Raw genomic sequence first — 57671 nt, 5'->3', positions numbered from 1 at the left:
GAACATGAAATGGGGCATTTTAGGCACAAGCTTTATCTCAGGAGTCATGGCTGAGGCAATCCAAGGCGATGACAAGAGTGAACTGTACGCGGTTGCTGGGCGTTCGGAGCAGAACTTACAGGCATTCGCTGAGCAATATGGCATCGAGAATACGTTCAACGATTACGATGCGTTGATTGCTGATGAGCAAGTCGACATTATTTATATCGCATTGCCAAATCACCTTCATCATGACTTTATCGTCAAAGCGGCTGAGCAGGGCAAAGCGATCCTGTGTGAAAAGTCACTTTCGGTAGATATGGAAAAAACCGAGCTGGCACTTCAAGCCGTAGAAGCGCACAAGGTATTCTTTGCTGAAGGCTTAATGTACTTGCATCACCCATTTATCAGTGAGTTGGTTTCGGTGCTTAAATCGGGAGAGATTGGTGAACTTCGCTCCATCCATACGTCTTATATTGCGTCGATTGCGCAGTTTGTTAATCCAGACAGCAAAGGTGCTTTGTATAACTTAGGTTGCTATCCAATGTCATTAGTGCATTTGGTGGTTAAAACCATGTTGGGTGAACAAACCTTTGAGAACCGTTCAATGAAAGCGATTGGCCGACGAGGTAATGATGGGAATATCTGCGAGTCGAGCTTGATGATGCAATTTGGTGAGCAACAAACGGTGAGCGTACATACTGCCGAAGATCATGGATTGAAACACCAGTTCACCATTCTGGGTAGCAAAGGCTGTATTACCTTAGATTCAAACCCATGGCTACCAACGCAAGATAACCAGTTTAGTGTGGAAATTTACGAGACGTCGAAGCGCGAGGTGTCTGTACCGGCAACTGGGGACGCTTTCTTCTATCAAGTGCGCAATATTCGCCAAGCGGTTGAAGAGGGGCGTACCTCGTTAGAAAACCCTTGTGCAACATGGGAAGACTCTCACCGTATTATGCAGCTACTGACTGAGTGGGAATCACTGGCTTCAAAGTAAGTGTGTACTTGAACCAATGAACATAAAAACGGCGCACTAAATCCAATGATCAGTGCGCCGTTTGTATTTTGGGTTCAGTCTGGATTAAATGCGATTATCGCCGGTACTGAACGCAATGATTTGGCTGATCTCAGACAGGCTTCTACCACTTTCTTGCTGCCATTGAACAAACGCTTTGTTGGTTGCATCGAGCGATTTTTTCGTATCTTTGCCACCTTCAATGATCTTGCAATTACGCAGGTAAGCTTCCACGTCGCTAGACAAGATAAAGGTATCAACGCCCATTTGACGAAGTGTGTAAGGGCCAGTATTTCCGCCTAGGCGATTGCCGCGTTTCTTCAAATACGCCCATAGGTCGGTGATTTTCTCTTGCGGCCAATCGGCAACCATTTTGCCAAACGAGCCATATTCGATTTTTGCTTCGTGGATCATACGAGCGTTGGCAGGAATCGACATGACTTTAGTGAGGTGGCGAATGATGCGTTTGTCGGTTGCTTTGGTTTCCCATTGCTCATCTGACAGCATCAATAGCGGCTCAATCTTAAACCCAAAGAACACTTCTTCGAAGTTCGGCCACTTGTTGCGAACCACGCTCCACGAAATCCCACTTTGGAATACCTTCATCGAAAAAGCGGCTAGCCAACGGTCGTCGGGAATCGCTGCCAATTCTTCTTTGCTTAGTGGATGAGACAAAAGCGCTTCAAGTTGATCTTCACCACCTTTACGCTCGGCAGCGCGCTGATAAATCGCGTCAAATTTTTCGATACTCATAAAAGAAGTTAGTCCTAGTTTATGTCGATATTTGTGAAACATACTACGCTTAAGTGGCTGAATCGTAAATTGATGGAGTGTCACAAATGAAGAAGGTCACATTAACGTTTGTCGGGGAAGGTTCGGATCGTATTGCAGAAAAATTCTATGCGTGGATGACGGACGGTGGGTTAGAAGACAGCATGATTGAGAATTTATCTGACCGTGAAATCTCAGTTGTCGGCATTAGTGATATGGATAATGAAACGCGTGATGTGGTGATCAATACGGAAATGAACTAACGAGTCGTCTTTCGTCAGCTATTAGAATCAGATAAAACAAAGCCCTTCACGAGAAGGGCTTTGTTGCGTTTATAAGCGTGAGAGCCTAGTTATTTACCAGTGTCAGACCGCTTGGGAGTGCATCACCGAAGATACGTTTCGATTCGCTCTCAGATAGCTCTTTGACTTCTTCAACCAGTGATACCCAAGATTCAGGTACCTTGCTTTGCTTCAACTTAGCCAGTACCTGCTCACGGTAGTCGTCTGAGATATCGAATAGGCGGTCGCCCGTCTTACGACAAATCATTACGGCTGCGAAAGCGATCATTGGCTCTTTCTGCCAGTTCTGCTCTAGCAGCTTAGGCAACCACTGTTCCGCTTGTTCACGAGGAACGACGTTATGCTGACTGCCATATAAAGGCGTACGTGATGCCAAGCGACCCATTGCCCACCAGTGTGCTTGTTCGAACTGGTTATGGTTGATGGCTTTGCTCAAGAACCACGTTGCCAATAGAACTTTGTCTTCGACTTCTAAATGCTCCAGAGAGGCAGACAAGCGCACCATCGACTCGTAACCCATATCTTGTGCCGCTTTGGCGGATTGTGGGTTTTTCATCGCACCAGGATGTAGGTATTTCGCGATGTCCGCCAAGATGGTCTCTTGTTGCTCTTGGCTTAAACCACCGGCAATACGACGCCAGAACACCCACCAGTCGGTCCAACCTTGATGGTTCTTAAACTGAATGTTTTGTTGGTAGAGATCCCAAACTTGCTCAATACGCCATGAGTCGGTTGGATCGCCAAAGCCCGGACGCAGTGCAAAGCCAGCCAAACGAAGCCAGTTTTTCTCGTGTTGTTCTGAACGGCGGCGACGCTTACGACCTTGTGCAAAGGTATCGAACAGTTGACGTAGGGTCGTGAAATCCCATTCATCGCGTTTGCCAAGTTTCTTCTCAAGATCTTTGGCTAAGGTTTTGATCTCTTTGCTTTCCGCGCTTTTCTTATTACCGCTGTAAAGGCGAGCGATCAGCTCCTTACATTCGTTCAACTTAGGGTGAAGTTTAACTTGCTCGCTGTCATCGGTTTGCTTGTTACGAACTTCGAATTCTAGCTCCCAACGTTTGTTGTCGTCTTCTGCGCTGACACATTCCATCTTAAGCGTGCCGACTTCAGTCAACTGACACGCCAGTTGCACTTCTACGCGCTCTTTCTGGTTGGCTTGCAGTTCGGCACCTTCACCTTCAAGGGTGGTGATATAAGGCGGCAGGGGAGCAAACAAGTCCGGATCAACGTCAACCATTACACCGTTTTGAATGGCGGTGTTATTGGTTAAGGTGTCGTGGGTAGAAGTCAGCAGGTTAAAGCGAACGGGCTCACCTAGGGTAAGCGAGAAGCGGCGACCACTTAATCGGATCTCGTGTCCTTCTTCTGTGCCTTTTGCAAGCAAACAGAGCGCTTTGCCCATCTTGTTCTTTTCTTGAAGATGCAAGAAGTAAGAACGCGCTGCGCCACCACCAATTTTAAGTTGTGCGCCACGACGCGCTTTACCAAATGCAACAGCACCCAGTGCAACCGACCAATCTGGATGTGGGTTGTCTAATACCGTAACTGGTGCGCCGCGCCAATCGGAAAGTAGGGTAGTGACACGCTCAGTCACAAGCTCACTGTTGAACACACCACCATTGAGTAGCAAACCGACTGGAATGGCATTTTGTTTGTCGTCTTCAATGCCAAGTGCGGCACGAGAGACTTGCTGATGCGTCGTTAAGAACTCGGCAACGTGTTTGCTCACTGCTGGGTCGGCAACGTATGGAAGACCAAACTCGACAACCGCGCTGCGGCGTTTGTCTGGTACTTCACTGAAATCAGAAAGCGGGAAGAAGCCATCCAAAGCGATTTGGTGCACTTCTTGTTTGCTCAGCCCAATACTCTTTGTTCCGCCAAGAAGTTTCGAGCCGCTGCCCAGCATGGTGATTTTTACTTCTTCAGGTGCCCTCGCTGAAAGTAGGTTTTCTTTCGCCTTGCGAGTTTGCTGAATCAGCTTAGTCAGGCTTGCTGCAGTGAGCTTCTTACTTTGGTTGAAGCGGCTCTCTGCAAGGTGCGCTAATGCTAAGTCGAGGTTATCACCACCCAGCATCAAGTGTTCGCCAACACCAATACGATCAAGGGCTAGTTCATCTTGAGAAGAGAAACTGGCTTCAATCAAGCTCAAGTCGGTAGTACCACCGCCCACATCACACACCAGAATCAGCGGTAACTCTTTGAGTTCATCAGCTGCGGTTTGCTGGTGGCGTGCGTACCAATCGTAACATACGGCTTGTGGCTCTTCGAGCAGGACGATTTTCTTCAAACCAGCTAGCTGTGCAGCTTCAAGCGTGAGTTTACGAGCGGTTTCATCGAACGACGCTGGAACGGTCACAACCACATCTTGGTCTTCTAGCTTATTGCTAGGGTGACGGTAGTTCCATGCTTGACGAATGTGGTTGAGGTAGCTTGCGCTGGCAATGACGGGGGATACTTTATCTACGTCTTGCGCGCCAGCCCAAGGAAGAATGTCTGAACTACGATCCACTGCTTGGTGTGATAGCCAGCTTTTAGCACTGGATACCTGACGTCCTTCCACCTTAGCGCCTAATTCACGAGCCCATTCACCCACGATTACATTACTAATATCGCCAGATACAGGTTCGTTTTCCCAAGGGAGTGTTAGGTCAGAAGGGGAGATTTGACCAACCGCAGGGTGATAGCGGAAAGAGGGCAGCAATGGTTTACGAACCACTTCACCCGGACCAATCAATTGGTCGATGTCGAATAGGGATACTTCGGATTGTTCAAGGTTGTCGGTGATTTCACAGTACGCCACCACAGTGTTTGTGGTGCCAAGGTCAATACCAACAAGAAAACGAGGAGATGCCATACAAACCTTCGTGTATTTAAAAACGGCACCCGATTGGATGCCGTTTGATTTCTATTTATTCTTCTTCGTTTGAGTTGCTTTTCGCGTCTTCGCGCACATCGAACTCAACATGCCATTTTTGCCCGTTATCAGCGGCAATGGCTTCTAAGTAAAGCGTACCAAGCTCTGTGACGCGAGAAGCTAGGGTAACTGGAACCACTTCTCCCTCACGACGACCTTCAGATACAGGCAGCGTTACTTGGATTTCTGGAAGCTCTTCAAGCTCTTCTGGTGCCCAGTAGTCTAGGTGAGTACCTGCTAGGTCATCACGACGAACCGTTGAGCCAAAGAATTGGAAGTTAACCGGCTGACCGATGATCAAACCAAACTCTTGGCTTGGTACGTCAATGCTGGAACCTTCTTCCATACCAAATGGTGCAACGCAAAGTGCTTCCATTGGAGGCGCCATGCCAGGAATCGCAGGCATCGCACTTTCGATACCCACGTAGTACGCCGAAGCAATACCACCACGGATACGAACACCTTGACCACGACGCACAGAGCCGTAGTAAGCCGCACCGCTAGCAACTGCAAGGTCTAGATCCACACCTGTTAGGCGTTTCGCCATTTCTGCATCTGCTTCAATTAGCCATTCGTTGATCGTGTCTTCTAGACGAGTTGCTAGAAGTTTCGATTTCAGAACACCACCGTTGAATAGGATTGCGGTTGGCTTGATGAAGTCAGCTGATTGCGCTGCATCCGCACCTGGCATACCAGGCATGTTAGCGAATGGGTTGAAATCTTGAGCTGCTGCTTCTGCGCCATTTCCTGAAGCAGAAAGGGCATTAGCTTGCTTAGACAAGAATGCAGCAATGTGACGAGTGATGCCTGCATCTTGTGCGTAAGGCAGACCCATTTGCGTTAGTGCACCGCGGTTACGTTGAACAGGGTGGTCCGTAATCGCAACTTGAGGGAAGAAGCCGTCAACCAGTGTTTGTTGTACTTCTTCTTGAGTCAGTTCTGTTTTCAGCGTTGCGCCAAGCAGTTTAGAACCACGGCTTGGTACTACAATTGGCACTGACTGAAGCTCGCTGTCGTTCAATAGCGCTTCTTTCGCGTCACGACATGCGTGTGTCATTGCCTGAACTTGCCATGGCTGTAGCTCTTTGCCTTCTTGCGCCAGCTTCATCTTCAAGCGGTACGCAAGTGCAAGGTCCATGTTGTCACCGCCAAGTAGGATGTGTTCACCTACCGCGATACGGTTCAGAGTTAGGTTGCCGTCGTCTTCAGTTACTTCAACCAAAGAAAGGTCGGTTGTACCACCACCGATATCGACCACAAGTACGATGTCGCCAACTTCAACTTCGTCGCGCCATTTGTCGTTGCTGTTATCGATCCAGTTGTAAAGCGCAGCTTGTGGCTCTTCTAGAAGTGTTAGGTGCACAAAACCAACGTTGCGTGCTGCTTCTGCAGTTAGATCGCGAGCAGCAGGATCAAAAGAAGCAGGAACCGTAATAGTCACGTCTTGATCGGCAAGGTTGTGATTTGGGTTCGCGTGATTCCAAGCGTCTTTTAGATGCTCTAGGTAAAGCTCTGTCGCACGAAGAGGGGAGACTTTTTCCACTTCTTCTGGGCTACCTGCTGGCAGGAAAGCATCACGACGGTTCACACCTGCGTGGCAAAGCCAAGATTTCGCACTTGCAACAAGACGAATTGGTGTTTTTGAACCTAGGTTACGTGCAATTGCACCAACTAGAGCTTTTGGCTCGCTCGACCACGGAAGAACGCGTGATTGCGGGTTCATTTCGTGTTCGTGCGGCTGGTAAAGGAAAGAGCCTAATTGGCTGCGAGTCTCTACCGTACCCGGCGCAGTCAACTGCGGGATAGGCATCACTTCAACGCGAGCGTCTTCGTCGTGAGTATCAACAAAAGACATCACACAGTGTGTTGTACCTAAGTCGATACCAACACTGAATTTAGGCGTCTGTTGAGTTTCAACAGACGCTTCTTGAGAATGGTTTTCTTGGTTCATGTGTTCCATTACAGCTCAACCTCAGCTGGAGCGATCACAGATGCGTCGTAGTTCTCAGCCAGTTTAGGCAACGTCATTGATGTTGCCTTCCAACCTTTGTGAACTAGCGTGCCGTTAAATGGCGCGCTGCCTGTTACGTTGCCAGTTAGGCGGATTTCTTGTGGGTTGAAGCCTTCTTCAACCGTAATGCGAGTTTCTTCGTCTTCGTTACGAACGTGCGCTAGCGTCACGTAGTCGTTCAGTACTTTCTGACCACCAGTGTGGATTACGCGAGCGGCTGCGCCTACTTCTTCATCAGAGAATGACGTTAGGTCTTCTTTTAAGAAGTCAATCAGACGAGCTTCTTGTTGCATGATAGAAAGCAGCTGCATTGCAGAGTCTGTTGATGCGGTTGCAAGTTTTGATTCAACTTCTACAACACGCTCTACGACTTTCTCTACTTCCACTACTTTTTCTACTTCAACGATCTTCTCAACTGGTTTCTCAACCTCGACGATTTTCTCGACTGGTTTTTCTACCACTTTCTCGACCACTTTTGATTTGCGCGACACTGCAACTAGAAGAAGCAAAACGCTCGATGCGGTTAGGCCAGCGTGAAGCATATCGAACGTTTGAGGAATTAGGTTCAAATCAATGTTCATGACGTTTTTTCTCTTTCTATTGATTTATTGGTGCTCAGTATTGGCTCATATTTGTTCACTAAAACGATCGTCTTTGCGATCTTGCACCAAGTTTAGACATTAAAATGATGACGGATGGTAGCATATTCAAGGCTTAAGGCTGTAATAATTCGTGACTATACCGTACGAACAGAGTGAAAAATCGACGATCAGACTCCCCAATATAGGTTGTTGCTTGATGTTTGTGCATTGCTAACGCAGTATTTCAATAGATCCCGAAGTTTAACTTACGGAAGTATCAAAAATTACGATATGACACAAAGCACCGCTCATAAGAGCTTTATAAAACGACATTCAGACTCTATTTTAGCTTTTTTGGCGACTTTATGTGTCACTGCTGGTGTAGTCGGTGCTGCTTATACAATGCAGCAACGGTATACACAGACTACGTTTGATACTTTAGCCGACCGACAAGCAGAATCACTTAAAGCAAACGTCGAGAATGATCTAAAGTTCATTGGTGCGGGCGCAAACTTTTTCCATTCGATTGAGCGAAGCTATTGGCCATCGTTTCCCATGTATGCGGAACAAGTGATTAATAGCTCGCGAAGTCTCATTGGACTTCAATGGATGCAAAAGGTCGAATTCGAAGATCTTGATGAACATATTTTAAAGACCCGTCAAAAATTTCCAAACTTCCAACCGTTTACCGTTCCTAAAGATGGTCCCAAAACCTACGGGTACATTTTTGAACACAATGAGCCAATTTTTATCGCGTCGGATATCTACCCAAGAACACCGGAAAACCTTTCTCTATTGGGTTTCTATTTTTCGCGCAAACGCTTCGATTTAATCTTGGATGATATTTCCGAAAATGGGCGAGCGAATGTCTCGGATAAAGTTCGCTTACTGCAAGATGGTTATGACAAGTCCATACCTAAGACTGGGTTGCTGGTGTTCCATCCAGTGTTCGACTTCGAGAACAAATATTTATTAGGAGTAGTGACCGGCGTTATCCGAAGTACGGTTTACTTTGAGGATTTGATTACGAAAACCGCGACGGAGCTCGATATGTCGGTGCGCGTAGAAGACTTGGGATTCGACGCAGCAGATGACCCTGTTCTCTTTCAAAGTGCTAGCTGGGATAACATTCGAGGAACCGTTATAAGCCGAACCATTCAACTGCCTAACCGTGAATGGCGTATTGACTTTAAGCTTTCTGACGCAGTCTCAGCTTGGGAGCGTTCTATTTTAGCGGGCACGACGCTAGCCGGATTGGTAATCGCCTTTTTGATCAGTTGGATTGTGAATTTACAGTCTCGAGAAAAAGAGCGCTTAGCGGTCATGTTGGAGCTCAAAACCGTTGAATTAAAAAGAATGGCAGAGCGAGACCCTCTAACTCAACTACTTAATCGCCGAGCATTCAACGATTATTTGCTCAATCAGATAAACAAAGGTGTTAACTTCGCCTTGGTTGGTTTTGATATCGACCACTTCAAAGTGATTAATGACAAACACGGCCATTTAGGTGGAGATGAAGCGTTACAACATGTCACTAAGCTGGTCAGTGCTAATTTAAAACCGGGAGATAAGTTTTACCGAGCTGGTGGTGACGAGTTTTGTATTATTTCTAAAGTCATTGATAGAGCAGTGCTAGAAGCTTACCTAGAAAAGTTACGGAGTGTTGTGGCAAGTACGGCTTTTGATTATGGTGATGCGTCAATCATCTGTACGTTGAGTATCGGTGCGGTTATCCATAAAGAAGAAGATCCTGAGAGCTTGTATCACAAAATGGATAGTCAACTCTATTTGAGTAAAAAAAACGGCCGTAATAATGTGTCGATCGGCGATTAAATGGGCGCACAAATTCGAGTTTTACGCCGTGTTACGATAGAATCGCACGCTTTAAATTTTTATGTTAGGAACCAAGGCAAACTATGAACCATAACCGTATTGTATGCTTCGATTTAGAAATGTGTTGCTGGAACGAAAATGGCGTCGGCAGCACGGGTGAAATTATCGAAGTGGGGTTAGCTGAAATAGATTTGTCTAAAGGTGAGATAGTCAAGCGTGCTCAATACTACGTGAAACCAGAACACGATGAAGTGTCTCTGTTCTGCGCTGAGTTAACGGGCATCACACCACGTAAGATTGAAAAACAAGGACGCCCACTAGAAGAAGTGCTTAAATCCATGGTTAAGAACTTCGGTGGTCGCAACAAAATCTTTGCATCTTGGGGGCGAGATGACCTCATTCTTCTAGAAGAGTGTAAGCAAAAAGGTATTGAAGCACCGTTCACAGAGTTCATCAACTTAGCGACACTCTACCGTATTCAAAATCGTCTTAAAGATAAACGTATAGGCCATCGAGCCGCTCAAGAAGCAAAAGGAATAGACTGGGAAGGGCGTCAACACTCTGGCTATGTAGATGCATACAACTTAGCTAAGCTTGCTTTGACCATGTTTTAGTTATTCGAACCTAGCTAGCTTGTAATTAAATTATCATCCAACCATTGTTGTTTTGTCATGCAATCTGTTTAGTGTGGAAAGAGCTAAACACATACCTTGACCAGTACTTTAAATAACAATGTCGTTGGCTTATTGAAAAACGCGCAGAGAGCGCGTTTTTTTATGGCTACAGAAGCGATATCTGTTGTCATTCTAGGGGTAGCTTAGAGTTAGCCAGCGACTTATATACTCATCTCGTTACTTTACTGAGACTGTAACTTCGCTCGAATGAACTCGCTGTGATCAACATAGAGTAGCTCTGCTGTTTTACGGATCACCGCGTCTTCTAGCGGGTCAATTTCGCCGTCTGCGTAAGCGACTTCCCACATGCTTTTGATTAAGTTGTAACGAGTTTCTTGAGTCAGTTCTCTTAGTTGAGAGGTAAAGTCGTACAGCGAAGCGGAATCTTTTATTTTCTGTTGCGCTTGCTCTAACAAAGTATTTGATTCTTCTTCATTTAACGAAAGCAGTTTCATCAATAAAGAGCGCTTTGTTTCTTGTTCTCTATCATCGACACTATGGTCTGCGCCAGAAACTTCACAAAGCAAACACGCGATAGCCATGTTAGGGGAAAGTGTGTTGGTTTGGCTTAAATCAGAGCCATCAATGAGTTGTTTAAATAATGATGTGAGAGAATTAAACATAATGAACACCGAGCTATTGTTTATTTGGTTAACATGGTAATAAATACGGAAGATCTCAAGGTGCGATACCAAATTTAGCACGCCGTTGACATTTAAGAACGGCCACTTTCTCCCCAAAAAACCTAAACTCCTGAGTTAGTTCAAGGTGACTTGCCTCTTACAAAGGGCAAGTCATTTTGGGATTGATACTCAGCTTTCAGCACGTGTCGGTGGAAAATGAACTTCGTCACCATCACTCGTCAGAATACTAATTTGACTTGGTTTGCCTTCATCATCAAGACGTAGCTCACCAATGGCACTATGGTTAACCAAGCGATAAAAGTTGTGCGTACTTGGTGCGCGTTTGTAAATCTTGAGTCGTTTACGTTTTGTGAACCAGTTTAAAGGTGAGCGAGGGCTGTATAGCAGTCTATCTAGGCCATCACAAATATTGAGCAGTTGTGTAGGGAACTGATTTTTAATTCCACTACAGGTGATTTGATAGATATTCGGACTGTTTTTTCGATAGCGGAGCTTAATATCGTATGCAAAAGAGTAGTGTACGTCGCCAGAGAGAATAACAAAGTTAGTTGGTGTCTTTGTGTGTGTGAAAATACTAATAAGAGTATTCGCACTTCCGGGGTGAGCCATCCAGTTTTCAGCATCAACCATCAATGGTTTACCAAGCATGGTCACCACACGTTGTAGTGCTTCGATAAATTTCACACCAAACATTGGCGCGGCAGAAACAATAACAACTTTGTCTTGGTGCACGAGCTCTTGGTGGAACTCAATCATCGCTTCCCAGTCCATTAAGCCAGAAGGTTTGTTCATTTTAGACTCAGAACGCCAGCGTCTGGTTCGTGTATCTAGCACGACAACTTTTGGTGTCGTAGGAATGGTGTAGTGCCAATTCTCAAAGCGATACAAATATTGAATAAATGCATCTTGGGTTTGCGAGGTTCGCTCATCGATAAAGCGTTGAGCGAGGCTCATAAATTCATCATTGAATTTTTCTGGCGCATTTCCCCAACCTTGGCAAAGCCAGTAAGCTATCAAGCTATTACCGATAATGCGTTTTGCAAACGTGTTGCTGTATGCGGCTTGTTCCCAGCCTATGGTGAGATTCCAATCGTCGGTGACATCGTGATCATCAAAAATCATATAGGTTGGAATGTGAGCGAGTAAGCGTTGAACCTTTTCCAGACCTGCGACGAATTTATCAATTTGTTTTTTTTCTTCGCGCCATTGCTGCTGCCATTTGGGTTCAAGAACTTCTCCGCCGACAGTAAATTCGTTTTCTAATAAACGATCCGTTCGAACAAGCTTCCACAAGGTCGGAGACCAAACCAATAAGTACATTGCAAAGCACTCAGCAAAGCTTATTAGGTGATTCTCACACTCTTTGGCGCTGAATATTGGTGTCCCTCGGTGTGGAAAAAACTTACTTAGTAAACTGTCATCACTCACATAATGAGGCAACAATTTATCTCGACCATAATAGCAAGCAGGGTGTTGGTAGAGCTCATTGGTATTTTTTATCGGAGCTTGATCGAATTCTTCGCCTGGCAAGCCCAATAAAGCTATGACTTGCTCAATGGCATCGAGAGTGGGGCCTGCAACATGGTCTGCATAGATTTGATCACCACTCATGATGAGCATATCCGGTCTTTCTTCAATGGATTGAGACGCGATTTTATGATCCGCAGCGACCAATGTATCATCACTGAAGTGATGGGGATTACGGCAAGAGCCATGTAGGAGATAATCCGCTTTTTCACTAACGAGGAACTCAATACCCAAGTTTGGCGTATTATCTTGCTCATAAGTCAGGTGAGGGAGCAGTTCCGTCACTAATCCATATTGCGTTTTTATTTGATAGCGTAACGCTTGATGGGTTGGAAACTCGCCTTCTAATTTAAGTAAGCAACACCACGCATTGAGGCCGATTTGAAGCTGTTCTTTTTGTTCACTTAAAGGGGCTTGATAAAGGATGTAGGCATTTTCATCCGTAATTTGCACCATACCCTCCAAGCGTTGGGTGGTGACTAGCCAAATATTGATTTCAGTTGCGGTCACTTTACGTAGGATCGGACCTGCAACGACAAGAGGAAGTGAAGAAATTTCAGTCGTGTTCATCAATGCTGGCAAAACGGCTCCTTATGTGTCAGCTTCTTCTTCTAATATTTCGATAACTTGCGAGCTACTAAGTTCATGTCCCATAAGGAACAAACCAAGCATCGCATCGGCTTTTGACGCGTTATTACTGTCTTCATCCAAAATTTGCTGAAGCCGAGTTCTAATTAGGTCGATTTCGTGTTCGACGAAGCCACGCCCTTCTTCGTCACCTTGACCATCTTCTGGTGCATTATCAAAGTGCAAAAACAACATGTCACCATCGAGTTGAGTCCCTATCAACCTCTCTGGCAGCCATGCTTCTCCCATCACAATGTCTGGGTCTGTATCTGCGGGTAAATGATTCAAGGTAGAGATGAGTTCTGATGCTTTCACTTTTTACTTCATTATGTTTGATTTAGAACTAAGCTAGAGTTTAAGCGCTTGTTGTAATGGTAAAATATTCGCAAACAAGCTCACCTAGTCGTGCAATATTAATATGATCTTGGGACTCAAACTGTCACGAGGATGACAACATTTGCCATTGTAACGGCTATCATCAGCAGAACATAAGCTTTTAATGGCAAATCATTGATGTTTGCCTGCTTCTCAACCAACATTTTTCGAACTCATGAAGAGATTAATTCTAACAACACTCGTTTTACCTTTGGCTGCGGCAGTTTCTTCTGCGCATGGTGCAGAAGAACAAATGTGGGGGATTGCTGCGATGTATCGCACAGCATCGATTCCGTTTTATACCGCCGATAATGACTCTACGGTGAGTACATTTGTACCAATGATGTTCTTTGAAAACGAACATGTGTATATCAATGGCATTGAAGGTGGTGCTTTTTTGTATAACGAGAGTGATTCCGACTGGCGTGCGAGCGCACTCATGCGATTGAGATTTGTCGATATTCCCATGTCACTACAAAATGCTAATGAAGGGGACAGAGTCGATTTCGGTGGGCAAGTGCGTTATAGCATTAACGACAATTGGCGCGCAGAAGTAGAGTTGATGACGGACGACGAACTCCAGTTTCACTCTAATTACCGCCTTGCTGCCAATTATGTATTTGGTGATTGGGAATTAGAGCCATCGATTACGATTCGATACAAAGACGCTGATTTCAATAGTGAATACTATTCCTTTAAGGATATTACTGGCGAGAGAATTGGAGCTGGACTTGACACCAATCTTGGTATTAAAGCGCGTTACCATGTAACTTCAAATTTGTATTTACTGGGTGAGACGAGTGTTACTCGCTTAGATGATAACGCCTACAACAGTCAGCTTGTAGAAGATCGATATCAGGGAGAAGTGTTTGTCGGTTTTGGCTTTTTCAACGATAAAAGCAAAGTTCCGAAACCGACACTGAGCAATAAAGCATATCTACGTATTGCGCATGGTTGGGCGACGCCTTCGAACATCGGTGAAATATTTAGCTTTGAGAGAGAAAAAGACCCATACGACAATCAACTTACTTCATTGTTTTATGGGCATCCATTAACGGATGAGCTGTTTGGTTTTCCTCTTGATATTTATTTAACGCCAGGGTTGGTTCATCACTGGTCGTCCAGTGTTCAGTCTGCGAGCACAGAATACGTCATGGCGATTAAGGCTTATTATACGGTTAATTGGCCTACGACTTGGCGATTTGGTGTAGCGGAAGGTGTGTCATACATTGATAGCATTACCTATATTGAAGGCACAGAAATGGAAGACAAGGGTTATACACCAAGCAAGTTGCTCAACTACCTAGATTTCTCGTTTGATGTCAATGTAGGCGATCTCTTCAACCAAAAGAGCTGGAACAATATGTGGGTGGGCTATTCATTGCATCACCGCTCGGCGATTTTTGAAAGCGCTTCCCAGTTTGGGCGAATTAAAGGTGGGAGCAACTACAATACTATTTATTTCCAGTTCGAGTTTTAGCGCATCGCGAGATGTATATAGGTCGGATTTGCAACTGACTTATTTATCGCCCATTATGAGTAATGATGAATAATACTATGCTGCTTTCAACGAGAAATTTCGTATATCGTGCCAGAGTTAAGGCTGTTTGTGATGCATCTGATGAATCGGATGGCATAAGCACCATGAGTATCGACTCCTCATTCAATCTTCAAATTGAAGCGATAAATTGTACCAACGCTGAATTTGCCAAACGCTTTTTTGCCATTCACGGAGAAGGGCACTTGGAGGGCGATGAATGGTTGGTGTTGTACGTCAACTCTCTTGACGTTAAGGCGGGAGACAATATAGAAGTGCGTAGCGATGTCGCGTTTAATGCGATGATCGAGAACATGATATGCGAAGCTGAGCGGTCTTTAGAAAAAGTCTACCTCGATGCAATACGTAACTTGGAGAAAGTGAATCGTTTTTGACGATGTAAGCGACCCTATAAACACGATCAAGGCATCTTGATCTAAAAAGGGATTGGCGCGAACCAATCCCTTTTGTATTCTGGTTTATTCTAACTTACGCCATTGTTGCAAGTTGGCTTTGCGCTTCTGAAATGCCTTTTGCAGCTGCATCTTCACCCATGTTTAGCGCTTCTGCGTAAACAAATTCCACATCAGTGATTCCTACAAAACCCAGTACAGTGCGTAGGTACGGCGTAACGTTGTCAGTTGGTGAATCTTTATGAATACCACCACGAGTCGTTACTACAATCGCCTTTTTACCTTCAATCAAACCTTGAACGCCGTTTTCTGTGTATTTGAATGTCACGCCTGCACGAGCAATCAAATCAATCCAGTTTTTAAGCTGAGTCGGGATGGTGAAGTTGTACATTGGAGCGGCAATAACCAAAGTGTCTGCGGCCTTTACTTCTTCAATAAGGGTGTCAGACAAGTCGACCACCGCTTGCTGTTCTTGTGAAAGATCTTCCGTAGCGCGCAGTGCAGTCGCAACGGCGAAGTCCAAAACAGGTAGCGGGTTTGCAGCCAAATCACGAACAGTAAGCTTGTCTTGGTCTACATTTTTGATGAAGTCTTCAACCAATTTGTTTGATTGAGAGTAATCGCCAAGGATGCTTGATTTTAGAGCTAGTACACGAGACATAATGGTTATTCCTTAAATAAGTGCTTTCGATTATGGGAGCCATTATAAGCAACGTAAGTGAGTTCAAAAGCCTAGCGATTAGCTGAACATGTTCGAAAAAATTGAATGAGCTTTCGGTTATCTTGTTACAGATCTTGTGTGATACAATCCGCGCAGTTTTTGTAATGAAAAGAATAGGAAACGCTTTGACTTCGTCACAGCCCCCAAAAAAGAATCTAGCTGAAGAGCAAGCGACACCGTCAAATGGTGCGCAAAAAGCGACAGCGAAACAAGCTCAAACACCTCAGGCTCAAGTGAATAGCGCGGCATCTCTGCGTAAAGCGCTGAATCAGTGCATGATGCGCGACCGTTTCCGCTTGAGTAAACGTATTTCTGGTGCAAGCAAAATTAAGAAGGACGCAGCGCGTAATGCTGTGTTCGACGAAATCGCATTAGACATCGCAAAATCCATGATGGTTGCAGAGCAGCGCAGCAACTACAAACCAACGATTGAATACCCAGAAATCCTGCCTGTAAGCCAAAAACGCGACGATATTGCGAAAGCGATCGAAGAAAACCAAGTGGTTATCGTCGCGGGTGAAACCGGTTCTGGTAAAACCACTCAGCTACCAAAAATCTGTGCTGAGCTTGGTCGCGGTAAATTTGGCATGATTGGTCATACTCAGCCTCGTCGTCTTGCAGCGCGTTCGGTTGCTAACCGTATTGCCGAAGAGATGGAAACCAAGCTTGGTGAGTTTGTTGGTTACAAGGTTCGATTCAACGATCAGATCTCTGAAAATACCCAAATCAAATTGATGACGGACGGTATCTTGTTGGCTGAAATTCAGCATGACCGTTTCTTGAATCAATACGACACCATCATTATCGATGAAGCGCACGAGCGCAGCCTCAACATCGATTTCATCTTGGGTTACTTGAAAGAGTTGCTGCCACGTCGTCCTGATTTGAAAGTGATCATCACGTCGGCAACCATCGACCCAGAACGCTTCTCAAAACACTTCAACAATGCACCAATCATTGAAGTATCGGGTCGTACTTACCCAGTAGAAACACGTTACCGCCCACTAAGCGGTGATGACGACAATGATCGTGACCAGCTTGAAGGCATCTTCGAAGCGGTAGATGAACTGTGCGATGAAGGTTTAGGTGACATCCTGATTTTCATGAACGGTGAACGTGAAATCCGTGATACCGCAGATGCATTGTCCAAACGTAATCTGAAGAGCACGGAAATTGTGCCGCTTTACGCGCGTTTGTCGGCAGGTGAGCAGAATAAGATTTTCCAACCTCACACTGGTCGCCGAATTGTACTGGCAACCAACGTAGCAGAAACCTCGCTAACCGTTCCGGGTATTAAATATGTTATCGACCCGGGCACGGCGCGTATCAGTCGATACAGTTACCGTACTAAGGTTCAGCGTCTTCCAATCGAGCCAGTTTCTCAGGCGAGTGCGAACCAGCGTAAAGGTCGTTGTGGTCGTGTGGAAGAGGGTATCTGTATTCGTCTGTACTCAGAGGAAGATTTTGAGTCACGCCCAGAGTTTACTGATCCTGAAATCCTGCGTACCAATCTAGCGTCGGTTATCTTGCAAATGACGGCACTTGGTTTGGGTGATATTCAAGCGTTTCCGTTTGTGGAAGCACCGGATAAACGTAACATCCAAGACGGCGTGCGTTTGCTGGAAGAGCTTGGTGCGATTAACTCTGAGGTAAAAGACCCGAAAAAGCGCCTGACTTCCATTGGTCGCCAATTAGCGCGTTTGCCAATCGATCCGCGCTTGGCGCGTATGGTATTGGAAGCGCCAAAATATGGTGCGCTTAAAGAAGTGATGATCATTGCAGCGGCCTTGTCGATTCAAGATCCACGCGAACGTCCTTCAGATAAACAACAATCGTCAGACGATAAGCATCGTCGTTTCTTCCATGAAGAATCGGACTTCCTGACATTTGTGAATTTGTGGGAATACATCCAAAAGCAGCAAAAAGCCCTGTCTAGCAATCAGTTCCGCAAACAGTGTAAGCAAGACTATTTGAACTACTTGCGCGTTCGCGAGTGGCAAGACGTTTACTTCCAAATTCATCAGTCGATGCGTGAAATGGAATTCAAACTTAACGATGAGCCTGCTTCTTACCATGGTGTACACAGTGCGATCTTGGTTGGTTTGCTGTCGCACATCGGTATGAAAGACCAAGAAAAGAATGAATATCAAGGCGCTCGTAATGCTCGCTTTCATATCTTCCCAGCGTCGGGGTTATTCAAGAAACAACCTAAATGGATTATGTCAGCCGAGCTGGTGGAAACCTCAAAGCTTTGGGGTCGTATCATCGCAAAGATTCAACCAGAATGGATTGAGCCGTTAGCTAAACACCTTATTAAACGCAGTTACAGCGAACCACACTGGTCGAAGAAACGTGCGGCGGTGATGGCGCACGAGAAAGTCATGCTTTACGGCGTACCAATTGTACCGAAACGCTTGGTCAACTACGGCAGTATCGATTCGACCGTAAGTCGCGAAATCTTCATTCGTAGTGCATTGGTTGAGGGTGAATGGGAAACCAAACACGCGTTCTTTAAGCAAAACCGTAAGCTTCTGCAAGAAGTGGAAGAGCTTGAGCATAAATCTCGTCGTCGAGACATCTTAGTGGATGATGATGAGCTGTTTGATTTCTATGACCAACGTGTTGGTACTGAAGTCGTTTCTGGCAAACACTTCGATACGTGGTGGAAAAAGGCATCTAAAGAAAATCCGGAACTGCTGAACTTTGAAAAAGAGATGCTGTTCAAGGGTGATGCTAGCCATGTGACCGATTTGGATTACCCGAACTTCTGGCATCAAAATGGTTTGAAGCTCAAATTGAGTTACCAATTTGAACCAGGCGATGATAGTGATGGTGTCACAGTGCATTTGCCGTTGCCGATTTTAAACCAAGTTGAACCAGCGGGCTTTGACTGGCAGATCCCAGGTTTACGCCATGAGCTTGTGGTTAGCTTGATTAAATCGTTGCCAAAGACAATTCGTAAGAACTTTGTGCCTGCGCCGAACTATGCCGATGCATTCTTAGCGCGCGTTACGCCAATGGAAGCGCCGCTGTTAGATTCATTGGAGAAAGAGTTGCGACGCATGACGGGCGTAGAAGTGCTGCGTGAAGACTGGAACTTGGAACAAGTACCTGAGCACCTGAAAGTGACGTTCCGCGCGGTTGATCATCGAAATCGCAAACTGAAAGAACATAAAGACCTTCACGAATTGAAAGAGAGCTTGAAAGACAAAGTTCAAGAAACGCTTTCTAAAGTGGCGGATGACGATATTGAACAGCAAGGTCTGCATACGTGGAGCTTCGGTGAATTGCCGAAAGTGTATCAACAAAAACGTGGCGGCTACGATGTAAAAGCGTATCCGGCGCTTGTTGATACCAAAGACAGCGTTGAAATCAAACTCTACGAAACGGAGTACGAGCAGATAACGGCAATGCGTGCTGGTCAGCGTCGCCTAATTTTATTGAACGTACCGTCGCCAATTAAATATTTGCACGCCAACTTACCGAACAAATCGAAGTTGGGTTTGTATTTTAACCCTTACGGCAAAGTGCTTGATCTGATTGATGACTGTATCGCCTGTGGTGTCGATAAGCTTATTGAAGAGCAGGGTGGCTTAGTTTGGGAGCCAGAGAAGTTCGAAGCATTGAAAGAACACGTTCGTGCTGAATTGGGTGACACCGTTGTAGAGATCGCTCAACAGGTTGAGACTATTCTGACCACGGCGTTTAGCATCAATAAGAAGCTAAAAGGCAAGATCGACTTCACAATGGCGTTTGCTCTGTCCGATATCAAAGCACAAATTGAAGGCTTGATCTTCAAAGGCTTTGCAACGGAATGTGGCTGGAAACGCTTGCCGGATATTCTTCGCTACATGCGCGCGATAGAGCGTCGTATGGAGAAGTTGCCAATCGATCCAAACAAAGATCGTTTACATATGCTGAAGATTGAATCTGTGACTCAAGACTATAAAGAGTTGCTGAACAAGATCCCGAAAGGTGTGGCCATTCCTGAAAATGTAAAAGAAGTGCGTTGGATGATTGAAGAACTTCGCGTGAGTTACTTTGCTCAACAATTAGGCACTCCTTATCCTGTTTCTGATAAACGAGTCAAAAACGCGATTGATGCTTGCTAATCAACCAGTAAAATAGTGTCAGATTTGTAATTATCGCTTAAGAAGTTGCTGGTACACTAATTGCTAGTAACTCAATAAGCATTATTTTTTAGTTCTGGGAGGCAATAGTTCGCCTCCCTTTATTTGTAGTACCAACGACTGAGTTATGCAGACGTGGGAATAATAAAGAGTAAAGGTAGATGATGAAAAAAACTCTATTAGCAGTGGCGCTTCTTGGCGCATCTTCTGCGGCAATGGCGGATTCTTGGATTTACGGTGGTGCAACAGTAGGTCAGTCTGACTACAAAGGTGAGACGGACACATCATACTCTGTTCACGTTGGTACAGGCATTCTACCTATCATTGGTGTTGAAGCTGGTGTAACACAACACGGTGAGTTCAACGTAAATGGTCAAGACACTAAGCTAACTTCTTACTACGCAGCACTTAAGCCAAGTATCGACTTCGGTCCGCTACACGTGTACGCAAAAGGTGGTTTCCATCAGTGGGACAAAAAAGTGAAAGGCGGCAAAGACGATGACGATTTGGACCTAATGTACGGTGTGGGTGCTGAGTACTTCATTTTTGGCCCAATGTCTGTTGGTGCTAGCTACATGAACTACACTGCTGGTAAAGACGATATCAGCACGTTCTCTGTTAACGCAACACTACATTTCCTATAAGCGTCAAGCTTTCTAACACCATATGAAACACACCGGCTTTATGTCGGTGTTTTTTTGTCTGGAAGTCACAAAACAAAAGTTGAACATAAATTATTCACTTTTAGAGTCTTAAAATGCCTATGCTTTCCAATATATAGTGGCGATTAAATGCGCATATTTGCGTAATGTTTCGCTTAGGAATCGATCAGGAAGGGATAGTATGAAAAAAACACTCTCGTTATTCGCTCTAACGTTGTGCTCAACGTCAGCAATGGCTGACTCTTGGATTTACGCTGGTGGCCAAATTGGTCAGTCCGATATCGACAGCGAAAATGATACAACCTACGGTATTCATGTCGGTACTGGTATTTTGCCATTCATTGGCATTGAAGCAGGCTACTTTAACCACGGCAAAGTGGATTTATCTTTGAGTGGCAGCAGGGGTAGTGCTGATTTTGATTCATTCTATTTAGCGGCGAAACCTAGTATCGACTTCGGCCCGTTACACGTTTACGCAAAAGGCGGCATCAATGCATTCAACGTTGATTATGACGGCGGACTGAGAAACTTAGACAAAGATGATGGCGTCTCTTACATGTATGGTGTTGGTGCCGAATACTTCTTGCTTGACAATGTGTCTGTGGGCGCGAGTTATCAAGCGTTTGGCGTGGATATTGAAGGCGATAGCGATACCGTTAGCAGCGTAACAGGTAACATCACCTTCCATTTCTTATAACGCTCGCTGGATGAAAGGTTTGCTGATTTGGTTTCGTCGTTAATTGTGAAACCAAATCAGCGCAGGTCTTCTCTATTTGCGCTGTGACTGGCTATGAACTTAAGTCTTTCTTGTGTCTTTTCTAGTCTACAACCTACGACAAAATCAATCGTTAGACCTCATAATTTTTGTGTTGATATTATTTCCCCTTCATCTGTCTCGAATTGAGCTTAAAATGCAATAAATCACGACTTTTTGCAAAAATATGTGATTGCTGCTAAAATTTGTCCCGTTTTAAAACTTTAGAGTTCAAATTAATGGAGGGCGGTATTGGAGTTCTTCTCACCTGAGGGGCGTTTCAAATTCACGTTAAATTTGTATTTATGGATAATGCATTTAAAAAATATAGTATTGATACAACCGATTATCAGGTTGGACAGGATAACGTTCAAAAGTGGGGATTCGATATACATAACCCGGTTTTTGGCATTAGTGCGGGGCTCGTTGTTTTCTGTCTGATTTCACTTCTTCTTGTTGAGCCAACCACTGCTCGTGACGTATTAAACGGTCTAAAAAACGGAATTATCGAACAGTTTGATGCGTTTTTTATGTGGTCGACAAACTTCTTCTTATTGTTCGCCGTTGCTCTTCTTTTTTCTCCGCTAGGTAAAATCCGCTTAGGTGGCAAAGAAGCAACGCCGGATCACTCAACCGTTTCTTGGTTGTCGATGCTTTTCGCCGCGGGTATGGGTATTGGTCTTCTGTTCTGGAGTGTGGCTGAGCCGACCGCGTATTTCACTGATTGGTGGGGAATGCCACTTAACGCAGTACCATACACCGAAGAAGCAAAATCCCTCGCGATGGGTGCCACTATGTTCCACTGGGGTGTGCATGGTTGGAGTATTTACGCACTCGTTGCACTAGCATTAGCGTTTTTTGCCTTTAACAAAGGTTTACCACTTTCATTGCGCGCGGCGTTCTATCCAATTTTTGGTGACCGTGCATGGGGCTGGTTAGGTCACGTTATTGATATCCTTGCCGTTTTGTCGACGCTATTTGGTCTTGCAACGTCGCTAGGTCTGGGTGCTCAGCAGGCGACCAGTGGTATTAATCATGTCTTTGGTCTAGAAGGAGGCATTGGTACACAAATGATTGTGATCACCTTCGTTACCTTTATCGCGGTGTTATCAGTGATTCGTGGTATTGATGGTGGTGTTAAGCTACTGAGTAACGTCAATATGGTGGTTGCGTTTGCGCTGCTTATTTTCATTACCTTCATCACGTTTGATACGGCGTGGAGCTCGCTACGCGACACAACAATGGCTTACATTGAAAATATTATTCCATTGAGTAACCCTCACGGTCGTGAAGATGAAACTTGGATGCACGGCTGGACGGTATTCTACTGGGCTTGGTGGGTATCTTGGTCACCGTTTGTTGGTATGTTTATCGCGCGTGTGTCTAAAGGTCGTACGGTTCGAGAATTCTTATTCGCAGTCATCGTTATTCCTACAGTTGTTACTTTGATTTGGATGTCTGTGTTTGGTGGTATCGCGCTTGACCAAGTGGTGAATAAAGTTGGTGAGCTAGGTGCAAATGGCCTAACTGATATTTCATTGACTCTGTTCCATGTTTACGATGCGCTTCCGTATAGCTCAGTGATTTCAATGCTTTCTATCGTGCTGATTCTGGTATTCTTTATTACATCGTCAGACTCTGGCTCGCTGGTTATCGATAGTATTACCGCCGGTGGTAAGATTGATGCACCAGTACCGCAACGCATTTTCTGGGCGTGTATTGAAGGTGCAATTGCAGCCGTAATGCTTTGGGTTGGTGGTAAAGAAGCCCTGCAAGCATTGCAATCAGGCGTTGTTGCAACAGGATTACCGTTTACTTTTGTTCTGCTGTTGATGTGTGTCAGTTTGGTGAAAGGGTTAAGAACTGAACTGCCAGCTTACAAATAAATACAACGCGATCCATGATTGAGTTTAAATGCTGAGCCTTATGTGCTCGGCATTTTTTATTTCTACTTTTCTTTTCCAATAATTTCGTTACAGTTTAGGCTTATTTCCACCTCATTAAACTGCATTATGTCACTGGCTAAACTCATTCTTATTCGTGGACTTCCGGGTTCAGGTAAAACAACCTTAGCAAAACAACTGGCAATAGAGCTTGGTGCTAAGCATTTTGAAGCTGACATGTATTTTGAAAATGATGAAGGTGATTATCACTTTGAACCGGTTCAATTACCTCAAGCGCATGAGTGGTGTTTTCAGCAAACTAGAAAGTGGCTGAACAAAGGGAGAGTCGTGATTGTGAGCAATACGTTTGTTCGACATTGGGAGATGAAGCGTTACATGGACTACTGCATGAAGAAGCGCATCGAGGTGGAAATTAAAGTGTGCCACGGAGCGTATCAAAGCATTCATGATGTGCCACCAGCGACGATAGAAAAGATGCGACGCCAGTGGCAAGAGTGACCGTTACCAGAACCGGAAGTTATTGACCTCGTCCGTCAATGATCACAACGAATGTTTTGCTCATGATTGAAAGGTCCATTGAAATCCAAGAGTAAAACGAACCTAAGCTTAGTGCGTAACTGTGGTCAAACCCAACTTTGCGTCTTACATCTTCAATGCATGCATCATAGCCTTGGTTAACCTGAGCTAAGCCTGTGATACCCGGTAACACGCCATATGTGCGCTCTACAAAATAGGGGATTTCATCTTCTAATTTCTGGTAGAAAGCTGGGCGTTCTGGGCGCGGCCCAATCATCGACATTTCACCTCTCAACACATTAAACAGTTGAGGTAGTTCATCTAAACGCGTTTTGCGTAAAAAGCGTCCTACTGGCGTGATGCGGGGATCATTTTCAGTTGCCCATACTGCGCCAGAGCGTTGCTCTGCATCAATATACATGGTGCGAAACTTCATGATTTGAAAAAGATCCATTTTTTCTGGTGTGCAGCGTCCTACTCGCAATTGGCGATAAATCACAGGGCCTTTCGATGTGGTTTTGATCGCTAGCGCGATAAATGGGAATAGTGGTGCAGTGACGACCAAAATAAGCATTGCAACCAGTACATCAAACGTTCTTTTTGCGTGGCATACATTTGAATCGTAGCGTGAGTTTTTCATGATGCTTTCCTTATTGGTTGACGCGTTTCCAACGTCCATTTTCCATTCCGAGCAAATACTTCATACCGCCGATAAAGTTGGCGAGATGACCAATGACGATGTAGCTAATCAGCTTAAAAGGTTTAATAGTGTTAAGTGCTGGCATTAAGTAAGTAATAAGCGCGATGCTGTAAATACCAACTTGTGCGAACAGCATTACTTGAAACAGCGGATTGTGTGCCAGTAGTAGTGAGCAAATAAAGCAAACAATCATCAAATAGGGTGTTGCTAAGCGCAGAACCTTTCCCGATAGAAATGCAAAGGCAGTGCCACGATAACGAGGTAGCAGTAATTTCTTTAATTGCATGAGCTGCTGCATGTTACCCGCTGAAATTCTTAGGCGTCGTTTGAAATCTGCGTCGTCTGAGCTTTGTTCGAGCTCAAGAGCCAGCATGTTTGGCTCGTAAATAGCGCTATAGCCTCGCAAAACGATTCTCATAGGGAGAATAAAGTCGTCATTAATGGTGCTAACTTCCAGTGGTTCAAATAAGTGAGTTCTGAAAGTGTAAAACGCACCGTGGGAACCAATCGTTGAACCTAACAAGGATTCTTGGTGCTTTACTCGAGACTGGTATTGCCAATACGCCGCTTCACCTTGGTTATTAGTGCTCATTATTTGATATGTTGCGTTAACCACTCCAACGTTCTCATTTTGATAATGCTGACTAGCTAGCAACAGAGAATCGCAAGAAATCAATGCCGACGTGTCACTCAGTGCGGTAATGTCCGAGCTAACATGACGCATTTCTTCGTTGAGTAGGGCAACTTTACCGCGATTGATTTGGTGATCATTAATAATGAACAGAGTATCAGAGCAGATTGCTTCTTGAATTGTCGCTTGAGCAATCTCGGCTGTGTTATCTGTGCAGCCATCACATGCGATCACTACTCTTAACTTATCCCTTGGGTAATCTAGGCTCGCAAGGTTACGGATCTTCTCTGCTATCCATTGTTCTTCATTGTAGGCGGGCACGATGACAGTAATAGAGGGTAGCTGGCTGTCTGTTTTGGAGGCTTTGTAAGCTCGCTCTACAAATGGTGCTTTGGTTTCGTCTTGCTGTTTTAAAGGAAGCCACTTAAGGAGCAGTGGATACCCAACGTGATGATAGACAATCAAAAACGCGGATAAACCAAACCCTATAATCCAAAGTAAATCATTCATAGCTAGCCTCCTTGGCCAAACGTGAGTAGCGACTCACCATGTCTCTGATATCAAAGTGTTTGAGAATAAAAGTTCGAGGAGAATGGTGTGATGATTCCAGTTGCTGTGATAACGCTTCGGCCAACGAAAACACGCGATTTGCTTCAACCAGTGTGCTGTTGTTCGGACAGAGCGTCTCTTTCACGCCGCCAACATCCGTCGCGACGCAAGGAATGTCACATGCTTGAGCCTCGAGGGTTGAGAGAGGAAATCCCTCTTGAAGTGATGGTAAGCAAAACAAGTCTAGGCTTTGGTAAAAGCTGGGCATATCGTCGACCAAGCCTAAAAAGGTTACTCGATCTTCAAGTTTTAACGTTCTAACTTGTGCTTCCAATTGAGCTCGCTGAGAACCATCTCCAGCAATGGCTAGGTGTGTGTTTGGCGTAAGATGAGAGAATGCTTCGATAAGTACTTTATGGCCTTTAACTGCTTCTAGACGCCCGGCAACGCCAATCACGATTTTGTCGGTTGGAAGTTCAAACAAGTGTCTTGTTGCCGTTTGGTCACCGCTTTTAAATTTCTGACAGTCAATCCCGTTATGGATAGTACAAACTTTGCGATACTTTAACTTAGTCTGTATTTGATGGGCGACAAAGTTAGCATCGGCAACTACTTGCGGGCGAATCATCGTTAGCAAAAGGGACTGTAGTCGAGCTGATTTTTTGTTATTAAGGTGCCATGCGTCGTGCTCGGTGTGAATCACTACAGGTACGTGCGCTAAACGTGCAGCAATACCACCATACAGAAGTGGGCCGATATGATGGGTGTGGACCACGTCTGGTCGCATTCTTTTTATCATTGAAGTCAGCGTAGCGATGGTCTTCCCGCTGAATCCAGGTCTTTTATTAAGAAAGTGTAGTTGGCCTTGGTAGGGCAACAGTTTTTGCCAGCCTTGTAGTGCATGTTCTTTGCTTCCTTCTAAGCTCACGACAAAAACGGAATGGTTGGGCTGCGCAAAACGAAGCATTTCTAGTACGAGCGTTTCTAAACCGCCAGGAGCTAAGTGTTGCACGACGTGTAATATCACTTTTTTGCTGTGCTTAGTGTTATTGTGTTTTTGTCTGAATTCCATTTTCAAACCCTCGTTGAGTTCGTTGTTTATTTAGGAATTGCAGACTGCGTGCCAAAAAAATAATCGTTTAAAAACAATAAGTTAATATTGATGCTTGTGAGGCTTTATGTTTATTCTCAATTTGAGATTCATATTAGTGGACATGCTATGAGGCTGTATAAGGCAGTAGTAAAAGAAAAGCACTCGCCGACTGAGTGCTTGTAAATGAGTTCTTATGGCGGTTAGTTTCCGTACACTACGTTAGGTAAAGTGGTGATGACAGGAACACCAAGGTGTTTTTCTAATGCTCTTTTAGAGCGGATAGAGTTATCGGCTAACTCAAGTATCGTCGCTAATCCAATGCCTAAACCAGCGCCACCAATAAATCCTAAAATGACAAACACAAAACTAGGTAAGTTAGTTGGAATCGTTGGCGTGAACGGTTCATCAATGATTTTTACGCGCTTATTCTCTTCAAACTCTCCCAAAGAACCCGTTAGTTGGGCCATCTCATAGCGTTCGACGAGTTCATCATACATTTCTCTCTTCACTGCGACGTCACGAGCTAAGCGGTTGATTTCTGTTGCTGTGCTCCCAAATTGGTGCGCATTTCGCTCTAATTCTTGGATCATGTCTCGCAAGCTGTTGGTTTCTTCCGTAAGTGCTTCAAAACGTCCACGCATCATTTGTAATTGATGTAGTTGGGAGACAAGTAGAGGCTGTGCTTCGCCAAGACTGTTTACTGTGGTATTGCTCGCGATATCCCATAGTTGAGCACTGTTTAGTTCTGGTTGTTTAGAGTTCAAGAGTACCGAGCGTTCCTGCTCCAACCGGTTTAATTCTCGCAACTTACCTTGCACTAAACTATGCGCCTCTGTGTATTTAGCGCGAAGCAGGGTAAGTTCACTACGAATGTCGATGATTTGCTCTTCCAGTTTACCGATAACCGGGTTCGTTTTGGATAGTTGTTGATCCAAACTGCCTAGACTTCGTGAAACACCAGCAAGCTCCGCCTCCTTTTCGGCTAGCGTTTGTTTGAGGCTAGCAAGGCGAGTAAGGCTTTGAGCTTGCATTTCGGGCGTCGCGTCTGAGTAAGTATTTTTATATTCTGCAAAGGCTTGCTCTGCCTTGTCTAGTTCTTCCCTGCGTTTGTTGATGTGGATAGTCAAAAAATGGCTCGAATCTTTAATCGAAGAACGCTCAGGAGCCAAAAGCTGTTCGACAAAATGCTCTCTGACAGACAGCAGCATCGACTCCATTCCTTCTGATTTACCACTTTGCAATTGAATTTGAATGAAGTCTTTACCGAGTGGCTGAACAGACAGGCGCGACGCGAGATCTTTTATGATGAACTCTTGCTCTTTTGCACTCATCTCGTCATTGATCAACGATTGTTCTTTTGCGACAGAATACAAAACGTGTCGGCTTTTTAGCAGAGTACTGAGTGCGCTCAATCGGTCTTTAAGCATTGTTGAGACGGCAAGGTCTTGAAGGAACGGGTTCATTTTCGCTGTCTCTTGAATAAGCATGCTGGTATGAGCAACATAAGTCGTCGGAACCAGCTTACTTACGATGAAACCCAGCACCGGTAAGACAAGCATTGGTATAACGATCATGTAACGACGTCGCCAAGCGCCATGTAGTAATACACTAAGGTTCTCTCTCAAATCGTTCATAGCGTCCTCACTAATTTCTCAACTTGGTTGGCTCTTGCTTCCCAGCTTTGCTGTTGAACAAATGACTTTGAATCTGTCGGTGGCGGTAGGAGGTGATCGAGACTGGCACGCACGTCTTCGACATCTTGAACCACATGAAGCATATGTTTGTAGGGCATTAATGCAGGAAACGGTGTGCTGATAACAGGGGTTCCTGTTGCCAAGTACTCAAGAAGTTTAAGCGGATTACATGCCTTGATTTGAGCGTTATCAACAAAGGGCAACCAACTGGCATCCCAGTGTTGGGAGTAACGTGGCAGAGTGTGATGCGCTCTCGGGCCCAGGTAGTATACGTTGCATCTTTGTGGAAGTGGATTATCACTGAACTCGTTAGGGCCGATGAACACGAGATCCCAGTCAGGCGCTTGGTCTGCGACTTGGGCAATTAAGTCGTAGTCTAACCATTCAGACAAACTGCCATAAAAGCCCAGCACTTTGCGACCATTATTAGGAAAATCTTCAGCCTTAGGTGCTGGCTCAGAAAACAGACTAAAGTCGACACCGTGAGGCAAAGTGACGGTTTTATGTGATGGAAACTTGGTGGAGAGCGTATCGCTTGCCGTAAAGATAACGTTGGCCGCATTAACAAGAGTACGTTCGTGCTTTGTTACCGTGTCGTGGTCAACACCAGCTAAAGCGCTAAAGTCATCGCCACAATAGTAAATCAGTCCACGTGGGTTCATTTCTGCACAAACATCGGCAGCAGTCGGGAGCGACGTCCAAAATACAGGCTTATCAAAACCAAGAGCTTGTAATTGTTTGTTGAGTTGGTGTTTCATCATCTTAGCGGCCACTTTTCTTGCTAATGCAGAATTAGGGGCAGGAATGGTGAGCAAGTTGATGATGTGAATGTTTGGGTTTGTTTCAGAGTCCAATGTTGGCTTGTGTGAGCCTACGTTATGAAATACACGAGTGAGTTTGTTTAACGCACGCTGTATGTCTTTAGAATCCAGCTTAGGTTGACGAAGGCCAATGGAGTTCACCCAAAGGATTCGATGGTTCGCTGCTAGTCGCTTGACAATATGCTGAGTGGAAGAGGGTAACCCACCAAAATCTTCTCCAAATACTACGATGTCCGTCATGTGGCTCTCCTTGAGTCTTGGTTATTTGATTACTAATTAAGTGAGTAATCACAATGCGTGCCAAGGAATTAGCCATTTTAAAACAGTGAGTTATGGGTTTTGTTTATGTTTGAAACTAGGATTTCTCATTTTGACAGTCACTTTGAACAATTCGGCTAACGACAACTGTTAATGCCGCTAGAATGTAAATTGGCCAAGTGAAACCTTGAGTCAGAAACGTACCTGATACGATGGTACCGATAAGCCCACTTAACACGGCGTTTGCTCCAACAGAGAGGGTGTAATCTGATTTTGGTGTCAACAATGAGATGGAATGCAAAGAGGTGCGGATCAATGACACAATTAAAGTAATGAACACCGCGAGTCCGACAAAACCCGTTTCTGCTAACACGCCAAACCAAGTACTATGGACCGCGTGGTTGATACCATCCCAGTGTGGGCTGTAGAAATAGTAATTAAAGTAAAAGTTATCTAGACCTACGCCAGTCAACGGATGATGCAGCGCCATTTTAAATGCCGCTTCCCACGCATAAAGTCGCCCCATCGCAGAGGCATCTATACCATCCTCAGCGGCTCCCCCCGATTCTCGTCCTGAAATACCAGCGAATGCGTAGAGTACGATCGCTGCGATAGCGCCTAATACCAAGACTAATGTTTTGCTTTTGATGTGTTTAAAAGCAAAGTAGGCAAATACAGACAGTGAACCTAGTAACCCCCCGCGGCTCTGCGTCTCAATGATCGCAAAGAACAAAACCAAACAGGTGATAAGGGCAAAGAGCCTGAGATGCTTGGGGGAATGCTTCTCCATCAATTGACTAACGGTAAAGGCAAGGGGAAACATCAGCACTAGTGCCAAATCGTTAGGATCGCCAAGTACTGAACCTATGGATCGTCCTATCGACACGCGCGTCCCTTCAACCAAATCAATGCCATTCGCAGCGTTTTGTAATGCCACTAAGCCAATCAATAATCCGGCGAAAATAATTGCTTTTGACATCTGTGCGAGCTGTGAAGGTTTAGTAATAAGCCAGGTGATGGCCAACGTCATAATGATGATTTTCCAATAGGTGTTTTTGAACACCGTTATTGCGATATCACGACTGGAAGCGAATATGATTCCGATGATCACCAGACCCCAAAATATACACAGCCACTTTAATGAAGGGTGCCAAAAAGCTGTAATCTGGCGGCTTATAAGAAGGTGAAAAGCGAGTGCGGCGAGTGCCCCCAATGATAACAGTAATGGGATCTTGAAGTTATAGATAACAGGAAAGGCTTCGTGAATACGAAAGAATGAAAAAATAACGAACAGTGTGACAAGCCAAAACGTTTGATTGAGAACAAACAGTAACGCGAGTGGTGCGAAACACAACGCAACAATCAAAATGGGATGAGGCATAACAACCCAAAGCAGGCCGATACCGACAGTGATCGTCAGTGCTGCGATGGACTGTTTTGTTCTCACCTTGGTTTCATTCATAACGAGTATCTCTTCACCTGTCCACGCCGTTTCACTATGTATCGAGTGAGAGCATTGAGCGTCTCTTTACTCATGTAGCGAGTGGCTATCCCTGCCAGCAAACTGCATGTCAAAATGCAAATTGCGATGGCGATTCCTATTGATTGTGAAGAGTGAAGCAGGAACAGTGCCACACCGGATATAATCTGTAATAAAACCATCAGACTTAGGTGAAAAGGCAACGTCATACATTGTTGGCCTACTACATAAGTCAGGCCCAGCTTACACAGTTGTGCGTAATAAAGCGCAATGAACACACCATAAATACCCAGAGAAGATAAGCCAAACAGCAAAGCAATCGCAACGCACGCAGAGACGACATTTATACCCAGTAGCCAGCGAGTACGACGCTTGTACAAAATGGAGATGTTAATCAACTCACTCCATTCTTTTAACATGGCGATAGGTAGCAAGAATAAGCTGAATAGTACCGCCTCATGATAGGTTTCTGGCAGTAAGTAGGTGATCATCACCATTGCTAATGTGCCGACCACTACACTCAAACCTGTAATGTAAATCATACCTAAGTGTGTGATGCGCACTGCTTCAGTGCTCTTGCGCCCTTCTAAGTAGTTAAATCGACGTGGCATCCACCACATGCCAAACGGCTGCACTAAAATACACATGCCCACTGCAAATTTTACCGCTATCGCGTAAATCCCTAACGTCGCAAGAGAAGTGTTGGCACCAATGAACCAGCGTTCAGCGCCATTGAGACAAAATGCTACTAAACCGGCCATCATCATTGGTAGGCAGTAGTTTAGGTATTGTTTTGCCAATGTCAGCTTAGGAAGGGTGACATTGTAACGGTTAACGATGTGCAGCCAAACAAATTGAGTAATAGCAGCCAACAAGCCCCCCCACAAAACAGAAATAACATGGGGATGAACAGACAGCGCCGCGACGATAAAAATGACCTGAAAAATGGTGGTAGTGACCATGACGTTAAGCAGTGTTCTTGCTTTGTCGTCTTGTGTTCTTAACCAGGCAGTGCCGATTGCAATACTGCCTTCTAGAACGATGGCAAACATAACAATAGCAAATTCGACTCGCGTAAAAGGCGCGGGAATGGGGGCGATTAAAATGATAGTGAGCAAGCTAAGAGCGACGACGCCAGCGATGAGTAAAGCAAGTGAGTACAGCTGGTTTAGTAGGCTTGTGCGCGTATTTTGATCCTTTTCAACGCCGACGAATCGATAAAGCGCTTCATGCAAAGCGAAACTGACAAACAAGGTCGTAACAACACCAAAGGTTGTTAGAAGCTCAAGCTTGCCCATTTGTTCTGGTGAGAGAAAGTGGGGCAATACAGGCAGCATGATTAGGCTGATGCTTTTATTGATCACTAAGGCGATAGCAAATAGCGTCATGTTGGTCATTGCTTTAGACATGATCATATCCTTTGATGTCTCGCGGTGTCTTGAGTGTGCAATCATTGTTGGTAGCAATTTCGGCAGCAAGGTGCTGGGCGATTGGCAAATAACAACGTTCGGCTGTGTATAGTTGAGAAACATTGAGTGCTTCGATACCCATCGTTACTTTCATCCACGGCGATTCATTCAAAAGGCGAATTGCGTTGTGTAGCGAAGCCACATTGTTAGGCGTGTATTTAATACAATTTCGGCCGTGAGTTAACACGCGGTCCCAATAACTATCATCATGTGGAATGACGACACACATACCTGCAGCGAGAGCCTCCAAAATAGATAACCCAAAAGGTTCGTTGATACTGGTGGAAACAAACACACCACACTGTGAACGCAATTCATCTAAGTTGTTTGGGCACTCATGCCATTCAACACCTTGTGTGTTGAAGTCCGGTGTTGAATATTCCACACCTGCCACGTTAGGTTTGATGTAACACACGGTGGATTTGATCTTTTTCGACTCATCAAGTGTTAAAGCATCAAGCAAAAGATCGATGTTCTTCCATTTTAGTAAGCTAGCTGCCCAGAAAACGCGGCTTGAAATCGGATTCGCTTGTTTTGGCCAGCGATCTTTCGATAATCCATTAACAAACGTAGATGTATTCAAACCACACCAATAGCGTTCGGTGGCTGGCTTCTCTGTTTTGAGGTAGGCCTGTAATGCTTCTACCATTGATTCGCGGGTGTTTGCCAAGTAGTAAATTGCCGATGCTTTTACTAAGCAGTAGCCAGCAGATCTCGATCGTCCAATAGGGCCATGAACCATCTGTACCACAGGCTTTTTGCTAATTAATCGTAGTAAGTACAAAGGCATATCATTACTTGGGCAAGATAGGCCCAAAAAGCTATCTATTTTTGGCAGCTTCATGCACGCGTAGAGAAGTTGGAGAAAGTAGTAAGCGTTCATCAACCAGTAGGTCAGTCCATGAGTCGAGTTAAATGGTGATGGTTTTATTTTTATAACTTGCACACGCGGTGTATCACTAAGCAGTGACGCCCAATGCTCTGGATTTGTAGTGAGTAGATAACCAATCACGTTCAGCTTATCGCACTGCTTAAGGAGCTCTGCATTCGCGATTTTGGATCCACCTTGCATTGGGATGGCGTCGAACATCAATACACGTTTCATGACCGGGCTCCTCAATTGATGCTCAACCAGCGTGAAAGAGGCTTCATGCAGTGAGTCATTGGCATTGGTGTAATGGCGTTGTTATTAAGTTCACCTTCGTAAATACGTTCAATAGCGTTGATAGATGCAGTCGTCGTTAAGTTCTGGCTAGCATGTAGGTAAGCGTTTTCCGCCAGCTTGTTTCTTAATGCCGCGTCTTGCATGACTTGTTGAATCGCGTTTAACAGGCTCGCCATTCCACTGTTCTGGTACAGCAATGCAGAGTGATTATGCTCGAACAACTCAGGAATGCCTCCCGTTTTAGGAGCCACGATAGGCAGTTGAGCTAAAGCCGCTTCCCCGAGCACGAGACCAAAGGCCTCTTCATAGGCGCCGCTAATAAAAGCGTCTGCATTACCACACATCCACTCTCCGGCATTGTGTTGCTCCCCGACAAAGTGCACTCGCTCTTGGATACCAAGATCCGCGGCAAGCTGTTGCAATGCTTCTCTTTCTTCGCCGTCACCAACAATAACAAGGTGAGGGTTGTGGTGGTGGTAGTTGTGCATGCGCATTGCGCGAATAAGGCGGTCGAACCCTTTGCGCTTAATCAGCGAACCCACCGACAGAAAGGTAAAGGCCTGTGATGGGATTCCGAGTCGATCTTTAATGTCGATGGGTGTATCCACGCCTTGAAGTGACACGCCGTTGTGTACGACATGAAGTTGGTTTTGCGGGTAGCCGTCCTGAAGAATTTCGCGTCCAACATCTTTGCTAACGCAAATCAATTTTGGAGAGAGGTGAAGTCCGAGAGAGAAGCGATCGCGCAATGTATAATGGCAATGAAGTTGCGTGACAAGTGGTATATGATTCATGCGAGCAGCCAAACACATCCATTGACAAGGGCCGCCGCTATTGACGTGTACCAAGTCGATGCTGTGCTTTTCGATCAAAGCTGAGCCTTGTTTGATAAGGCTATTCCACCCGCTAATATCCCAGCGTGGAGCGCTCCAACCACCAACCAAATTGAAGGATGAATGTTCCGCTTCAATTCCGAGCGAATGGCACTTATCGATTAATGGTTGGCAGTTTGACCATACGAATGGCTCAAACTTATTGCGGTCGATTCCTGAAATGAGAGCCAGAAGCACCACTTCACTGCCGCGAATCCAATTATCACCATAATGAACATATAGAATGCGTTTTGGCGTAGTCATAAGTCACCTCTGTCTCATCATTAATCTGCGTTAACTGCTGAGCTGCAATAGAGATGCCAAAATATGCTATTAGTTTATGTGATTGAATCTTATATGATATTTATGTTTGGAACTCATCATTCTCATATTGAGAACCAATATGGATTAGTGATCCGTTTCAATTTGATATTTTTGTAGCAATACGGGAATCACACTTTGCGCTGAGAAATCATCAATGATGGTTTGTCGAGCATTCTGGCGAATGAGTGATTGTTGCGCTTCACCAATCGACATCCAGTCATGAAGACATTTAGCAAGAGAGGGAATGTCTTCGACGATAAAACCATTTTTACCCGTTTGGATAATATCTGGAAGACGACCTACACGTAAGCTCATCACGGCAATGCCTCTCGACATGGCTTCAAGCGCCGCCATTGGAAGACCCTCATAACGAGAAGAAATGATAAGTACACTGATATTTTCCCAAACACCTTCCATATCGGTTTGATGGCCGAAGAAAGTCACATTTGAAGGGGCAGTTTGATTAAGCGACTCTTTTTCCGGGCCATCACCGTACACACTAAACTGTAATGTTGGACAGAGCCTCGCTACCTCAATAAATTGATCGGCGCCTTTTTCCTGACTCAATCGGCCGACAAAAGCGATCTCCTGATAGTTGAGTTGACTGTTGGGAATCGAAACAAAGTTATTCAGCAGTTCTGAAGAACAAAAAACTTTGCGCTGAATACTTGGACTGACAGCAAAGCAATGGTCAGATAGGCTGCCGGAGCTTCTATCAAGCCAATCGTATAGCCATAGTTTCCCTGAGGACGATTCACCAGCATGATAAGTTGAAATCAAACGAGGAAACGTACGGGTGAGCAGTTTGGCGCAGCGCGACAAAATCGACGCTTTATAACCATGGGAGTGAACCACTGAGGGTTGGTGATTGGCGACGGCGCTTGTTAGGTGTTTAATTTTTAAAGCTTTATTGGGCTCGCCAGACAAATAGTTTAAGTAACTCACAGGGATCGCGGCTTCTTTTGCCTTCTGTACAATCTGAGCGGCTGGCGAATACTCAGTGGTTAGCACAACTCGAGCTTTGTTTCCAAAGGCGATTAATCCCCGAGCTAGCTCGATAACGTGACTTTCAATGCCGCCGAATAGACGGCTATCAAGCAAGATCCAAATTTCACCAATGGCAGGTTTATCAAGATTGTTCGAGATTAATTTCATCCGCTTCCCACGCTTGTTTTTTTCGGTAAACCGTAGATGGGCTTAACTCCAGCATGACAGCGGCGTTGAGGACGTTGCCATCACAGTACGCGATTGCGTTTTGAATTGCTTCACGCTCTACTTGCCACATAGGACGAATGGTTCCATCAGAGTTAAAGTACGGTGAGGTAGCAGCAGAGGACGGTGTACCAGGCAGCTCCGCTGCGGTAATCGACGGTTCGACCGCAGAAGGTGAAGGTTCCTCAGTATAAACAGGTGGTGGTGTGATTGGTGCAATGTTTGCTGACTCTTGAGCAACATGCGCAGGCGTCGTTGTTTTCGTCACTTTAGACTTTTTAGTAAGTTGAGCGGGTAGGTGGCTCACCGTGACTTTTTCGTCGTTATTAAGCACCACAATGTTACGTATGATGTTTTGTAGTTGCCTTACATTACCCGGCCATTCGTAATGCTTGATGATATGTTGAGCTTCGCTGTCGATTGTTGAGAATTTCTTTTTGTCCTGTTTGGCGTAAGTGGTCAAGAAGTGCTTGGCAAGCGTGACAATGTCACTTCCTCGTTCACGTAATGGGGGCATATCGATAGGTATAACGTGCACACGGTAGTATAAGTCTTCACGAAAACGACCTTCTTCTACCTCTGTTAATGGATCTCGGTTAGTGGCACAAATGATTCTCACATCCACTTTCATTTCTCGAGTGCCACCAAGAGGGGTGTAAGTGCCCGTTTGTAGAAAGCGGAGCAACTTCTTTTGCATCTCTAGTTCCATTTCACACAGCTCATCAAGAAAAAGCGTGCCACCATGTGCCAGCGTCGCCGCACCTTTTCGATCTGTTGTTGCTCCAGTAAAGGCCCCTTTAACGTGACCAAAAATCTCACTTTCCATCAAATCTCGTGGAATAGCCCCACAGTTAATTGCAATAAAAGGCTTGTCTTTACGGTCGCTCTGGCGGTGGATGGCTTCAGCACAAACTTCTTTACCTGTGCCGCTTTCTCCCACAATAAACACACTGGCAGAAGTTGGCGCAACAGCATCAATGGTCTTGTATACCGCCTGCATCGGGAGGCTTGAACCGATGAATCCGTGATAGTTGTGGCGATCAAACTTGGACTGAATATTTTCCACCAAATCTTCCAATTTGGCGCGTTTGAGGTGCAATGCGACTGATGTTTTTAGGCGATCAGCGTTTATGGGCTTTTCTAAGAAATCTTCCGCACCTTTTTGAATTAGATTAACGGCTAAGTCGACGCTGCCGTGTGCCGTAGCAATAATAACGGACGTAGGAATGTCATTCTGGTTGATCCAATCCAACACGTCTTCGCCAGACATGTCGGGCAGTTTCAAATCGAGAATGATGAGCTGAGGTTTGCTTCTTTCAATAAATTGAATCGCTTCGCGACCTGTCTCGACATGAAAAATGTCATAAGGTTCGTCTTTCACATACTGCTTATAAAGTATGGCTAGTGAAGTAGAGTCCTCTACCAGTAACACCCTTGGTCTCATAGTCCCATCCCAACGTAGTTTGTTTCATTTTTTATGATTTTTGTCAGCACTACTATTTGGCGTTATGAGTGGTTTATTGCTCTCTAGTGCTGAAAATTCTCAATTTGAGAAAAGCGTTATTTAAGTATTAGCACAAGGTAGGAAATTTGCGAAAAATCCATACTTTTTAATTGATTAAGTTATGCCCAAATAACTTCAAGGTGTGTGGCTTGGCGAGGGTGACTGAATTTGGAGCCTAAATTTCTGAGATGATGTAGGCATCGCGCTTTATCAAACGCGATGCTTCGCTAGGGAGTAAGACACTGATACTACTCAAACCCTTGAGCTTTTCGCTTTTCTAACGCATCAAACGATTCATTGGCGAGTTGAGGAAGTGTTTCACAAAGCTCCAATGCGTTTGGTATTTTTCCTTCGACACAGTACTTCTCAATCATTCTTGCTTGTCTTGAAAGCGTTCGATTGCCTAGAGCGAGAGCAGAACTGCCCAGTGTGTGAACCTCGAACTCTAATGTTTGAAGGTCTTTTGTGCTTAATGCTTGCTCTATTTTCTCCATGCGATCGCGTGACTCTTCGACATAGTGATCAATCAAGGTAGGGATGATTTCGGCGCACGTATCTTTGATCATTTGCTGAAGAATATGCTCATCCACTAATTCTTGCTCGATAGTCAATGTGTTATTTATCGTCATAATAGCGCTCCCTATAACATAAACAGTTCGCTTTTTTTAATTTGCTGAGACAGTTTTTCTTTCCACTTTTTTGGTAAGAAACGCAGCTTGGAAACTTGGCGGATTAACTCATCTTTCAGGCTTGGAGTGTGCTTCATGTTCAGTACAGAACCAATCAAGTTCGCATCGCTAGCATCGAGTAGCTTTTTGGCTTGCTCGAGCTGGGTTGCAGTCGTAGAACCATAATGCGCTACTAACAAAGTAGCATCACATACGCCAGCAATCACTTGAGGCGCAATATTGCTTCGGTTGACACTGAGAAGTGGTGATGTATCTATCACGACGCGCTCGTACTGCGTTAACCATTGTGCAATGTTTCGTTTCAGCATTGTTGGGTCTCGGTACGCTAACTGAGTGCTGGCGAGAGATGGAGCAGGGAGGCCGACTAAAGTTTGATGTGTATTCTCTCGTGTGATCAAATGGCCAACCTTCTCGTCATCATCAAAGTCGTGAACAGTGTGATAAGCGGGTTTGAATAAGTTAAGGTCTACATACAAAGTATTGTGGCCTGCTAAAACCAAGCGCTCTGCAAGAGATGACGCCACGGAAGTGACACCATCTTCAGATTTACAACCCACAACACAAATCGTTTTGTGGCCTTTCTGTTCACTCTGAAGATAAATTTGCTCAATCTCAGCGTGAGTTGCAGGAATAGTCATTACAACGCTCCTATTAACACGATGGTTGTGGTGATTTGTAAAATATCTCTTAATCCGGCCCTCGCTTTTTCAACAAAGCTTTCGTCTTTATGGGGAATGTAAATCGTGTCGCCTGCGCGAATGACTGGCAGCTCATAAATGTTGGCTGTTTTACTAAAGTTCACCAAATCAAATGTTCGGGCTTGGCCCTGGCAGCAAGACATATTGACCACACTGATCTTTTCAAGGTAGGCATTGTCAGTTGGTCCTCCTGCTTCCGCTAACAGATCAAGCACAGTCATGTTGTCATTGAATACGTATCGCCCTGGGTCTCTTACTTCACCTAATACGCGTACCGTGGACTCTTTTGAACGATCTAACCAGTTTTTGTTTTTTTCTGGAATGTAAATGGTATCACCAGGACGAACGTGGGGCAGAATTGATTCATCACCTGTTTCAAAGTACATCGATAAATTCAATTTACTCACTTTGGCATAACCTAGGCCTCGGTGTGTGACACGGATGTTGTGAATATCTGCATCCATTGTCGGTCCATCGGCGGCAGACAAAATATCCAGAAAATGCATATCTTCAGTGAAACGATAGCGCCCAGGTGCATTGATTTGCCCGAAAACGTATATCGATGCGTCAGAGCTTTGGCTTACCCATTGCGATTTATTATCGGATGGGTCGTCAGGCAATGCATGTACCCTTACGACTGTACCAGCGGAAACTCGAGGTAGGCTTGATGTTGGTGAGCCATCCAGAATGTATTGGTCTAAGTCAAATTGTGTCATTTGACCGTTATTGGCGACTTCAATTTTGGTGGTATCAGCTCGTCGAGTTGGGCCACCAACGTGTGCAAGCAGATCAATCAAATCCATTTCGTCTGACCACTCGATGCGTCCAGGGCGAACAACTTCTCCCATCACTGCGACCGCTCTACTAGGTGCTACTTTTAACCAAGACTTCTCATTGAAATCGGTTTTCTCCGGCACGAAAATCGCATCTCCTGGTCCAACATTTGGTGGTCTGGCTGAAGATAGTCCTTCTGTATGCGCGGTAAGATCGAATTTGATGACTTTGCCATCGGCTTTTATAACGCGAATTTGGCGAGATTCTGCGTAGCGAGTGGGCCCGCCAGCGTTGGCGAGGATATCCATGAAGCTAGCGCCTTGCTTGCCTTCGTATGCCCCAGGATGGGCGACTTCACCCATCACGTAAACCACATTTGCACCTGCTTTGATTTCTTCTTCCTGTTTTGGGACAAAGATGGTGGCACCTGGCAGGATCTCCGGCAGTAGGCTTTGGTCTCCAGTATCAAGGTACTTTTTCAGGTTAAACATGGTTGGGTTATTGTTTGTTATCACGCGAATTTGCTCAACACTGGCATATCGTGTCACGCCGCCAGCTCGCATTACGACATCAACTAGCGTGGTGTTTGGCTTGTATGAGAACGAGCCAGGTGCGTTGACTTCACCAAAGACTTTGATTGCACGAGCGGAATCTGCGCTGTCACCTGAATTCGCGAGTTTTGCTGCATCAAACTCTTGCTCAATATTCCCTACGAGTGGGGAAGCGGGGACAAATAAGACATCCAGTGATTCTAATTTTGGCAGTTGGCTATTGTCACCCGTATCAAGGAAGCGTTTGTAGTCAAATTCAATGTTTTTATTTCCACGTTTCACGATCATTTTATCAAGCTGAGCCCCAGCGCGCAGGCCGCCAGCTTCGTACACAAACATTTGAATGTTGGACCCAAAAGGTAAGGTATATTCACCGGGTTTGACCACGTAGCCTTGAACGGACACTAACAACTGTTGCTGTTTAATAAAAACTCGAGCGTTGTTAACGTCACGATACACGGTCTTTAGCCTGTCGATAATCACGTCTTGGAGTTGTTGTTCATTGTAGCCGGCCACTAATACAGGGCCGACTTCTGGTAAATTAATTCGTCCACGACGATCAACCTGAAACCCTTGGTTTAACGACGCCTCTCCAGGTAAGTTAATCTGTATTAAATCACCGACCTTAACAGTATTGCTCTCATCCGCTATGGAAGAAGGTACCCACGCGACCAGACACAACAACATTAAGAGGATAAATGGTTTCATCGTGTTCATAGCGCGCCTCCTGCCGTTGGGTTGCGGTTTATTGAGGTATCGCTATCTGAATTAGGGCTAATAACCTCGATGCTTACTCGACGATTAGTTAAACGCACGGCGGATGTTTCACCTTCATAGAGTGGCAGGTTATCTCCGACAGATTTGGTAGTGACTCTCTCTGAAGTGATACCAAATACGGTTAGGTAACGCTTTACTTGTTCTGCACGCGCTTGAGCAAGTTTCTGGTTGTAATCGGGTGTTCCAGTTGCATCCGCATGCCCCGTTACTACAAGAGATAGGTTAGGGTGGTCACGTAAAATGTAGGCTGCTTCTGCCAAATGTCCCATGTACTTCGGGTTGATTTCTGCTGAATCGACAGCAAACTGGTTGTCGATATTAAGTAGTGCATAGATATCCGACACTATGTTTAGGTCGCTACGTAGTGCTTCAATATCATCGGGCGGTGTGCAAGTGGTTTGGCTCAGTACGTAGTCGAGTTGTTGTTCGAGCTGGTTTAAGCGTCGACGCTGAATCACAAGGTCGTTGGCAGCGTCGAGTAAAAGCCCACCTTCCAACTCGCGCGCAATTCTATTTTGTTTTTCAAGGGCCTGAACAACTGCCGCAGGAAAACACCAGCGCGCTCCCTCTTGGATTAGTGCGTCTAGATGTAACTTGGTCAGTTGCCAATCAAACCTTAACCCATGTTCTGGACCTAAAGGCTCGTCAGGCATCACAGGGGAAAACTGATAATTCTCGATCGAGATATCTTGATAGCTTTCCGCCAAGCCACCTTTTCCGTGTTCTGGGTAGTCAAACGACGAACAACCAAACATGCCGACAACAAGACCGCTTAATGCATATCGTCGTATAAGATTTACCATGCCAACCTCCGTTTAAACCGGTATTTTTAGTGTCCTTTTGAGTTAACGGGAATGGCATGGTTGATACGAAGCAAGCTCATGATTTCTAAAGGTTGGCCTGATACGTTTTCAATACTCATGCTTCTTTCACGTTCAACTAGACGCTTATATAAGTAAACAATGGCACCAATCCCTGAAGAATCAAGAAATTGGACGTGCTGTAGGTTAATTTCGACTTCTTTGTGATGATTGTTGTGAATTACTTCATCAATGTGATGTTGTGCTTGTCGACAGCCGCTTGCGTCTAAGTCACCAAAAAACTCAATGGCTAACTTGTCTTGATTGATTTCTAGTTTGCGTAATTCCATGACTCTGTCTCCGTTTGTTTTTCTAATTGGATATAGAGCAGGTAACGTGCCAATTTTAAACTATTTAAAAATCAAAAGTTTAAGCGCTGTTGATGATGTTGTTCAATTTGAGAAAGGACTGATTCTCAAATTGAGAATCAAAAATGCACAGAGAAATGGTTTGCTTATAAGAGGTGTTGAACCTAAAGAAGTCATTAGAGCGGGGGATCTCGTCATGATTAGATTCCAACTCGATTGACGAACCATCCGCCTTAAGTGAATAACGTGTAACGACTAAATGCAAAACCTGTCTAAAGTTTATGATTATCTTTGCAAATTATTACTAATGTTGATTGTTATGAGTCGAAGAACAACTAGTAATAAATAGGTCATCGAGAGGACTTACGTTTCAATAAAGACGATTTTTTGTACAAGGTCTTCTTATGCCATTAAAAATGACATTAATTGCGCTGGCTGTTATGGCAGCGTCTTCACAGCTTCAAGCGGATACTTCTCTCGCACCACCAGTTTCTCTTGCACAAAGCTATCAGGATGGTATTGATGTGTCTGAATATTGGTATAGCGAAAAACTTGATGGTGTTCGCGCTTATTGGACTGGGCAACATCTCGTGACGAGAAATGGTAATCGAATCTACGCCCCTGATTGGTTTACAGGACCTTTGCCTGATTATCCGTTGGACGGTGAACTTTGGGCTGGGAGAGGTAACTTCCATCTTGTTCAGCAAACGGTATTAGATAAAACTCCTGTAGAGTCTGCTTGGCGACATATCGACTTTATGATCTTTGATATGCCATATTCCGCTGGTGATTATCGGAAGCGTTATTACAACATCAAAGATTTAGTGCTTGAAGTCGACCAGCCTCATATCAAATATGTCGAGCACCGAGCCATTCAAAATGAAGCTCATCTGTTTACACAGTTGGATAAAATTTCAATATCCGACGGTGAAGGGGTGATGTTGCGGAAGGTATCAAGCCGCTATCAGGCTGGACGCGGTAGTGATTTGCTTAAACTAAAACGATACGCAGATGATGAAGCGTTAGTTGTGGGTTATAAGCCAGGAACAGGGCGCTTATTAGGTATGATGGGAGCAATGTTAGTTCGCTTACCAAATGGCATTGAGTTTTACATCGGTAGCGGATTTACCGATGAAGTGCGTCGCCAGCCTCCGAAAATTGGTTCAACCATTACATTTAGATATAACGGTTTTACACATACTGGTAAACCACGTTTTGCTCGATTCTTGCGTGAAAGGTTGAAGGAATAGAACGCTCTGCACTTACTAGTTGCCAACGGTTACGCCACATCGTTTGAAGAGACCCTGCCAAAACTGAACGTGGTTTAGGGTTTCTTGCCTAAATGTTCTATGTGCCTCAATGATGCCATACTGGTGACCATGGAGTTGCATACGGTTCTCCACCAAAGTGGCACCATCATTAAGTTGTTGATAGGTACTGTCTAAATAAGCCAAATAAGGTTGCACTTCTTCAACGTAAATGGATTGAAAGACATTTCTTAAGTAGCGGAACTGGGTGGTGTCTCTGTTCGGCCCGCACAATACGTTGCTCTGGTTCTGCTCAAGTAGCTGAGTTGTTGCTTTTAACCAAAGGGATGTGTTTACCATTGAATAGTAAAGTCGTCCGAGTAAACGAGATTTCTCTAACTCTTCTTGATATTGAGTAACTTCCACATCGGGTAGACGTGAGACCGCGCGGTGGGGTAAATCATACATTTCGCTGAAAATACGATAGACATCGTTAATGCGTGCAATATCATTCGTCGTATTTTGAGATAGCCAATCAGAGGCAGTTAGTTGCTTTTGCATGGCATCACTTACGAGTAGTAAGTTGTCGAGATGAATGTCTAAATGCTGCCACTTGGTTGAGTAAAGCTCTGTCAATGTCGCGCGTTCTTCATCGCTAAGTGGAAATTCGGATAAACATCGATTCATGACTCTTAAAAGGGCAGTTTGATAATCAAAATCATGAAAGGCATCCTGCACCTTTCCAAGTTGTGAGTTTTTCTCGGCAAGTAAATTAAAGAGTCCGCATTGTCGTAATTGATAGCTCTCTAGCAGGCCAATAGATAGCCTTGGCAATGGCTCGAACAAAACGCGTTTCGCAGGAATCGTTACCGTAGACTGTAATTCTATTGGAATAGCAGGAACGTCCAATACATTGGCTACACGTTGATGATACTTATCAAACATGGCGTTCTCTGGATTGAACCAGTTATCACAACCATTAAGAATCAAGATTAAGAACAATAAAATAGACCGCACAAATATCCTTTTTTATAACTTCGTATCCGTTGTCTAGAGAGCAAAATCAACCGCTTCGTAATCTTGTTATAAGTATACTCAACCGTGTGATTATTCGATCATAAAAGCCAGCGGATGCTGGCTTTTTTACTTTTTATTGAACTGAAAAGTTCAATTGCACTTCTGGCTCTTGGCGATGCATCCAACGCATTCTGACGCCTAACATAAAGGCCGCAGAAGATAGGCCGATGATAAAACCAAGCCAGAAGCCTTGTGCTCCCATTGGCTCGACAATCCAGTCTGTACGGCCAAGGACGTAACCAATTGGCAGCCCAAGAATCCAATAAGCAATAAAAGTACGGTTGAAGATAGCTCGCATGTCTTTATAGCCGCGTAATGCACCAGCTGCGATCACTTGAACCGCATCCGTACATTGATAAACAGCGGCAAATACGAGCAGGTGCATCGCTAGAGTGATTACCTCTGGGTTGCTAGTGTAAAGCTCGGCGATCCACTCACGAGACAAGACGGTTAAAATCGCTGTGAGAACGGACAATGCTAGACCAACCATAATGCCGACTCGTGACGCTACGCGCGCGCCATCTACGTTTTCTTCACCAAGTCGATGGCCGACACGAATGCTTACTGCTGCACCAATACTCATTGGTAGCATAAATACCAACGAGGAGAAGTTAATCGCGACTTGATGCGCTGCCACAATGATAGGACCCAGTGGTGAAACGAGCAGTGCAACGACAGCAAACAGTGTTACTTCAAAAAACAGCGCTGCTGCAACAGGAAAGCCGAGCTTGAATAGACGAACTTGCGCTTTCCATTGTGGGCGATGCCATTCTCCAAATAGGTTGATGCTTTTCAATCGCTCTGATGTCATCACATATAGCAATAGCATGGCAAACATGACCCAGTAAACAATCGTGGTTGCTACACCACAGCCAACACCGCCTAATTCAGGTGCACCAAACTTGCCGTACACGAAAATCCAGTTTAGAGGAATGTTGAGCAGCAAACCGATAAAGCCAATAACCATTGCCGGTTTCGTCAATGACATACCATCCGTAAAGCTTCTAAGCGTTTGGAAAAGTAAAAAAGCGGGTACTGCTAATATAACGGCATGAATGTATCCCACCGTTTTTTCAGCCATCAGTGCTTCAACATCCATCAGCCCGAGAATAAACTGGGTTTGAAGCAGGACTGCAATTATCGGCACACTGATCAGCAATGCCAAAACGACGCCTTGCTGAATTTCAAACGGGATTTTCACTCGACGACCAGAGCCATTTAACTGTGCGACAACAGGGACCAATGCCATTAATAAACCCACCCCAAACAAAATGGATGGTAGCCAAATACTTGAAGCGACAGAAACCGCAGCCATGTCGGTGGCGCTAACGCCGCCAGCCATTACGGTATCAACAAACCCCATACCAGTTTGAGCGACAGATGCGATCAATACCGGGGTCGCCAATTTGATAAGACTTGATGCTTCTTCTTTATAGCGATGCACGAAAAATACTCCAGAGCGGAACAATAAGTTGAAAGAATGAGAGTACTCGAGGGCAAAAGATGTGGTGAACGGATCTGATGGTTGATTTTAGTCACGATAAGGTGAAAAAATGCCTCGGAGAAACTCCGCGCAAATGATAAACAATTGTATGTTCATATTCCATAGCTAGGTAGCGAATAGTCGATAACACTGACTGGACGCTCTCCACGCTAAGGATACGCTTTTACTGAGAACAGCAGCGAATCATGGTAATGTTGAAGCATGCATGAGAACAAACCAGTGTTCATTAAGCCATGGCTTTATCGTCTGCGGTCTTTATTTCCGACCTGTAGCGCAGTGTTTAGGGCTTAGTCTTCGACTACAGTTGGTATTAAATCAATAGGTAAAAAGAAATGTTTACAGGAATAGTTCAGGGTACGGCGAAGGTCGTTAAAATTGATAAAAAAGAACGCTTTCAAACGCACGTTGTCGAGTTAAGCGATGAACTTTGTAAAGGGTTAGAAATTGGTGCATCCGTTGCACACAACGGATGTTGTCTAACTGTGACTAAGATCGAAGGCAACCTTATCAGTTTTGATTTAATGCAAGCGACATTGGCTCTTACTAATTTAGGTCGGCTGGTGGAAGGGGATAGCGTAAACATTGAGCGCGCGGCTAAGTTTGGTGACGAAATAGGCGGGCATAGCATGTCTGGTCATATTAGTTTAACGGCAGATATTGTCGATATCATCGATACGCCCAATAACCGCACGATTTGGTTCCAACTGCCGCAAGAATCAATGAAATATGTATTAGCGAAAGGTTACATTGGTTTAGATGGCTGCTCGCTAACTATTGGTGAAGTTGAAGCGTGTCGTTTTTCGGTACACCTAATTCCAGAAACCTTGCAGCGAACGCTTTTCGGAGTGAGACAAGTAGGGGAGCGTGTTAATATTGAGTTTGATCCTCAGACTCAAGCAATTGTTGATACTGTTGAGCGCGTTCTTGCAGCAAAACAGCTTTAGAATGAGAAAAAGGAGCCGAGTGCTCCTTTTTCATTTAAGCGTTTTTATATTTCTGATGTTCACATGCTCGAGCTGCTATTCGTAATTGTCATCGATAAATAGTTCGACCTTGTCTTGTAGCTCATCCACTCGCATATTTAGGTGGATAGCGTGGCAACAAGCTGGGCAATCATCATAAAATTCTTGGTCACCATTGCTTGCATCCAATGTAATGCTGATAGAATGTCCGCAATGCGGGCACTTTACATACCTTTCGGTATAATTTTTCATACAACAACTCCTAATCTCGCAGGGCTTTTAAACACACTATTCATCAAGGAAGTACAGCCCTTTACTTACTTTGCCTACAAGGAAAATAGGCACAATCCAAAGTTAAGTCTCCTTTGATATTAGGTCGAGTTGTTGCTAATTGAGTCGAAATAAGTACAAAACTTGACCCCAAACTCAACCTTGAGCTTAGGGTGATTTTCTGTAGTGATGTGCCTCGAGATTTTACATCTTGAAATATGCAGTGGCTTCCAAATTAATAAGAAATGATTTTATTAATAACCAGTTGAGCCTGTTCCAAGTAATGGCCGCCAAACAAATTACAATGGTTGAGAACATGGTAAAGGTTATAGATATCTTTACGCTCTTCATAGCTTGAAGAAAGTGGTATAACCGATTCGTAGCCTTGATAAAATTCTGGTTGAAATCCACCAAAAAGCTCTGTCATCGCAATATCACACTCCCTGTCCCCCCAATAGCATGCAGGATCGTAACAGATAGGACCGAATGCAGTGAGTGCCGCATTTCCATTCCATAAATCGCCATGCAACAAAGAAGGTTCCGGAGCATGGTTTGCTAGCCGCTGTTTTACGACGTCGATAAAGTCATCGATATCAACCAAGGTGACGCCTTTTTCTTTAAGGAGCTGTAATTGCCATCCTATGCGTTGCTCAGCAAAGAATACACACCATTTCTTGTGCCATTTGTTGGGCTGTAGAGTCGAACCGAGATAGTTGTCGGTATCAAAACCAAACTCTTTTTGCTCGCCCCACTGGTGTAGGTGAGCTAATTGCTGCCCAAATTTAAAGCTGTTGGGACCATCTTCTAATGGTTTCGTTGGAAGGTAGTTAAGAATTAGGAATGAGGCATTTTTGGTTTTACCAACCAATACCACCTCAGGTACAAATAGGGTTGATGTTTCACGCAAAAGATGCAGGCTTTCAGCTTCTACCTCAAATTTAGACAAAAACTCGCGATCGTTAATTTTCACAAAATAACGTTGCTCGCCATCATTGATCATGTAGCTTTCACTGATATCCCCACCAGACAGCCTTACTTTTTCCGTGATCTGGTAATCGAACAATAAAGTATCAGAAAGCTGTTGCGATATTGCTTGCCACATACAAAACCTCGCGAATCTATTTGACCACCAATAGTTTAGGATAAATAGCAGGGAGTTGGCGCTATGTTGAGCATACTTAGTAAAGAAACCTTCCTCTTAGTGTAGTCAATTTGTATAAATGTGAATCAAATCGCTTATAAGCCTCTGATTTGTTGGCTTAGCATATGGAGATGAACGTTTACAACAGGTATTATGATTTTTTTGACGTTAGTTCCATTGGTGGCATGAAAATACTGATATGTGATGACTCAGCTGTTGCAAGAAAGCTTATTGCGCGTTCTATCGTACAAGATACATCATTGCATCTTATTGAAGCGCAAGATGGTTATGAGGCGCTTAATATTCTTGCTGAGCAAAATATCGATATTTTGTTTCTCGATTTAACGATGCCCATAATGGATGGTTTTGAGGTCCTCGAATCATTACCTGTTAGTCAGTACCCGACCAACATCGTCATTATTTCTGGAGATGTTCAACAAGAGGCAAAACAGCGCTGTCTCGATCTTGGTGCTCAAGCTTTTATCGCTAAGCCTCTGACAGAAGAGCAGGTGCTCCCACTATACGAACAATTAGGACTGCATTATGCGTTCAAACCTAGTCATTCGGTTGATTCTAAAAACCAGGGTTGCGAAGAGCTTTCCTTACTAGCCAAATTCCGTGAAATTGCGAACATTGCCCTTGGTAAAGGGGCTGCGATTATGGCCGACCATTTACATGAGTTCATACAACTTCCTGTTCCTCATGTTGGACCGTTGTCCTACGGCGAGCTTCATATGACACTGGTTGATGTGGTTGGGCGTGACAGTTCCGTTGCGGTAGCGCAGAGGTTTGTCGGTGGTGGTATTCACGGAGAGGCACTGGTGTGCTTACGTGGTAGGGATATCAATCAGATTGGGGAAAAATTAGGTTACCTCCTTGAGTTTACGCCTCATAATGAAATCATCTTGAATATCTCTAACCTACTGGTTTCGTCATTTCTCACATCATTGGGCGATCAACTCGACAAGCAGTTCTCACTTCGTCAGCCAGGCATTGTGGATACCTTAACACCTTATTGTGAAGAGCAAGGCGAGTTGGGTGAGCTCTTTACTATCGAATACACCTACATGGCAGAAGCGCTCGATTTCGAGTGCGAGGTACTGTTTTTAATTGATAAGCCATCCGTAGAAATAATCTATGAAATCATGGAGCTAATCTAATGTCCGATATCACGCTGGACATAGCAGACTTTCATTGGGTCACACAAATTCTCGATACGATGGATTCAGGGCTTATTGTTTTGGATCAAGAGTATAAAGTGTGTGTGTGGAACAGTTTTATGCAGTCATACAGTGGCATTCTATCACAAGAAATTCTTGGTGAATGTTTATTTGAGCATTTTGAAGAGCTGCCAAGAACTTGGCTAGAAACCAAGATAAAAGCTGCCGCCGATCTGGAAACTCGTTCTTTTTCTAGCTGGGAAAACCGACCGTATCTTTTTAAGTTCAACAATTTTTCTCCGGTTTCAAACAGCAGTGATTTTATGTATCAAGATATCGTGATCACGCCGTTAATTGGGCTCTCAGGAGAGGTCAGCCACATAGCGATTCAAGTCAATGATGTTTCTGAAACTGCGAGAAATCGCATTCATTTGAAAGAAACAAATCAACATTTGTCGGAAATCAGTCGCAAAGATGGTTTAACAGGTTTATTTAATCGCGCTTATTGGGAGCAATCATTGAAAGATGAGTTTGCTCACTTAAAAGTTATCGACGGACCATGCTCATTAGTAATATTCGATATCGACCACTTTAAGAAGGTGAATGATACTTATGGTCACCCGACAGGGGACGAAGTCATTCGTCGAACCTCTGCCTTGTTGAGAAAAACAGCAAGAAGCAGTGACATCTGCGGTCGTTTTGGTGGTGAAGAGTTTACCGTACTACTTCCTCACACAAACCAGGAGCAAGCTTGCTATTTCGCAGAGCGTTTGCGCAAAAGAATTGAGCAAGAGATCGTGAAAGTGGAAGATTTTTTGATTAATTACACGATAAGTATTGGTGTTTGCGAGTATAAGCCTTATTTTGAAACTCACACTCAATGGTTAAAGAGTGCCGATGCTGCGCTGTATCGTGCAAAAGAAAATGGTCGTAACCAAACCTGTTTGCATGAAAATGGCTGAAATATAAAAAGGTTTGAAGAAACCCTGTATCCGAATTCAGTGAAGCAAAGCTCAATTGTTTGAAAATCATCCAGTTGGTTCGTGAATGTTTGTTAATATGAAATAAGTTAATGAAATTTTCTCGGCATGTCTTACTATTGAAACTATTCTGCTTTCAGCTTCGAAGGCTTGCAATAAACGGAGAAAAACAGTGGTTTTAGAAACCGATGGATATCTCGCTCTTATCGAGCACTTGTCTCTAAATCTAGATATTTTTACGACCGAAATTGGCGACACTGGATCCGAAAGCATCGAAGATGTTGTCACCGATATGGTGGCTTCAAACATCATGGCGATTTTTGAGCAAAATCCAGAACTTCACTCGAGCGTACGTTTCAAATTGTTGAAAGAGGCTGATGCAGTTGTTGAAGATCTTGGTGAGATATTGGCTGGGGTATGGCATAAAAAAGCGACCAATGAACAGATCACGTTCCTTGATGAATACATCGCTCTGGTCAAAAATCTGTTCGATAATGCTGTTGCGACTTACGACTGATATTGTTTTAACTTACAGCAATGTCCGGTTAAGAGTAAGAAGAGTTACATTGTAACTCTTCTTATTTGCCAAAACTTAGATGCCCAGTATGGGTTGTCGATTCTTGAAATAATCACACCTCTAGACGTCGATGCATGCATGAACTGCTTGTTACCCAAGTAAATTCCGACATGATAAGTTGTACGTCTTGTTTTAAAAAACACTAGATCCCCTTGCTTGGCATCCGTCCAACTTAACTCCACACCTTGCGTTGATTGCTGCCTCGTTGTCCTTGGTAACGAGAGCTGATAAGCCTCAATAAACGCTTTTTGTACAAATGCTGAGCAATCAATTCCAGATTTCTGTGTCCCGCCTAAGCGATAAGGCGTGCCGTGCCACTCTGTGTAAAACTCGAACAAGTCGGGGTTGTCCGACAATAGCTGATTTGTAGGTGCTGTCACTTGAGCTTGCTCACTAGGCTCAGGCCCAGAAGAGCAGGCGCTTAGTAGCACACTGATTATCAAAGGAAAATATACTCGACGCAAATCACCACCTGTCATCTCTATGACTCACAACTGAAATATTAGTGTCATAACCAATCCATAGTATGGGCTGCAAATCACGGTTTTGTCTCACAAATGTGACGGAATCACTGCAGAACCGATTCAACCTTAAGAAAGAATAAAAATTGATTATGGCAAAGCGAAAACGCTCACGCACATCACTTTCACTGATTCAGGCTGTCAGTGCAACATTTTTAACTATCATTGCTCTTGTTATAGCCCTTTCTGTCTCAAGTTTCAAAGGAATGGAACAGGTAGGGGAACAATTTGAAGACTTGTCGCAAAAAGCATTACCAATCGCGATGGCAAACGCAAAGTTAACCAGGAATGTATTGGAGATGGTTAAGCTACTCAACCATGGTATGCAGATTACTGAGCCGAAAGAGTTGCCTCTCGTAAAAGAGCAAATCGACTCTCTTGCAACTCAAAGCACAACTTTGGTTGTGAAAGCGTCTGGTGTAGCTCAGCAACTCTCGGAGGAGTTAGACACCAAACTAGCGCGTTTACATAACATCACGCAGTCCATTTTGTTGAAGCAATCTTCGGTGATACAAATTCAAATGGATATTGATGCCGCTGTTGGTGGTTTTCGCTATGGGCTTAGCTCTATCGGCCCGGAAATGAATCGAATCAGTTCGTTCCTTAGTGCTGATAATCCTGAGTCGAGCGATGCCGCTAACCGTTTCATTGCTTCTGCAAGCTCAATGGAAAGTACGTTCTTAGTCATGATGATGCACTCAGAATTAAACAAAGCCGAAAAAGAATACCGAGAAATGCGAAATCGCATAGCAGGTATTAAACTCGCCTATGAAGACTTCCAATCTTTCCATCCTGAAGTAAGTGAATATGCAAGCTTAACCGCACCATATGAGATGGTGAAACAAGGCTTTAGTGAAAAGGGCGTGCTGCGTTTGATCCTCGCCAAACTAGAACAAGGGGAATTGCAACGTTCAGAGTTTAAACAGGCTTCGATGCTTGCGGATGAAACCATGCGGTTACTTGATCAAATCTCCCAAACCGCTGGTCAGTTGATCGATGAAAAGGAGCGGGTGGTCAACGAGACCATTGAATCGGTGAGCGTTGTGCTCGTGTTTGCGGCGTGTGTGATTTCTTTTATTATTCTTGTTACTTGGTTTAGTCTCAAGTCATGGACAAACCGAGGGTTAAGGAATGTACTAACGCGTCTTTCAGCACTTACCGAACATGATTTTCGTGACAAGGCAGAAGAAGTTGGCCCCTATGAGCTGAAAGAAGTAGCACGAAAGTTGAATCAAGTAATCGATTCCACACATGACTCCATTCAAACGGTGACGCGCAATTGTGAAACGCTTTATCAGACGGCAGAAGTAAGTCACAGTGCAGCCGAACAAACAAGTGATGGGTTGGCAACACAAAATGAAGCGTTGTCGAGTATGATCACGACCATAACGCAGCTTGAAGCCTCTATTCGTGAAATAGCAATGGTGACAAACGCATCTTCACAGGACTCGCTCCTTGCAACCCAACACACTGAAAAAGGGGTTCAAGTCGTGGAACAAAACCGCGAACGTTTGGAGTCATTAGAAAGCTCTTTGGATGTAAATGAACAGTCAATGTTAGAGCTAGACCAGCGTGTTAAACAGATTCGTGAAATGGTGGATATGATCAGTGGGATCGCGGACAACACCAACTTACTTGCTCTCAACGCGGCAATAGAGGCTGCCCGTGCTGGTGAGCAAGGGCGTGGATTTGCGGTTGTCGCTGATGAAGTTCGCAAACTTGCAAGTGATACCTCTCAACAAACTACGAACATCCGAGAAATGATGAGCGAGCTTATTACTGCCGCAGAGCGCTCGCGCCAAGCAGTTAATGATTCAAGAGAAGAAATGACCCACGCGCTACAGTCCAGCAATGAAGTGAAATCGACATTCTCTGATATCAACCTCGCGGTTAAGCACATTCAAGAACGTGTTGAGCAAATCTCAGTTGCTACAGAAGAACAAGAACGAGCGACGGCAGATGTATCTCAATCCATCACACATATTTCTGATCTTGGCGAACGCACAAAGCTGCAGCTTGAGTCTATGGTTGAGAGTTCTGAGCAAGTGGCGGAAATTGCTGGGCACCAGCAAGCAATGCTGCACAAGTATGAGCTTCATCAGACCAAGTAAATGAGATGTTTCCACCGACTAAAAGCAGAACCTCGGTTCTGCTTTTTTGTTACGGCTACTCATTTAATGGCTCCTATTTGCATCGCAAAAGTGAGTTACATCTCATCTCGTTCATTTCTAAAGGGTTTAGTTATCACAACGTGATGTTAATGCTTTGTTCGAGGGACTCGTTGACTAGAATGTCGCCAGAATTCAAAGGAATGAATCATGCAGCTTCATGCGATTTTTTTATATCCAGAGAAAGCTAAAGCCATAAGAAGGAGTGGTTTTGTGATCGATAAAGTTTGCCCCGTCGTTCTACGTAATCAAAATCAAGAGATCCTACTTTTTAAACATCCGTTGGCGGGTGTTCAGCTCGTCAAGGGCACTGTTGAAGTGTTTGATGAAAGTTACATCATAGCGGCCAAGCGGGAGCTCGCTGAGGAGTCTGGTATCACACATGTTCATTCCGCACGATATTTATGCTCATGGGACAGTGGCTTTCAAAATCAAGTATGGCATTTTGTTTTGTGTGAGTGTGCTGACCTCGCTAATTCATGGCTGTTTCATACGCAAGACGATGGTGGACATGATTTCGCGTTCTTCTGGCACGATGTCGAGAGCGGCCTTCCCGCGAATGCACATACTGTGTTTCAGCGCGGGCTGGAAAAGGTACGAGAGTTGATAAACCAAGGCGTGATTTAAAGGAGGATTCTGTCGTTGCATTGGCGGATTTGGGACAATGACAAAGCAAACACTATGCTAAATAAAGAAGGTAGAGCAGCCGTTACTGTTCTCATCGTGTTGATAATGGCACTGTCGATCTCAAAAATGGCGATGGGATTACAAATGTTTAAGTGACTTCTATATGCTTTGCTCATTCATTCAGATAAGGAAACGGTAATGGATAAATTCGTCGTGTTTCTCTTATGCCTTTTTATGACAGTTGGCGGAGTGGTTCATCTTTATGACAACATTGTTGGTGGCTTTTTACCTTACGATTTTGCGCCACGCTGGTTGAATATGTATTGGAGCGCTTTGGGACTATTGGACTTATTAGCAGCGTATCTATTGGTCAAGCATCGCCGCTCTGGCCTAGTCGTTATGTTATTGATTCTTATAACCAATGTTATCTTTAGTTCCCACGCTCACTATACATTAGAAATATTAGATAACAACGTCGCCCTACAAATGAAGACACTGTTTTTAGGGTTCTCATTTGGGGTATCTATCTGGTTATGGAATGCGCGAAAACATAGTCAATCGCGCCAAATATTTCGTTAATTATTATTTTCACAACACTCGATTAAGGATTGTAAACAGGGACTCGTTATGAACGATTTTAAAGACTTGGCCAGTTTTGCTGGTTTCAGCGTACTGACAGGTTTGAGCTTTGCCACCACTTTCTTCAGCCTTGCTTTTCTATACAGCTCAATAGAGGCACAGCAAGTAATGAACACCAATGCTTTGGCATGTGCAGTGCTTGGTGTTGTTGGTTTATTTGTTGGTATTACTCAGCTAAACAAAAAGCGTCAGCTAGCAGAAAACTAATCTGTTCTTACACATCATGAGGATGAAGTAGTGTTTAACTGGGGTTTAGGCTTGGTCTATTCGTTTTGTTGACATACTTCATCCAACAATATTTTTTCAACCATTACTTCTTCTCTTTATTGTAGCGAAAGGGCTGCGTTAACAGCTTATCTAATCTTTGCTCTTCTTCGTCTCTAATTTCCGGCACACCAATAACAACATCTTCATGACCCAACTTAGGCTGAGCTCGGTATGTCCCAAAAAAGCGGTCCCAAACTGAAAGGAAAAAACCAAAGTTTGAGTGGGTCTCTTTTACTATCACTGAATGGTGCACGCGATGCATGTCTGGTGTAACTATGACGTTTCGCAGTTTTTGGTCCATAGATAAAGCCAGTTTTGCATTACTGTGATTAAACATCGCGCTCGCATTAAGCACAATTTCAAATACCACAATTCCGATAGGTGAAACACCTAAGATAAACACGGCTGCAATTTTTACTCCCATTGAAATGATTATTTCGAAGGGATGAAAGCGTGCGCCTGTAGTGACGTCTATGTCGAGATCGGCGTGATGCATTCGGTGAATCTTCCACAGCGGTTTTACATGATGAAAGACAACATGCTGAGCGTAAATGACGAAATCAAGCAAAATGACGGTTAGAAAAATATTTAACCAAGCGGGGAGGGACAGAATATTCAGCAGCCCCCATTGTTGCTCCTGAGCTATGACCGCAGCTTGAAAGGCGGCGATAGGCATGATTAAAGCAATAACTAGGCTGTTAAAAGCAACCAATGACAAGTTATTGACCCAGCGAAACCTGCGCGAAGCGGTCAGTGTTTTTCTAGGCAATTTGTTCTCCCAAATAGCACAAAGCAATAATACGCCAAGGAAAAAGCCTAATCTGAGCCATGAGGGTTCTTGAAATGTCGTTTCTGTCACTGTCATTCCCTTATTTATTTCTTTATCTATGACCGAGATAAGAGTGAAATTATTTCAACACACTGCTGATGGGCTTATCTTGAGGCGAAACCATAATATCAGTAGAATCGCGCTCTACTTTTTACTTGGCATTACTTACCATGAGAATTCACGCTTTCCACCGTTTATATCAGTACCGACAATCTATCTCAACCAAGCCTTTCAACGCGCGTGGATGTAAAGTGGTTCGTTGCCAATATTGCCAGGTTTCTGAGCAACACTGTTTGTGCGACCTTCAGCCAAACATCAAGGCCAATATTGCATGTATGTTGATTGTTTCTGAAAACGAAGTGTTTAAGCCAAGTAATACCGGTCGTCTAATCGCTGATACGATTCAAGAGACTTACGTGTATCAATGGAACCGAACAGAACCGTCTGAAGAGATGCTAGCGCTACTACAGGATGACAGTTACCAACCGGTGATTGTATTTCCTGCAGACTATGTGGATGATCCCTCTCGTTTAATTGAAGATCTAGAGCCAGGGCGATTGGTAAAAGAAGATGTCGAGAACAAAAAATGGTTGCTGATCTTTATTGATGGTAGCTGGCGTGAGGCACGAAAGATATTCCGTCGTTCTGATTTTCTTAAATCTTTGCCTGTGCTTTCCATTGAGCCGGAATCTCTGTCTGAATACATCATGCGCCGCTCCGAGAATGAGCAGCATCTTTCAACCGCCGAAGTCGCGACATTAGTTTTAAAACAAGCTGGTGAGCCGAAAGCTGCGGAATGCCTTCAATTGTGGTTTGAAGCCTTCAGAGAAACTTACATGCTGAGCAAGACTCGAGTCAAAAACGACCCTAACCAGCCACACTTGAAACGTTTCAAAGAGTGGATGAAAACCGAGAGCTGACTCTAAGGAATGAGCTTTTGTTGATGGTATGTTGTTCAACTGGCTTCGGTGAGGGGATAAATCTGCATTCGGTCACGGTTTGCAGGCGTACAGATATGGATAATGCCATCAGTTTATACTTTTGACTCTAGCCATTTTTGAGAGTCGTTTGAAGCATTTTTTAGGAGAGAAATACATGTATTACGGCTTTGATGTCGGCGGCACTAAAATTGAATTTGGTGCATTTAACGAGAAGCTTGAGCGTGTAGCGACGGAACGTGTACCTACACCAACAGACAACTACGAGCTGCTGGTTGATACCATTGCGGAATTGGTGAACAAATACGATACAGAGTTTGGCTGCGAAGGTACGATTGGTCTTGGCCTACCAGGTATGGAAGACGCCGATGATGCAACGGTACTAACAGTTAACGTTCCTGCGGCAAAAGGCAAACCACTTCGTGCTGATCTGGAA

General features: G+C 44.4%; 52 protein-coding genes (1 of these 52 cut by a window edge). 22 read left to right on the top strand and 30 right to left on the bottom strand.

Translation table 11 applies throughout. The features are described from left to right. The first annotated feature begins 4 nt into the window (after positions 1–4). Positions 5–982: a Gfo/Idh/MocA family protein gene (locus R7Q48_RS14815; protein ID WP_213905945.1), complete on the top strand. Its 978-nt coding sequence runs from the start codon at positions 5–7 to the stop codon at positions 980–982. A gap of 84 nt (positions 983–1066) precedes the next feature. Here R7Q48_RS14815 and R7Q48_RS14810 read toward each other — a convergent pair whose 3' ends face one another. Continuing rightward, positions 1067–1753: a DNA-3-methyladenine glycosylase I gene (locus R7Q48_RS14810; protein ID WP_005377694.1), complete on the bottom strand. Its 687-nt coding sequence runs from the start codon at positions 1751–1753 to the stop codon at positions 1067–1069. 86 nt (positions 1754–1839) lie between these two features. Between R7Q48_RS14810 and R7Q48_RS14805 the strand changes: the two genes are divergently transcribed. Beyond that, the gene (locus tag R7Q48_RS14805; protein WP_005377692.1) at positions 1840–2034 is read left to right on the top strand and encodes a hypothetical protein; all 195 of its coding nucleotides are present in this window, start codon (positions 1840–1842) and stop codon (positions 2032–2034) included. An 85-nt stretch (positions 2035–2119) separates the two neighbouring features. On the opposite strand, the gene R7Q48_RS14800 is transcribed toward R7Q48_RS14805, so the two are convergent. From R7Q48_RS14800 to R7Q48_RS14790, 3 genes are read right to left on the bottom strand one after another with little or no spacing between them, the layout of a single operon-like run. Further along, positions 2120–4930, bottom strand: a complete 2811-nt coding sequence (locus R7Q48_RS14800; RefSeq protein WP_318132345.1) for an Hsp70 family protein — start codon at positions 4928–4930, stop codon at positions 2120–2122. A 55-nt stretch (positions 4931–4985) separates the two neighbouring features. Next, complete coding sequence (locus R7Q48_RS14795) at positions 4986–6950, bottom strand: Hsp70 family protein (RefSeq protein ID WP_213970443.1); 1965 nt, start codon at positions 6948–6950, stop codon at positions 4986–4988. Beyond that, positions 6950–7582: a DUF2760 domain-containing protein gene (locus R7Q48_RS14790; protein ID WP_017634945.1), complete on the bottom strand. Its 633-nt coding sequence runs from the start codon at positions 7580–7582 to the stop codon at positions 6950–6952. Before R7Q48_RS14790 ends, R7Q48_RS14795 begins: the two co-directional genes overlap by 1 nt. Positions 7583–7873: 291 nt before the next feature. On the opposite strand from R7Q48_RS14790, the gene R7Q48_RS14785 reads away from it, so the two are divergent. Both R7Q48_RS14785 and R7Q48_RS14780 read left to right on the top strand, forming a co-directional pair. Further along, positions 7874–9415 carry a sensor domain-containing diguanylate cyclase gene (locus R7Q48_RS14785; protein ID WP_213970442.1) on the top strand — a complete coding sequence of 514 codons (1542 nt, stop codon included), beginning with the start codon at positions 7874–7876 and terminating at the stop codon, positions 9413–9415. A gap of 83 nt (positions 9416–9498) precedes the next feature. Beyond that, positions 9499–10029 carry a 3'-5' exonuclease gene (locus R7Q48_RS14780; RefSeq protein WP_005377684.1) on the top strand — a complete coding sequence of 177 codons (531 nt, stop codon included), beginning with the start codon at positions 9499–9501 and terminating at the stop codon, positions 10027–10029. A 242-nt stretch (positions 10030–10271) separates the two neighbouring features. Here R7Q48_RS14780 and R7Q48_RS14775 read toward each other — a convergent pair whose 3' ends face one another. The 3 genes from R7Q48_RS14775 to R7Q48_RS14765 form a co-directional block, all read right to left on the bottom strand. Further along, complete coding sequence (locus R7Q48_RS14775) at positions 10272–10712, bottom strand: TerB family tellurite resistance protein (RefSeq protein WP_017820644.1); 441 nt, start codon at positions 10710–10712, stop codon at positions 10272–10274. Positions 10713–10901: 189 nt separating this feature from the next. Then, positions 10902–12842 carry an alkaline phosphatase D family protein gene (locus R7Q48_RS14770; protein ID WP_256903200.1) on the bottom strand — a complete coding sequence of 647 codons (1941 nt, stop codon included), beginning with the start codon at positions 12840–12842 and terminating at the stop codon, positions 10902–10904. A gap of 9 nt (positions 12843–12851) precedes the next feature. Further along, positions 12852–13202, bottom strand: a complete 351-nt coding sequence (locus R7Q48_RS14765; RefSeq protein ID WP_017634942.1) for a hypothetical protein — start codon at positions 13200–13202, stop codon at positions 12852–12854. A gap of 235 nt (positions 13203–13437) precedes the next feature. Between R7Q48_RS14765 and R7Q48_RS14760 the strand changes: the two genes are divergently transcribed. Then, the gene (locus R7Q48_RS14760) at positions 13438–14742 is read left to right on the top strand and encodes a MipA/OmpV family protein (protein ID WP_213960865.1); all 1305 of its coding nucleotides are present in this window, start codon (positions 13438–13440) and stop codon (positions 14740–14742) included. A 164-nt stretch (positions 14743–14906) separates the two neighbouring features. Next, the gene (locus R7Q48_RS14755) at positions 14907–15194 is read left to right on the top strand and encodes a hypothetical protein (RefSeq protein ID WP_250156187.1); all 288 of its coding nucleotides are present in this window, start codon (positions 14907–14909) and stop codon (positions 15192–15194) included. A 94-nt stretch (positions 15195–15288) separates the two neighbouring features. Here R7Q48_RS14755 and R7Q48_RS14750 read toward each other — a convergent pair whose 3' ends face one another. Next, positions 15289–15873, bottom strand: a complete 585-nt coding sequence (locus R7Q48_RS14750; protein ID WP_005377667.1) for an FMN-dependent NADH-azoreductase — start codon at positions 15871–15873, stop codon at positions 15289–15291. A gap of 185 nt (positions 15874–16058) precedes the next feature. On the opposite strand from R7Q48_RS14750, the gene hrpA reads away from it, so the two are divergent. The 5 genes from hrpA (at position 16059) to R7Q48_RS14725 (ending at position 23881) form a co-directional block, all read left to right on the top strand. After that, positions 16059–20045, top strand: a complete 3987-nt coding sequence (hrpA, locus tag R7Q48_RS14745) for an ATP-dependent RNA helicase HrpA (RefSeq protein ID WP_318132344.1) — start codon at positions 16059–16061, stop codon at positions 20043–20045. A gap of 182 nt (positions 20046–20227) precedes the next feature. Continuing rightward, on the top strand, positions 20228–20707 hold the full coding sequence (locus R7Q48_RS14740; RefSeq protein WP_021033871.1) for an outer membrane beta-barrel protein: 480 nt from the start codon (positions 20228–20230) through the stop codon (positions 20705–20707). Between the two features lie 199 nt (positions 20708–20906). Then, entirely contained in the window at positions 20907–21422 is a 516-nt protein-coding gene (locus R7Q48_RS14735) for an outer membrane beta-barrel protein (protein WP_005377661.1), read from the top strand. A 362-nt stretch (positions 21423–21784) separates the two neighbouring features. Next, positions 21785–23365, top strand: coding sequence for a BCCT family transporter (locus tag R7Q48_RS14730; RefSeq protein ID WP_005377659.1), 1581 nt, complete (start codon positions 21785–21787; stop codon positions 23363–23365). A gap of 126 nt (positions 23366–23491) precedes the next feature. Further along, positions 23492–23881 (top strand): ATP-binding protein, encoded by a 390-nt coding sequence (locus R7Q48_RS14725; RefSeq protein ID WP_005377656.1) that lies wholly within the window; start codon positions 23492–23494, stop codon positions 23879–23881. Between the two features lie 19 nt (positions 23882–23900). On the opposite strand, the gene R7Q48_RS14720 is transcribed toward R7Q48_RS14725, so the two are convergent. The 16 genes from R7Q48_RS14720 to R7Q48_RS14645 form a co-directional block, all read right to left on the bottom strand. Next, the gene (locus R7Q48_RS14720) at positions 23901–24539 is read right to left on the bottom strand and encodes a sugar transferase (protein WP_318132343.1); all 639 of its coding nucleotides are present in this window, start codon (positions 24537–24539) and stop codon (positions 23901–23903) included. Positions 24540–24549: 10 nt separating this feature from the next. Next, complete coding sequence (locus tag R7Q48_RS14715; protein WP_005377652.1) at positions 24550–25740, bottom strand: glycosyltransferase family 2 protein; 1191 nt, start codon at positions 25738–25740, stop codon at positions 24550–24552. Beyond that, positions 25733–26851, bottom strand: a complete 1119-nt coding sequence (locus R7Q48_RS14710) for a glycosyltransferase (protein WP_213964295.1) — start codon at positions 26849–26851, stop codon at positions 25733–25735. Before R7Q48_RS14710 ends, R7Q48_RS14715 begins: the two co-directional genes overlap by 8 nt. Before the next feature lie 221 nt (positions 26852–27072). After that, entirely contained in the window at positions 27073–28506 is a 1434-nt protein-coding gene (locus tag R7Q48_RS14705; protein ID WP_005377649.1) for a GumC family protein, read from the bottom strand. Further along, a complete protein-coding gene (locus R7Q48_RS14700) occupies positions 28503–29627 on the bottom strand; it encodes a glycosyltransferase (protein ID WP_318132342.1) in 1125 nt (374 codons plus the stop codon). Before R7Q48_RS14700 ends, R7Q48_RS14705 begins: the two co-directional genes overlap by 4 nt. Positions 29628–29742: 115 nt before the next feature. Beyond that, positions 29743–31107, bottom strand: a complete 1365-nt coding sequence (locus tag R7Q48_RS14695) for an O-antigen ligase family protein (RefSeq protein WP_162497020.1) — start codon at positions 31105–31107, stop codon at positions 29743–29745. After that, a complete protein-coding gene (locus R7Q48_RS14690) occupies positions 31104–32534 on the bottom strand; it encodes a lipopolysaccharide biosynthesis protein (RefSeq protein WP_017820656.1) in 1431 nt (476 codons plus the stop codon). Before R7Q48_RS14690 ends, R7Q48_RS14695 begins: the two co-directional genes overlap by 4 nt. Beyond that, positions 32527–33699: a glycosyltransferase gene (locus R7Q48_RS14685; protein WP_017634933.1), complete on the bottom strand. Its 1173-nt coding sequence runs from the start codon at positions 33697–33699 to the stop codon at positions 32527–32529. The genes R7Q48_RS14690 and R7Q48_RS14685 overlap by 8 nt, the downstream gene beginning before the upstream one ends. 11 nt (positions 33700–33710) lie before the next feature. Then, on the bottom strand, positions 33711–34895 hold the full coding sequence (locus R7Q48_RS14680; RefSeq protein ID WP_256903205.1) for a glycosyltransferase: 1185 nt from the start codon (positions 34893–34895) through the stop codon (positions 33711–33713). 144 nt (positions 34896–35039) lie between these two features. After that, positions 35040–36110, bottom strand: a complete 1071-nt coding sequence (locus tag R7Q48_RS14675) for a glycosyltransferase family 4 protein (RefSeq protein WP_033905256.1) — start codon at positions 36108–36110, stop codon at positions 35040–35042. Beyond that, the gene (locus R7Q48_RS14670; RefSeq protein WP_053350558.1) at positions 36085–37611 is read right to left on the bottom strand and encodes a sigma-54-dependent transcriptional regulator; all 1527 of its coding nucleotides are present in this window, start codon (positions 37609–37611) and stop codon (positions 36085–36087) included. The genes R7Q48_RS14675 and R7Q48_RS14670 overlap by 26 nt, the downstream gene beginning before the upstream one ends. 308 nt (positions 37612–37919) lie before the next feature. Beyond that, positions 37920–38300: an Hpt domain-containing protein gene (locus R7Q48_RS14665; RefSeq protein WP_182039670.1), complete on the bottom strand. Its 381-nt coding sequence runs from the start codon at positions 38298–38300 to the stop codon at positions 37920–37922. 11 nt (positions 38301–38311) lie between these two features. After that, positions 38312–38998, bottom strand: coding sequence for an AAA family ATPase (locus tag R7Q48_RS14660; protein ID WP_033905258.1), 687 nt, complete (start codon positions 38996–38998; stop codon positions 38312–38314). Further along, positions 38998–41100, bottom strand: a complete 2103-nt coding sequence (locus R7Q48_RS14655; RefSeq protein WP_176310960.1) for an SLBB domain-containing protein — start codon at positions 41098–41100, stop codon at positions 38998–39000. Before R7Q48_RS14655 ends, R7Q48_RS14660 begins: the two co-directional genes overlap by 1 nt. Then, complete coding sequence (locus R7Q48_RS14650) at positions 41097–41963, bottom strand: OmpA family protein (RefSeq protein ID WP_053350556.1); 867 nt, start codon at positions 41961–41963, stop codon at positions 41097–41099. Before R7Q48_RS14650 ends, R7Q48_RS14655 begins: the two co-directional genes overlap by 4 nt. Positions 41964–41989: 26 nt before the next feature. Then, positions 41990–42310, bottom strand: a complete 321-nt coding sequence (locus R7Q48_RS14645; protein WP_017634929.1) for an STAS domain-containing protein — start codon at positions 42308–42310, stop codon at positions 41990–41992. A 422-nt stretch (positions 42311–42732) separates the two neighbouring features. On the opposite strand from R7Q48_RS14645, the gene R7Q48_RS14640 reads away from it, so the two are divergent. Then, the gene (locus R7Q48_RS14640; protein WP_086046755.1) at positions 42733–43578 is read left to right on the top strand and encodes a DNA ligase; all 846 of its coding nucleotides are present in this window, start codon (positions 42733–42735) and stop codon (positions 43576–43578) included. A gap of 15 nt (positions 43579–43593) precedes the next feature. Here R7Q48_RS14640 and R7Q48_RS14635 read toward each other — a convergent pair whose 3' ends face one another. Together R7Q48_RS14635 and R7Q48_RS14630 are read right to left on the bottom strand one after the other, a co-directional pair. Continuing rightward, positions 43594–44592: a DUF3080 domain-containing protein gene (locus tag R7Q48_RS14635; protein WP_213969924.1), complete on the bottom strand. Its 999-nt coding sequence runs from the start codon at positions 44590–44592 to the stop codon at positions 43594–43596. Positions 44593–44725: 133 nt separating this feature from the next. Next, on the bottom strand, positions 44726–46096 hold the full coding sequence (locus tag R7Q48_RS14630; protein WP_005377626.1) for an MATE family efflux transporter: 1371 nt from the start codon (positions 46094–46096) through the stop codon (positions 44726–44728). Positions 46097–46488: 392 nt separating this feature from the next. Between R7Q48_RS14630 and R7Q48_RS14625 the strand changes: the two genes are divergently transcribed. Further along, positions 46489–47100, top strand: coding sequence for a riboflavin synthase (locus R7Q48_RS14625; protein WP_005377625.1), 612 nt, complete (start codon positions 46489–46491; stop codon positions 47098–47100). Positions 47101–47175: 75 nt separating this feature from the next. Here the strand turns inward: R7Q48_RS14625 and R7Q48_RS14620 are convergent, their stop codons facing one another. Continuing rightward, positions 47176–47370, bottom strand: a complete 195-nt coding sequence (locus R7Q48_RS14620) for a CPXCG motif-containing cysteine-rich protein (RefSeq protein ID WP_047102257.1) — start codon at positions 47368–47370, stop codon at positions 47176–47178. A 253-nt stretch (positions 47371–47623) separates the two neighbouring features. Continuing rightward, positions 47624–48490: a fructosamine kinase family protein gene (locus R7Q48_RS14615; RefSeq protein ID WP_047102259.1), complete on the bottom strand. Its 867-nt coding sequence runs from the start codon at positions 48488–48490 to the stop codon at positions 47624–47626. 224 nt (positions 48491–48714) lie between these two features. Between R7Q48_RS14615 and R7Q48_RS14610 the strand changes: the two genes are divergently transcribed. The 3 genes from R7Q48_RS14610 (at position 48715) to R7Q48_RS14600 (ending at position 51186) form a co-directional block, all read left to right on the top strand. Next, entirely contained in the window at positions 48715–49689 is a 975-nt protein-coding gene (locus R7Q48_RS14610) for a response regulator (RefSeq protein ID WP_042523017.1), read from the top strand. Next, positions 49689–50651: a GGDEF domain-containing protein gene (locus R7Q48_RS14605; protein ID WP_005377621.1), complete on the top strand. Its 963-nt coding sequence runs from the start codon at positions 49689–49691 to the stop codon at positions 50649–50651. The genes R7Q48_RS14610 and R7Q48_RS14605 overlap by 1 nt, the downstream gene beginning before the upstream one ends. 190 nt (positions 50652–50841) lie before the next feature. After that, the gene (locus R7Q48_RS14600; protein ID WP_005377620.1) at positions 50842–51186 is read left to right on the top strand and encodes a DUF3802 family protein; all 345 of its coding nucleotides are present in this window, start codon (positions 50842–50844) and stop codon (positions 51184–51186) included. A 44-nt stretch (positions 51187–51230) separates the two neighbouring features. Here the strand turns inward: R7Q48_RS14600 and R7Q48_RS14595 are convergent, their stop codons facing one another. Beyond that, positions 51231–51725 carry an NlpC/P60 family protein gene (locus tag R7Q48_RS14595; RefSeq protein ID WP_005377619.1) on the bottom strand — a complete coding sequence of 165 codons (495 nt, stop codon included), beginning with the start codon at positions 51723–51725 and terminating at the stop codon, positions 51231–51233. Positions 51726–51859: 134 nt separating this feature from the next. Here R7Q48_RS14595 and R7Q48_RS14590 point away from each other — a divergent pair, with 134 nt between their 5' ends. The 4 genes from R7Q48_RS14590 to R7Q48_RS14575 all read left to right on the top strand — a co-directional run bounded on the left by R7Q48_RS14590 (position 51860) and on the right by R7Q48_RS14575 (position 55408). Further along, positions 51860–53878 (top strand): methyl-accepting chemotaxis protein, encoded by a 2019-nt coding sequence (locus R7Q48_RS14590; protein WP_017820668.1) that lies wholly within the window; start codon positions 51860–51862, stop codon positions 53876–53878. A gap of 270 nt (positions 53879–54148) precedes the next feature. After that, positions 54149–54562: an NUDIX hydrolase gene (locus R7Q48_RS14585; RefSeq protein WP_021707743.1), complete on the top strand. Its 414-nt coding sequence runs from the start codon at positions 54149–54151 to the stop codon at positions 54560–54562. A gap of 198 nt (positions 54563–54760) precedes the next feature. Continuing rightward, positions 54761–55141 (top strand): hypothetical protein, encoded by a 381-nt coding sequence (locus R7Q48_RS14580; protein ID WP_005377611.1) that lies wholly within the window; start codon positions 54761–54763, stop codon positions 55139–55141. A 48-nt stretch (positions 55142–55189) separates the two neighbouring features. Then, the gene (locus R7Q48_RS14575) at positions 55190–55408 is read left to right on the top strand and encodes a hypothetical protein (protein ID WP_005389537.1); all 219 of its coding nucleotides are present in this window, start codon (positions 55190–55192) and stop codon (positions 55406–55408) included. A 103-nt stretch (positions 55409–55511) separates the two neighbouring features. On the opposite strand, the gene R7Q48_RS14570 is transcribed toward R7Q48_RS14575, so the two are convergent. After that, the gene (locus R7Q48_RS14570) at positions 55512–56327 is read right to left on the bottom strand and encodes a sterol desaturase family protein (RefSeq protein WP_031777247.1); all 816 of its coding nucleotides are present in this window, start codon (positions 56325–56327) and stop codon (positions 55512–55514) included. A gap of 140 nt (positions 56328–56467) precedes the next feature. On the opposite strand from R7Q48_RS14570, the gene R7Q48_RS14565 reads away from it, so the two are divergent. Further along, positions 56468–57217, top strand: a complete 750-nt coding sequence (locus tag R7Q48_RS14565; RefSeq protein WP_021033873.1) for a tRNA-uridine aminocarboxypropyltransferase — start codon at positions 56468–56470, stop codon at positions 57215–57217. 175 nt (positions 57218–57392) lie between these two features. After that, a protein-coding gene (nagK, locus tag R7Q48_RS14560; RefSeq protein ID WP_017820672.1) for an N-acetylglucosamine kinase crosses the window boundary here: on the top strand, positions 57393–57671 show its beginning. It continues 630 nt past the right edge of the window; 279 of the gene's 909 nt are visible here — the first part of the coding sequence; the start codon lies at positions 57393–57395; its stop codon lies beyond the right edge, outside the window.

This window comes from Vibrio sp. 378 (assembly GCF_033339435.1).
The sequence above is the reverse complement of the archived record's forward strand: the minus strand, read 5'-3'. Positions and strand labels throughout refer to the sequence as shown.

Bases quoted from the DNA above. Each gene is read 5' to 3' on its own strand.
- R7Q48_RS14815 (WP_213905945.1), top strand. From the start codon at position 5: ATGAAATGGGGCATTTTAGGCACAAGCTTTATCTCAGGAGTCATGGCT.
- R7Q48_RS14810 (WP_005377694.1), bottom strand. From the start codon at position 1,753: ATGAGTATCGAAAAATTTGACGCGATTTATCAGCGCGCTGCCGAGCGT.
- R7Q48_RS14805 (WP_005377692.1), top strand. From the start codon at position 1,840: ATGAAGAAGGTCACATTAACGTTTGTCGGGGAAGGTTCGGATCGTATT.
- R7Q48_RS14800 (WP_318132345.1), bottom strand. From the start codon at position 4,930: ATGGCATCTCCTCGTTTTCTTGTTGGTATTGACCTTGGCACCACAAAC.
- R7Q48_RS14795 (WP_213970443.1), bottom strand. From the start codon at position 6,950: ATGGAACACATGAACCAAGAAAACCATTCTCAAGAAGCGTCTGTTGAA.
- R7Q48_RS14790 (WP_017634945.1), bottom strand. From the start codon at position 7,582: ATGAACATTGATTTGAACCTAATTCCTCAAACGTTCGATATGCTTCAC.
- R7Q48_RS14785 (WP_213970442.1), top strand. From the start codon at position 7,874: ATGACACAAAGCACCGCTCATAAGAGCTTTATAAAACGACATTCAGAC.
- R7Q48_RS14780 (WP_005377684.1), top strand. From the start codon at position 9,499: ATGAACCATAACCGTATTGTATGCTTCGATTTAGAAATGTGTTGCTGG.
- R7Q48_RS14775 (WP_017820644.1), bottom strand. From the start codon at position 10,712: ATGTTTAATTCTCTCACATCATTATTTAAACAACTCATTGATGGCTCT.
- R7Q48_RS14760 (WP_213960865.1), top strand. From the start codon at position 13,438: ATGAAGAGATTAATTCTAACAACACTCGTTTTACCTTTGGCTGCGGCA.
- R7Q48_RS14755 (WP_250156187.1), top strand. From the start codon at position 14,907: ATGAGTATCGACTCCTCATTCAATCTTCAAATTGAAGCGATAAATTGT.
- R7Q48_RS14750 (WP_005377667.1), bottom strand. From the start codon at position 15,873: ATGTCTCGTGTACTAGCTCTAAAATCAAGCATCCTTGGCGATTACTCT.
- R7Q48_RS14740 (WP_021033871.1), top strand. From the start codon at position 20,228: ATGAAAAAAACTCTATTAGCAGTGGCGCTTCTTGGCGCATCTTCTGCG.
- R7Q48_RS14735 (WP_005377661.1), top strand. From the start codon at position 20,907: ATGAAAAAAACACTCTCGTTATTCGCTCTAACGTTGTGCTCAACGTCA.
- R7Q48_RS14730 (WP_005377659.1), top strand. From the start codon at position 21,785: ATGGATAATGCATTTAAAAAATATAGTATTGATACAACCGATTATCAG.
- R7Q48_RS14725 (WP_005377656.1), top strand. From the start codon at position 23,492: ATGTCACTGGCTAAACTCATTCTTATTCGTGGACTTCCGGGTTCAGGT.
- R7Q48_RS14720 (WP_318132343.1), bottom strand. From the start codon at position 24,539: ATGAAAAACTCACGCTACGATTCAAATGTATGCCACGCAAAAAGAACG.
- R7Q48_RS14715 (WP_005377652.1), bottom strand. From the start codon at position 25,740: ATGAATGATTTACTTTGGATTATAGGGTTTGGTTTATCCGCGTTTTTG.
- R7Q48_RS14710 (WP_213964295.1), bottom strand. From the start codon at position 26,851: ATGGAATTCAGACAAAAACACAATAACACTAAGCACAGCAAAAAAGTG.
- R7Q48_RS14705 (WP_005377649.1), bottom strand. From the start codon at position 28,506: ATGAACGATTTGAGAGAGAACCTTAGTGTATTACTACATGGCGCTTGG.
- R7Q48_RS14700 (WP_318132342.1), bottom strand. From the start codon at position 29,627: ATGACGGACATCGTAGTATTTGGAGAAGATTTTGGTGGGTTACCCTCT.
- R7Q48_RS14695 (WP_162497020.1), bottom strand. From the start codon at position 31,107: ATGAATGAAACCAAGGTGAGAACAAAACAGTCCATCGCAGCACTGACG.
- R7Q48_RS14690 (WP_017820656.1), bottom strand. From the start codon at position 32,534: ATGTCTAAAGCAATGACCAACATGACGCTATTTGCTATCGCCTTAGTG.
- R7Q48_RS14685 (WP_017634933.1), bottom strand. From the start codon at position 33,699: ATGAAACGTGTATTGATGTTCGACGCCATCCCAATGCAAGGTGGATCC.
- R7Q48_RS14680 (WP_256903205.1), bottom strand. From the start codon at position 34,895: ATGACTACGCCAAAACGCATTCTATATGTTCATTATGGTGATAATTGG.
- R7Q48_RS14675 (WP_033905256.1), bottom strand. From the start codon at position 36,110: ATGAAATTAATCTCGAACAATCTTGATAAACCTGCCATTGGTGAAATT.
- R7Q48_RS14670 (WP_053350558.1), bottom strand. From the start codon at position 37,611: ATGAGACCAAGGGTGTTACTGGTAGAGGACTCTACTTCACTAGCCATA.
- R7Q48_RS14665 (WP_182039670.1), bottom strand. From the start codon at position 38,300: ATGACGATAAATAACACATTGACTATCGAGCAAGAATTAGTGGATGAG.
- R7Q48_RS14660 (WP_033905258.1), bottom strand. From the start codon at position 38,998: ATGACTATTCCTGCAACTCACGCTGAGATTGAGCAAATTTATCTTCAG.
- R7Q48_RS14655 (WP_176310960.1), bottom strand. From the start codon at position 41,100: ATGAACACGATGAAACCATTTATCCTCTTAATGTTGTTGTGTCTGGTC.
- R7Q48_RS14650 (WP_053350556.1), bottom strand. From the start codon at position 41,963: ATGGTAAATCTTATACGACGATATGCATTAAGCGGTCTTGTTGTCGGC.
- R7Q48_RS14645 (WP_017634929.1), bottom strand. From the start codon at position 42,310: ATGGAATTACGCAAACTAGAAATCAATCAAGACAAGTTAGCCATTGAG.
- R7Q48_RS14640 (WP_086046755.1), top strand. From the start codon at position 42,733: ATGCCATTAAAAATGACATTAATTGCGCTGGCTGTTATGGCAGCGTCT.
- R7Q48_RS14625 (WP_005377625.1), top strand. From the start codon at position 46,489: ATGTTTACAGGAATAGTTCAGGGTACGGCGAAGGTCGTTAAAATTGAT.
- R7Q48_RS14620 (WP_047102257.1), bottom strand. From the start codon at position 47,370: ATGAAAAATTATACCGAAAGGTATGTAAAGTGCCCGCATTGCGGACAT.
- R7Q48_RS14615 (WP_047102259.1), bottom strand. From the start codon at position 48,490: ATGTGGCAAGCAATATCGCAACAGCTTTCTGATACTTTATTGTTCGAT.
- R7Q48_RS14610 (WP_042523017.1), top strand. From the start codon at position 48,715: ATGAAAATACTGATATGTGATGACTCAGCTGTTGCAAGAAAGCTTATT.
- R7Q48_RS14605 (WP_005377621.1), top strand. From the start codon at position 49,689: ATGTCCGATATCACGCTGGACATAGCAGACTTTCATTGGGTCACACAA.
- R7Q48_RS14595 (WP_005377619.1), bottom strand. From the start codon at position 51,725: ATGACAGGTGGTGATTTGCGTCGAGTATATTTTCCTTTGATAATCAGT.
- R7Q48_RS14590 (WP_017820668.1), top strand. From the start codon at position 51,860: ATGGCAAAGCGAAAACGCTCACGCACATCACTTTCACTGATTCAGGCT.
- R7Q48_RS14580 (WP_005377611.1), top strand. From the start codon at position 54,761: ATGGATAAATTCGTCGTGTTTCTCTTATGCCTTTTTATGACAGTTGGC.
- R7Q48_RS14575 (WP_005389537.1), top strand. From the start codon at position 55,190: ATGAACGATTTTAAAGACTTGGCCAGTTTTGCTGGTTTCAGCGTACTG.
- R7Q48_RS14565 (WP_021033873.1), top strand. From the start codon at position 56,468: ATGAGAATTCACGCTTTCCACCGTTTATATCAGTACCGACAATCTATC.